Genomic DNA, 43,006 nt, shown 5'->3' with positions numbered 1-43,006 from the left:
TCCTCGACGTCGTCGCCCCCGAGGTCGCCGAGGCCGCCGAAGCCGCCCGCCTGGCCGACCTCGAAGCCCACGCCGAGCAGCAGACCCGCCTGACGATGCGTCGCCTCGGTGACGGCACCACCCGGATCTCCTCCCGGGTCCCGGACGCCGCCGCGACCCGGTTCGCGACCTACCTCGAAGCGTTCACCAACCCCCGCGTCGAGCGCGAGCAGCACGCCCCGTCGACTCCCCACCCCGGGCCCACGCCGGGTGACCCGGTGGCGCGGCTGGCCTACCCGAAGCGGATGGGCCACGCGTTCGTCCAGCTCCTCGAGTCCCTCAACCCGACCCGCCTCCCGATCCACGGCGGGGACGCCACCACGCTCGTGGTGACCGTCTCCCATGACGCGCTGAAGGCGGACCTTGCCACCGCCGACCTCCTGGGCGCCGGCCTCGTCCCCGGCGACGACCTCACCGGTGACCGCATCACCGCCGCCCAGGCCCGACGCCTGGCCTGCACCGCGAAGATCCTGCCCGTCGTCCTCGGCGGAGACAGTCTCCCCCTCGACCTCGGCCGGACCAGACGCCTCTTCACCCCGACCCAACGCAAGGCCCTTCTCGTCCGTGACCGGACCTGTCGTGCCGAGGGCTGCGACATCCCAGCCACCTGGTGCGAGGCCCACCACCTCGACCCCTGGCACACCGGCGGCCGCACCGACCTCGCCAACGCGATCCTGCTCTGCAGCCACCACCACCACCGGATCCACGACACCGGCTACCGCACCGACCGACTCCCCAACGGCGACCACCGCTTCCACCGACGCAGATAGGCGGGGGAGTGACCGCAGCGGAGCCGCGTTCCGCCGGACCTTGCTCGAGCGCACGCAACGCCAGCCTTCGTGGTGCTATCCGGACCTTGACAACGCACTTGCATTTTACAAGTATGAACGGCATGAGCCTCTTCATCACCTGCCCGGTCGAGAGCGTCGAACGCGCGACCGCCTTCTACACCGCGCTGGGTTGGACCCTCAACCCTGAGATGTCCGACCACAACGTGTCGTGCTTCGCGATCGCTCCCGAGCAGTACGTCATGCTCGGCAGCCGCGAGATGTACGCAGGCGTGGGCGGCGTCGACGAGCTGGTCGGCGGCCCCGACACGCCTTCGAAGGTCACGGTCTCCTTCGACCTCGACAGTCGTGAGGCAGTCGACGCGATCGCCGAGCGGGCCGAGGTCGCCGGCGGGCGGATCGGTGACACCGACGACTACCCCTTCATGTACCAACGCCAGTTCGACGACCCCGACGGCTACCACTACTCGCCGTTCTGGATGAAGCCGGACGCCGATCCGGCCACGTGAGCGACCTCGCCGCGGCTCTTGACGTCCTCGGAGCGCGATGGGCACTGCTCATCGTGGAGCGGCTGCTCGACGGACCGCAGCGCTACGGCGATCTGCAGCGCGACCTCGGAGCTCCGACGAACATGCTCGCCACCCGACTGCGTGAGCTCGAAGCGGCCGGCGTACTCACCCGTCTGCCCCTGCGGCACAACACCCGGGCGTACGCGTTGACTGATCGCGGACTTGCCCTGCACGAGGCGATCGAAGCGCTCGGACGCTGGGGCGCCGAGCAGGCGTAGTCACGGTCAGCATTTCGCAGGCGTTTCCTCCAGGCACACCTCGCCCGAAGTGGGTGACCTGTGTCAGTTCCGTGTGACGGCTATCAGGCGTGGGTCAGCAAACTGCAGCGAACTGGTCCGCGATCTGCCGATAATCCCGGCATGGGGGAGCACGCATGTCCGAGCGACGGAGATCCTGACGGCTGGGCTTGGGGCATCGCGTTGGCACCGCTGCTACTGGTCCCGGCGCTCGTTGCGTTCTTCGTCACTGATGCGCGGCCGCTCGTGCCGTTGACGCTCGTCGTCGCTCTCGGGGTCGTGGCGGGCTCGACACTGGCGACCATGCGGGATGTACGGCGCCTGCGACTGGCAGGGATCCGCATGGTCGGGCTGTTCACCCCAGCCGTGCTGCTCTTCTATCCGATCGGGGCGATCGCCTACTTGGTCTACCGCACCCGCAAGGCTGGCCGCCGTACGGCCATCCCCTGGACGTGGATCCTGAGCGTCGGGGTGGTCGTCCTCCATCCGGCTCTCATTCCCGCCTGAGACAGGTCGACGGTGGACACGTCGACGCGATCATGCCGTGAGCGGAGCGACGACCAGGGCTGCGGGACGAGAGGCGGACGCGGCATCACATCTGCAGCCGGGGGTCGTCGCTCGGGTCGTCGTACGGTGGCGGACAGCCGTACTCGACGGCGTCGGGATCCAGCTCGAAGTGCCACGGTTCGTTGTCGTACACCTGGCACAGGCCGTAGTCCGGGCCGTGCTGCGCGAGCCAGTCGACGGCACTGCTCGGCCCGAGGTCGACGGCCGCGCCCGCCTCGTGCACGGACGTGCCGGGTCGCGCGACCCACGCCGCGGCCGCGGCCTCCGAGCCGCGCTCGGCGACTGCCTCCTCGAACAGCAACGCCTGGTACGTCTTCGAGCGCCACCCACTGTTGACGACGATCGCGACGCCTTGGGCGGACGCGTCCGCGGTGGCGGCGCGGAGCTGCTCGAGGAGCCGACGGTCGACACGGATCACCCCGGGGTGGTCGTCGTACACCGTCGTACCGGCCGGCAGCATGCCGTCCGCGAGACCGCGCGAGGCACCGGGCGGCGGCTGCGGCGGACCTTCGGGGACGGGTGCCGCCAGCGCGACGGGCGACGAAGGGGCGTGGGTCGTGGCGCAACCGAGCGCGAGCATCGCGACCAGGACGAGCACGGAGAGAAGATGTCGTGACATGCGATCAGTGAAGGGACCGCGACGTTGCCGGAGCGTATGCAATTTTCGATACGCCGACGACACACGACGCTCTCTACCATCGGGGCATGCGCGTGCTGATCGTCGAGGACGAGCCCCTGATGGCGGGCGCCATTCGCGACGGCCTGCGGCTCGAGGCGATCGCGGCCGATGTCGCCGGTGACGGCGATTCCGCACTCGAGCTGCTCACGGTGAACTCCTACGACATCGCCGTCCTCGACCGCGACATCCCGGGGCCCTCCGGCGACGAGGTCGCCGCGAAGATCGTCGCGTCCGGCTCGGGCCTGCCGATCCTCATGCTGACGGCCGCCGACCGGCTCGACGACAAGGCGTCCGGCTTCGAGCTCGGCGCCGACGACTACCTCACCAAGCCGTTCGAGCTGCAGGAGCTGGTCCTCCGACTGCGCGCCCTGGACCGCAGGCGCGGGCACCACCGGCCACCGGTGCGTGAGCTCGCCGGGCTGCGCGTCGATCCGTTCCGGCGCGAGGTGCACCGCAACGGGCGCTACGTCGCCCTCACCCGCAAGCAGTTCGCCGTGCTCGAGGTCCTGGTCGCAGCGGAGGGCGGGGTGGTGAGCGCCGAGGAACTGCTCGAGCGGGCCTGGGACGAGCACGCCGACCCGTTCACCAACGCCGTACGCATCACAGTGTCGGCGCTGCGCAAACGCCTCGGCGAGCCCTGGGTGATCGCCACCGTGCCCGGGGCGGGTTACCGCATCGACGTCTCGGACGCCGACCGTCGTGGCTAGGCCACCGGGCCCCAGCGTCCGGCTGCAGCTGACCCTCAGCTACGCGGGCTTCGTGCTCGTCGCAGGCGCTGGTCTGCTGGCCGTGGTGTGGGTCTTCCTGCTGCGCTACGTGCCCGACGAGGCCGGGTCCACGAGTGGACTCGGCGCACCGGACGGCGCGTTCGGCAGCACGTTCATGCCGGGTCGCTCCGACCTCTGGGACGCCTTCGCACCCAAGGCCGCACTGATGATGCTCCTGCTGCTCCTCGTCGGGCTGGCCGGCGGCTGGGTCCTCGCTGGCAGGATGCTCGCGCCGCTCGACCGCATCACCGCGGCGACGCGCGCCGCCGGCAGCGGCGCGCTCGACCACCGCATCCGGCTGCCCGGCCGCGACGACGAGTTCCGCGAGCTGGCCGACGCCTTCGACGCCATGCTCGAGCGGCTCGAGCGCCACGTCGCCGAGCAGCAGCGTTTCGCGGCCAACGCCTCGCACGAGCTGCGGACGCCGCTCGCGATCACCCAGACCTTGCTCGACGTGGCCGCGAAGGACCCCGACCCGGACGTCGACCTGCTCGTCGAGCGGTTGCGCACCGTCAACACGCGGGCCATCGACCTCACCGAAGCGCTGCTGGTGTTGAGCAGGGCGGACAAGCGCAGCTTCGAGCGTGAGCCCGTCGACCTGTCGCTCCTCGCGGAGGAGGCGGCCGAGGTGCTGCTCCCGCTCGCCGAGCAGCGCGGCGTCACGATCACGACCGCGGGCGAGGCGGCCGCGACGTCGGCCTCACGTGCGCTCCTGCTCCAGCTGACCACGAACCTGCTGCACAACGCGATCGTGCACAACGTGCCGTCCGACGGCGGCGCTTGGGTCACGACCCGGACCACCTCGTCCGGGGTCGCCCTCGTCGTCGAGAACACCGGCGACCACCTCGATCGGCTCTTCGTCGCGGCGCTGGCCGAGCCGTTCCAACGCGGCACCGGACGGCTGCACGACGACCACGGTGGCGTCGGCCTCGGCCTCGCGATCGTCGAGCGGATCGCCGCGGCGCACGACGGGACGCTCTCGCTCGACCCGCGCGCGGGCGGAGGGTTGGTCGCGACCGTGAGCCTGCCGCGACGCTGACCGGTCGCGACGCCTGAGACGCTGCGCGTCCCAAGTTCGCGGACCACCCGGGCGAGAATCCGCGCTGAGAGGAGCAATGCTCGCGTGCCCCCGCGGTTGCGGGCGAAACCACGTCTGATCTGGGGTCTCCGTGGGGTGCACTGTCTTCGCGTCGTTCTCACAGTGGGAGGTGAACGACCAACCCTCCAGCACCCGTTCTGAGTCCGTCGGGGCGAGCCGCTTTCGCTGTCCTGGTAGTCGGACCTGGAGTTCTGCGATGACCGCTCGGGTGGTTTCTGAGCTCCCTGTCATGCCGAAGGCCGGCGATCCGGGGCGCCGGACGGACGCACTCATCGCGGCATGAGCGGATGTTGGACTCGGCGAAGGACCAGAGCCAGACCAGATGAGTCAGTGCGGTGATCGTGGTGCACCAGGTACGTCATGAGGACCACACTGCTGGCTGAGGCGCTCGCATCGCGGCAGCTCCGGGCGAGCGTAGCCGCCCTCAACGCGGCAGATGCGTATCTCTAGCGACGCTGGCCGGGACGCCGAGCCAGAACGAGGTGCGTCAGGTACCCCAAGCCAGTCGCCGCCAGTCCAACGACGAAGTTCCACTCGTCGTTGTAGTTCACAGCCGAGGCCACAGTGACTCCTCCTACAACCAGCGACAACGGCACAGCCGCCCACCGCGCCATGCGGCCCGCTCGGACGGCCGGGTCCAACGACCACCAGTCTTCGGTGGCTCCAGCAGGCGTGCGTGCCGATGGTGCGTGCGCCGGACCGTGAGCCGTCGACCTTCGGACGTAACAGTCTCCATGGACGAAGGCTGACACAACACCAGACTGCCAGTGCCGCATTCAGGGGTATGTCGGGGCGCCCGCTCATCGGCAGATGCCCAAGCTCATCGCGGCGATCCGGAAGTCCGCCTACGTCCACCCATGCTCGCGTACGTGAGGCGATCTCACTCCTAGCCAGACTCGTATGCGCCCCGACCCATGTGTTGGTAGGAGGCGGGTCATCGCGTCGAAGTACGAGTCGTCTTCGACCGTCCACACGCGCTGAGCAAAGGACGACAGCAGCGCACGAGTCTGTTGGGCGCCGCGCGGGCGAGCCCCGCGAACTAGCCGAGGCCTGACCGCGCGTAGCGATCCAGAGCCTTCACCCACTCCCGCGCGATCAGGCGCTTGAGGGGGAAGCGCCCGATGAGGGACAACATGACCTTGTCCCTTGTTCGGGTGGCGCCGGTGTACGTCCAGTCGGCGTGCACCAGGGTCCGATCGCCGTTGGAAGGGACGGTCCGCACGAATCCGGCACCGGATCCGCCCCAGCTGCACTCCTCCACCGTCCACTTGATCACGTCAGGTTCGGACCAGTCGTAGCGGCAGACGACCCAGAACGGCGAACCGCTGGTGCTCTCACGGGCCACTGCCCACGTGTCTCCGAGTGCTCGCAACTCGTACGTTTCCCGGTCCAACGTCTTGCTCCAGATCTCAAGACGACGATCGGTGAAGTCCGTCAGGGCATCGCGAACCTGCTCAGGAGAAGCGCGGGTCGTGACGTCGAATCGCACGCGACTAGTTGAGCACCGACGCCTGGGTGCGTCCAGCGCCGGTGAGACCCTGCACAGTTGTCTGCGCCGGCGACGCTCTTGCCCGTTGTGCACGTGGCCAGCCAGGCGCCGCCTGGCACGTGAGCGATCTCGAAGCTGTTGGGCGGCAGCCATCTGCCTGGCGCCGCGGGATGGAACGTCGCAAGCTGCGTCACAAGTTGGGGCAGACGACGTCTCCTAGTTGAGGACACCGCGGGGTGAACAGACGGGTAGGGACTGTGCAGATCATCGAAGCGACCCGGCACGAGACCGACAGCGTCTTCGACGCCGGCTTCTGGCTGGACTGCGAGCGCGAGGCCGCTCTTGTCCTCCAGGCCATCACCGGCGACGACGGCGAGTAGTGCGGTTGTCCCGCAGTCGCGCCACCACAGTTGGTCGGGACGCGCGGCCGCGGCGAGCGACGGGGGTGCTGGCGGACGTGGAGAATGAGTGACGAGCGAGTCGCCTGACTGGTTGCCGCTACTGCGCATGCACACCGAGCGATTCGGTGACGTTGCTCGGGATGCCGAACTCGACGCACCGGTGCCTTCTTGCCCGAATTGGTCACTGCGAGACCTTGTGGTGCACCTGGGCGGTGTCCATCAGTGGGCGACTCACGCGGTGGTCGAAGGCAACCCCAACCTCCGACCGGAACCGCCCGCCGACGAAGGGCGCTCAGGGTTGACAGCGTGGTACCGCCGACACGCCTCGCACCTGGTCGAGGTGCTGACCACGACCGCGACGGACGCGCCCGCGTGGACCCTCGACGACCGAGACCACACCGCGCAGTTCTGGATGAGGCGCCAGGTTCACGAGACCGTGATGCATGCGTGGGACGCCGAGAATGCGCTCGGCCAACCTCGACCGATGGACCCCTCCCTGGCTTGGGATGGAGTCCTCGAAGTCAGGGACGTGATCTACCCGCGGCAAGTGAGACTCGGGCGCGTTCAGCCCCTGTCACGTGCCGTCCGCGTGGTTGGTTCGGACGTCTCCGGCGACGCCGTCATTGGCGGCGACGGCGACGGCGACGGCGAGTCGATTGTGCTTCGAGACAAGGCGGAGACGCTTCTGAGGTTGCTGTGGCATCGTGCGGATCCCCACGTCCACGTATCTGACCTACAAGCGCGCGGGCTCTTGTCAGGTGCCTTGACCCCGTAGCCCTCGCCGTACGCACATCCGCAGAGCCGGTCGAGCGGATCTGCAGGGATGCGGTCACTAGGCTCATCGCGTGACCTCACTACGTGTTGCGGACGACGAGGCGTGGTGGACGGCCCTCGGTGTGGTGCCAGCCGCCGAGGCACGTTCGGGGGAGGAGCTCGTCCGTGAGCTGATCTACCCCGTCACGGACAGTGAGGCCGTCCATGTGACGTGGGACGTCACCGACAGCAGTGTGCGTGTGCGACACCGCCGAGCCGAAGCCACTGTGACGGACCTCTTCCGCGAGATGGCGACCCTGGTCACTGTTGCTGGCACCGCGGCCATGGCAGAGATCTTGATCGAGTACGGCTCCCCGGCGTACTCAGGGCGATTGCGCGTGCGGGTGTTCCCCGAGGTGCACGTCGAGGACACCCTCGTGCGGTCCTAGCAGACGTCCAGGCCTGGGCGATGCCCGCAGAGCTGCCGAAGAGAGCGAGCCAGTCTGTGAAGGCTCAGCGTTCGCAGCGGCGCTCTCGCTCGGCGACACACCCATCCCGTCCCGAGCCTCCGTCGGCGTGGTCACGCCCACGGTTGCCGAGGAGGACGTCTCGTCCCGAGTCGCCGCGCAACATGTCCCGCCCCTGGTTGCCGCGAAGCACGTCCGAACCCCCACCTGCGGACAGCTCGTCATGGCCCCTGCCACCGAGCAGCACATCGGCCAAGAAGCCACCCCGCAGCTTGTCGCTGCCGGCGTTCCCGATCAGTCGGTAACGTCCTGCGGCCTTCGGCCCCCCGACAGCATCGAAGGGCCCGATCATCTCGTCGTCACCCGACCCGCCACGCATCGTCGTCTCGCTGGTCTCACTCAGACATTCGAAGCTCGGCGCGTCCTCGCCCACGTATCCGTCGAGGTAGTCGTCACCGCCCTTCCCGACGATGGTCACATGGCATCCCGAGGCCCGCAGCATGTTGTCCTCGGCGTTGCCACGGACGATCGCGAGGGGAGCAACGACGCTCACGATGCTGAAGCCAGCGATGTCAGCCGCCTTCACCCCGGCCACCGCCAGGTGTCCGGCCAGGTCGATCTCCACGCCTTGGTCGGCGCTCCACACCGTGATGATCGAACCCTGCACGGTCGTGTCAGCACCCGCCCAGGCCGTGCTGGCGTACGTGCCGAGGGGGGCCGTCACAGGACCGGACACATCAAGTTGGACCTGGTCTGCGCTCACCACGTCGTCATCGACACCGTGCGCGTCCACCTCGTCGTGGGCGGAGCTGCCGATGTAGTGGTCGAGCCCGTTGCCCAGGTTGGCCTTGGTCAATGACGTCGACGACGCAGCTCGACGTGAGGCGTCGACGACGTCATCGCCCTCACCAGCGAGCACATAGATCCCGCCAAGGACGTCGGACGACACGCAGATCAGGTCGTCGCCCGCTCCTGCGTACGTGGTTGCTGAGGCTCCGGTGACGATGACGTCGTCACCCTCGGTCCCCTGGATGGGCGGGCCGGTTCCGACGATCGTCGCGGGTCGACCCTGGCAGGTCTCGGCAGCCGCCGAAGCGGCCGCTGATGGTGCGCTCAGCAGCACCCCGGTGACGATCGCGGTGACAGCAGCTGTGGTCGAGCGTCGAAGCATGGCCATCTCCTCGTGGGCTGAACTACCGGGTGCCGACATGAGCGACGATACGAAGTGAGCTCGTCGTCCGTCATGTAGTGGGATGCGCCCGGGTCGCCAGTAGTTGCAGGCTGCCCGGCCAACGGACGCGCGACGACGAGGACCGCGCGCAGTCGTCTCGGTCGACGACCAGCCTGCGACGCTCGTCCGATCATCGGTCTGCGCCGGCTGCGAGTGCCGCCACCCAGAGTTCCTCCGCCGGCCACGCTGCCGCCCACTGTGGGGACACGATCTCGTAGAAGGGGTGGTCGAGGCCGTCGGCCGGCGCGTACAGCTCGTGCATCGCCTCCACGACAAAGCCGGACCGGCGCAGCTGCCGGATCCACTCGCCATGTGAAGGATGGAACTCGAATCCGCCGCCCGGCCACTGAACGCGGTGGACCTCGCGCTGCCCGCGCAGCAGCCGATCCTGCGCCACGCCGCCCTCAGCCGGGACGCACAGCGTCGACAGGTTGCTGTTGGTGAGGAAGGCCAAGCGGCCGCCGGGGCGCAGCAGCCGGGCGGCCTCGGGCAGCCAGCGCTCCGGGTCGCACCAGGCCGCCGCGCCGTGCTCGCTGACGATGAGGTCGAACTGCCCGCTGGCCAGCGGGACCCGCTCCGCGTCCCCCTGCACCAGCGGGAAGCCTGTACCGAGCCGCGCCTGGAGCTGTCGTGCCGTGCCGAGCTGCTCACCGGAGAAGTCCACCGCAACCGGCCGCGCACCTGAGCGTGCGAGCCACGCCGAGACGTAACCGGTCCCGCAGGCAAGGTCGAGCACGTCCAGGCCTCGGACGTCACCGAGGACACCCAGCTGGGACTCGGGGACGGAGAACAGCCCCCACGTCATCTCCGGCCGGCGCCACATGCCCTCGGCCGCGGCGTCGGTGTAGCGCTCGTTCACGATTGCCCAGAGCCTCCGGTTCAGGGCGATCTCTGCGGCTCTGTCCTCCGGCACCGGGACAGTCTCTCAACAACCGCACGGCCGGCGGGCGCTGCCGGTGCACCGGCTCGTCGCCGTGAATTCCTTGGCCCGGACGTCCTGTCCGCGTGGACCGGGGGCCGACAGCGGTCAGCCGACCTCGATGTGTCCGCGATACACGTAGGTAACCGTGTCGCCGATGATGTCCTTGAAGTCGAGCCGTCCGGTCGCTCCCTCGAAGCCGCCGGTCCCGGAGCCTGCAGCGATCGGGTGCTGGCACCGTCCGTGGATCTCGACGGTGAAGTCAGCCTCGTACTTGCCCTGGAACCGGTAGTTGGTGGTGAAGGTCCCCGTCGCGCCGCCGTTCAGCGACCCGACGAACATCTCATGACCGCTCTCGATCCAGCCCCCGGACGGCGTGAACTTGGTGTCCACCACCCCGGTGTACAGGCAGCCCTCCAGCGACCCGGTCAGCCGCAGCCCCGGATAGCTGGTGAAACCTGCGGGCGGCGAGTCGCACACGGTCGTGTCGTAGCCCGCGTCACCACCGATCTGCGTCGTCCCGGCCGCACTCGCCGGGGCCATCAGTCCTGTCCCCAGCAGCCCGCCCATCAGCATGCCGAACATCGCGAGTCGTCGAATCGTCGTGCGCATGATTCCTCCATCAGCCGGGGGCATCTGGAGCGACGCGGGTTCGCCGTACCTGACCGAGCGACCTCCTTGGCACTCTGCCGGACAACCCGGCCATTGCCCATCAGGGCTAGTCCGCGCGTAAAAGCGTCGTCCAATGAGGAGTCCGTGTCCGCGGCCCGTCCGCTGGGCATCGTCTGTCGGCTCCATGCTCACCAAGAGAAGTTGTAGCGCCTCGTTGCTCGGCTCTCGCTCCGCGTACTGCCAGACAGAGCGATAGGCGGCCTCGTAGCCTCCGCGACGGTGAGTTGGCGCTCCACAGCACTCATGCGCTCACCGTAGATGCGCGCATTCGAGGCGCGTACACCGGCATGAGCTCACTCGTCCCTTCAGATCCGGATGTCGTCAACAATCTCCTGAACCACGACACCTAGGGTGGTCAGATGCAACGGGGGTCCATCTGTCCGAGCCCGGATGAGGCGCGGGCGAGCGTCGCAGGCGCCTTGGTTCAGAGGCTTCAGGTGTGCGCGTGAGGGTGTTCCGCGGCGCTGGTGACACGTCCGTCCTCGACTGGACCCAGCCGGTGCTTCCGCCGCTGCCCGATGGAGAGGCGCAACATGTTCGGGGGTGGGAGGTCTACGGCGCGAAGGCCAAGCACCCGCCGCAGACGGCGCCCGGCTACCTGGCCGCGCAGCGGCTCGGCCTGCTGCCACCCCCTGCACCGGCGACTCCGCCAGAGCGGCTGCCCGGCCTGCCCGCCCACGCGATGCTGCTCACGGGCATCGGCCTGTTCTTCGGCACCATCCTGTTGGTGCTCGTGCTCCCGGACAACACGCCGGGGCCTTTGTACGCGGCCATGGTGGCGGTCGGTAGCGCTGGCGCGTTCTGGATGATGTGGCGCCTCGGGGCCCGCGAGCGTGAGGAGTTCGAGGCGGGGTACACCTCGCGTTCCGCCTTCCTGGGTCTGTGGCGGCTGGGCCGTGGCGGTGCTGTGCTGCGCGAGCCCGACCGTGACGTCCCACCGCCCGGGTTCTACCCCTCGCCGTACCAGCCCGGGTTGCTCCAGCGCTGGGACGGCCCCGGCTGGCACCCGTTCACGCAGAAGTGGCGGCGCCGGCCGTACAACTGGCTCCGCTGGCCTGAGCGCCCGTACCTCGACGGCGTACCCAACCATCCGAACCATTCTCGCGCCGGCGACGCGTAGGCAGACACCTCAAGCTGCGCGACATCGCCGCCGAGCTCGTGCAGAACGCTGACGAGCGCTTCACGACGCCACCCCTCAGCGCTGACTGTCTGACCACCCATCCGTTCACCGGCATCACCCGGTGCGCGGGTCACGCCAGATCCGGACCTCTGCAATCAGGTCTCACGAGTGGTGGGTCCAGTGCCTTGCGATCTCCGGCTGCGGGCGGTGATCCGGTCAGCGAGCACCGATGCACCCTCCCCGGTGAGCTGGTCCAGCGCGTCCGGACGACCGGCGACCGCCATCAGGAGGGCCTCGCCAGGGCCGCTGACCTCTGGTCCGTCTCCGCGGGACCAGGAGAGGTCTGTGGCGGTGAGGCGCAGGCCCTTGGAGTTGCGCTTCGAGGGGAGGGTGGGGGCGCCGAGGGAGAAGTCGAGGACCGGGACGAGGCGGTGCTCGGGTATCTCGCGAGCGAGCCCCAGGGGTCGGCGGATGTCTTGTTGGTGGATGGTCCCGTCGGTCAGGGCGATCCCGCCCTTGAAGCCGGAGGTGAGGCCGCGTGGCCGTTGGTGCCGTTCGACGAGGTCGATGATGTCGGCGGCGGTGAGGTCGCGGTACCGGGTCAGTGCGACGTCGTTGACGGTCCGGACGCGCAGTCCGCCGCGCAGGAACGTCGCGACGATCCCGGGTGTGCTGAGCTCGTCGTAGCTGACGATGTGGACTGCCACGTCGCGCACCGTCCAGTCAGGACAGAGCGAGCGCGTCTCCCATTGGGTGGGGCTGAGCGTACGGAGGAGGGCTGCAAGGTCGGCACGTTCTTCCTCGGCCAGCCTCATCAGGTCCACCTCGGTCATGGAGTGCCTCCCGGGGTCTCGGCCAGTGCGGTGTAGCGGTCGAGGTAGGTCGGCCAGCCATCGGGGGCGTCCAGTCCGGCGCGGAGGGACTCCCAGCCGTCGCCGTGTCGGTCGATGTGGCGGTGCACCAGTGTCACGCGCGTTCGCTGGTCTGGTTCGGGAGTGAAGGTGACGTCGACTTCGCTGGTGCGGGCGGGGTCTGAGGTGACGTGCCAGTCCGGTCCGATGTTCCAGGTGAACACCAGCCGGTCGGGCGGGTCGAAGGCCACGACTCGGCCCCACTGGCACGTGGTGCCGTCGACGCCTCGGTCGTAGATCGCACCGCCGGCGCGTTGCTCCATGACGGTCTGCTCGATGGGGACGGCGAGCATGTTGTGCTCGCGTGGCTTGAAGCGGTCGAGCTCGGTGAAGAGCGCGAACGCCTGCGCTTGGGGTACGTCGATCACTCGTTCGTGACGGACCGAGCCGTCGCTCTCCACTGTCATCCGATCTCCCTCTCAGGCTCTGGTGCCGCCGCCGACGCGCCCAGGTTGTCGAGTGCCCCGGACCAGAACTCGTCCAGCTGCCCGCGGTACCGCGCCAGGCGTTGGGCGTCGAGGCTGTAGACGCGGTGCCTGCCCCGGGCAGCGTCCCGGACGACGCCAGCGTCCTTGAGCACCTTGAGGTGCTGACTCACCGCCGGACGGCTGATCGGCATGACGTCGGCCAGGTCGGCCACAGTGCACGGCGCCAGGGAGAGGCGCTCGATGATCGAGCGGCGGCTGGGGTCAGCGAGGAGGGACCACGCATCCGACTGGTGAGCCATCATGAACGCGTAAGTTACCACTTACCGATCCCGATCGACAGGACGTGCGCCTGTCTGATGGCGATGCCACCCCGGCTGCCGCCCTGTCGGGAACCTTGACACCTCCCGCCGCCTCGCTAGGTTGGATCGAGCCGGCGAGGACGTCCTCGCCAGCGCTGGAGAGGCGAAACCCATGCGCCGAATTGTTGTCCTGGCCGTGCTGCTGCCCCTGCTGATGCTGGTCCAGGCCGGGCAGGCAACGGCCGCGACGTCCTGCCACCAGATCAATGCGACGGGCGCTGGACAGGGGGCTGCTCCGCGGCCGGGCGACCCGCCGGGCCTGATCCGGACCGTCGCCCAGATCCGTGGGGGAGGACTGCTGCAAGGGACGACGGAAGCTGCCTTCCAGGTGACCGGCCCCACGCCGACCGGGATCGCGTTCGCCGGCGACATCACGTTCACCACGAATCGCGGGACGCTCTCGGTCGACCTCGACGGCACGCTCGACCTGACGACCGGCGAGTTCCGGGCCTCGGGCGACGTGAGTGGGGCGACCGGCAAGCTCGACGGGGCGACCGGCGCGCTCACCCTTGTGGGAGTGCAGGACCTGCAGGACCCAGCCGGCAGCTTCGTGGAGACGGTGTCCGGCGAGGTCTGCCTCGACCTGGGCGGGAACGGCAGGAAGTAGCCCGAGGCGCCGGGTCGGCCGATGACGGTCGCTGCACGGGGGCCTCGTCAAGCGCCCAGGTGCTCGGCGAGGAATGCGACTGCGGACTCGAGGGCGGGAGATGGGTCCGCGCCCACGAAGCAGTGGCCGCCTTCCGGGACGAGCTCGAGGCGCACAGGTGCGCCGACACGTTCCAGGGCGGCGGCCAGACGTTCACTGTGCCCGGGTGGTACGACGGTGTCCTCCGCGCCGTGCAGGAGCAGCATCGGCGGTGCGTCGCCGTGCGCGTGGTGGATCGGGGACGCGGCACGGGCGGCACCAGCCACCTCAGTCGCTCGTCGTCCCAGCAGGAGGTCTTCCGGGTACGGCCCCGCCCAGGGCTCATCCCCGGTCCCGTCGGGACCATCGGGACCGAACGCGAGGAGATCGGTGACGGGGTACATCGGCACCGCGGCCGCGACGGCGCTGCTCGGGCCCACGACGCTGCGGTCGGTCGGAGCAACCGGGCTGTGGCCGGTGAGCGCGACCAGGGCCGCGAGGTGCCCTCCGGCGGACTCACCGGAGACGCCGATGCGGTCGGCGTCGATACGGAGTGGGCCGGCATTCGCACGGAGGAAGCGGAGCGCGGCCTGGGCGTCTGCGAGCTGCGCGGGATGGTGCGCCTCGCCCGACAGGCGGTAGTCGATGGTCGCCACCGCCATCCCCGACGAGACCAACAGCCGGAACCACTGGTCGTCGTGTCCCCAGTTCCCCGGTGGGAATCGTCGATCACCCTCCCGCCACGCGCCTCCGTGGATCCAGACGACGCACGGCACCGGTGCGCCACCTTCGCGGGGCAGGTGCACGTCCATGAGGAGCGGGCGGAAGCCGGTCGGACGGGCGTAGGTGACGCCGTCGAGCACCATTCGCTCGTCCGCCGCGCGCGGAACCGGTAGGTCTGGCAGCTCGGGGACGATCGCCGGAACAGGAGCGAGGGGCGCCGCTGCTCCAGAAGGCGTTGGCTCCATCTGCTGCACCCCTTCACTGCCGTTGACCGCCGTCCGAGAGCATGCCCACCTGGTCGTCGACGATCAACCCTCCCACCCCACGCATCGAACCGCTCCACCCATGGGTCGTGCTCGAGGCTCGGCGCCGGCACGCTCGTGCTGGAGCGCAAGCGGTGGCAGACTGTGGTCCCTCGACATCCTGGGGGTCCCCATGCCAGTCAACCTGACGCCTCGTGGCGCACCGCGGCCGTCGAGGCGAGCGAGATGACCTACCTCGTCGTCGTTCTCGTCGTCCTGGGGATCGGCCTGGTCATCGAGAACGCTCTTCGCGGCCCCGTGAAGGCGACCAGGACCGGCAGTCAGGCCGCCGGCGGAGGGGCCGGCGGAGACGGCGGCGGCGGATAGCGCTGCAGGCCTAGGCTCCCGGCATGGGAATCGTCCACCACACGGCCAGCCTGTCGCCCACCAAGCAGGAGCTCGTCGAGGCGTGGCTCCCGAGCCGCTCGTGGGCCGAGGGGCGGCAGGTCGCCGGCAAGGTCGCGGAGTACCGCTTCGACGACCCCGGTGGCGAGGTGGGCGTCGAGACGATCCTCTGGCGCACTGACGACGGCACCGTCCTCCAGACGCCGCTCACCTACCGGTCCGCGCCCCTCGACGGTGCCGAGGCATACCTCGTCGGCACCACGGACCACTCGGTGCTCGGCCAGCGCTGGGTGTACGACGGGTGCGGCGACCCGGTGTGGGCCGCCACGCTGGTCGACACGATCTCGACAGGTGGCCGGCAGGCCCAGATGTTCATCGAGCAGGACGGCCGGCGCGTCGACATACCTCCCCGGCTGCAGGTGCGCGGCAGCGGCAGCGACGACCCAGCCCCTCGGGTCAGCAGCATCGACCGGGTGTCCGACGAGGCCGCCGTCACGGTCGTCACCGCGGGTGAGCTCGAGATCGTCGTCGCCCGCGTCGTCGGTGCCCCGCTGGGCAGCGGCGCGCACCTCACCGGCAGCATCGACAACACCGGCGAGGCGACCGTGCTGGCCGTGCTTCGCCGCTCCTGAGGATCGCCCGACGACCCCTGCGACTCCTACACTCGCCAGATGGCGGACCTCGACGCTGTCGAAGCTCGGATCTGGGCGCTCCTCGCCCCCTACCGGGACGAGCTCGAGGACGCGACCATCTACGGCATGCCGTCGCTGCGCTGGCCCGGGTCCGGCAGTCACGACTACTTCGCAGCAGTGAAGCGGAGCGCCCACAAGGTCAGCCTCTACGCGATCGCCGTGGACACGTGGCCCGAGGCACTCGAGGGATCCTCCGAGGAGCTCCGGTCCCGCCGCACCGGCAAGGCGACCTTCTCCTTCCCGTCATTGGACGAGGAGCTCGCGTCGGAGCTCGAGCTGTTCCTGCGGCGGCTGTACCAGCCGTACCGCGAGCACCACGCGAGCCGCACCCGTTCGTAGCTGATGCCCCGGTACCGTCCGGGGGTGGCCAGCTCGCGTCGATCCAGTGCTCGTCGACGCAGCGCATCCGCGCGCCGGAGCGGCACCCGACAGCAGCAACGGCCGTTGCCGGTCACCGGGCCGGGCGAGCGGCTGTGGGTGCTGGACGTCCCGTACGGGACCCAGGTCGACGGTGCCACCTGGCACCGGGCCGTCAGGACCCACCTCTACGTGGGGCGCGACCTGCCCGCGCACCTCGCGCCCTACTCTCCGGGCCCCTACACGCTGGGTCGGTTCATCGAGAACACCCTCAATCCCGACCGTCCGACGCCCAGCCCCGAGCCGACCGATGACCTGGAGCCGAGGAGGATCCAGTTCGAGGCAGCCGATGCGATCGCGGCGCGCGCCGAAGCGGGGGGACGGCAGTTCCTGCTCGCCGACGAGCCCGGCGTGGGCAAGACGATCTCCGCGGTCCTCGGGGCGGCAGCGGTGGGCGACCTCCGAGGCGCCCGCCGGGTGCTCGTGGTGGCCGACCGGCCCGCCGCGATCACGATCGGCCACTGGTGCCGCACGATCACGGCGCTGGGGGACGGGGGCCTGGAGTGGGTCGTGATCACGTGGGACCGGCTCGAGAAGGTCAAGGACCACACGTGGGACGTGATCATCGCGGACGAGGCGCACGCCCTGCGACGTACGACGACGAAGCGGTGGAAGCTCTGGGCGCGGATCTCCGGGCACGGGCGGGCGCACGACGAGGCGCCGTTCGTCATCGCGACCACCGCGACGCCCGGACACACGCCGCTCGAGCTGCCGTACCTCGCTCCGGCGTACGCGCAGGTGCTGGGCGAGTCGATGCGGGAGTGGACCTCGGCGACGCAACCGGGGGACATGTTCGCCACTGCGCTCGAGCGCCACGGCGTCGGGGTGGAGCGGGGACGCTACGGCGCGACGTGGACCACCGATCCGGCGCGGCGCGCCGCGGACCTCAAGCTCGTGCGCGGCTGGCTCGACGAGGAGCGGCCTCCGGCGATGCTGCACCGTGCCGCCCCCTGGGGACCGGTGCCGATCTCCGGCATGCCCGTGGCGCTCACGCCGGCCGAGCGAGCGGCGTACGAGGCCGAGTGGGGAGAGTTCTGTCGCGAGATGGACATCGCCCGGCGCGGCCGCAACGTCGCCAAGGGTCGAGCCGCGCTCCTGCGCTTCCGGCAGAAGGCCGGGCTCATCCGCGTCGACTCGACGGTCGCCTGGATCGCCCAGCAGGTCGAGGCCGAACGACAGGTCGCGTGCTCGGTCGAGTTCGTTGCGACCGCCGCCGACCCGATCGCCGACCGGCTGCGCGACTCGGGCATCGAGGTCGCCACGATCTACGGCCGTCACCGGTTCGACCCGGAGGCCGAGCGGCTTCGGTTCCAGACCGGGGCGGCGAAGGTCTGCGTGTTCACCACGGTCGCCTCGATCAGCCTGCACGCCGGAGAGACCCTCGCCGACGGCCGCAGTGCGAGCACGGAGCCTCGGGTCGGTGTCTTCCACCAGGCCCGCTTCTCGGGCATCGCCGGGCGTCAGGTGACCGGCCGCACCCACCGCGACCACCAGGTCTCGCCGTGGCACATCGCGTACGCCGAACGGACCGTCGAGGAGCAGGTGGGCAAGGTGATGGTGGAGCGGATCGCCGCGGCCTCCGACACGGTGGGCAGCGACACCACCGGCCTCGCCGACCTCGCCCAGCTCCTGGGAGCCGACTGGCTGCCGGTGACGAGCCTGACCGAGGACGGCGCCTGAGGTGCGGCCCGTCGCCGCCCTGCTCGCGGTGCTCGGCGTCTCGGTCGCCTGCACAGCGACGTCGTCGGGTCCGGGACCGGACGTCGACCGGACCGGCTGCGGGCCGGTGTCGTACGCCGACGTCCGCGGCGAGCGGCCGACGTACGGGCCGGACGAGCTCGCCCGCTTCCCGAACGACCACGCGATGTGCGCAGGTCGGTGGGTGCCGGGCGGGGACGGGTGGCTGGTGCCGCAGGGGATGACGGCGAAGGACGGGACGGCGTACGTCGCGAGCTTCGACGGGACCCAGGTGGGCGGTCAGCGCCTCTGCACGATGCAGTCGGTGGACCTGAGGTCCGGCGAGATCATCGAGTCGCGCTACCCGGTGCGCGGTCGGATCGGGCCACGACAGCCGACCGAGTGCCGGCACGGCGGAGGCGTCGTCGCCGACGAGCACGGGGTGTGGCTCGCGGAGACGCAGCGGCTGTGGCTGCTCGACCCCGACACCCTCGAAGTGGAGCGGGGCTGGGCGTTGGCGGAGCCGGTGCGGGGTTCGTTCGCGGTGTGGGGCAGGGACGGTGAGCTCGGGCTGGGGAGGTTCCGGGCGGAGAACCCGGCCCGGCTCTGGTGGTTCGACACCGATCGGCTGCTCGAATTGTCGTCGTACGAGCTCAGCCAGGCGGACGCGATCGGTGAGGTGAAGGTGCCGCCGGACACCCAGGGTGCGATCTGGGCCGAGCTCGGGGGAGTGGGGCCGGGGCTGTGGTTCGCGCGGTCCAACACGACGTGCGGCGTGCTCGTCGGTCCGGACGGGAGGAGCCGGTCGTTCGTGCCCGGCGCGGAGGGGATGGCGCTCACCGAGCCCGACCAGCTGTGGGTGGTCAGCGAGTCGGGGTCGCGGCTCTACCAGGAGAAGGGGCGGCCGATGACGCCCATGCTGGCCCGCTTCGACACCTCCGACCTCGGGTCGTGGGCGGCGCCGGCCTGCAACCCCTGACGCCGCTCACAGTCGCAGGACCCGGCCGGCGACGACGAGGTGCACCTCGTCGCAGGCGGCGGCGACGCGCTGGTTCACCAGGCCGAGCAGGTCGCGGAAGAGCCGGCCGGAGCGGTGCTCGGGCACGATGCCGAGGCCGACCTCGTTGGTGACGAGCACGACGTCCTGCTCGCAGCGGTTCAGTGCGTCGACCACCTCGTCGGTGCGGGCGAGGACGAGGGTGTGGACCGCGTCGGAGTCGTGCTCCCAGGCGTCGTGAGCGTCGATGATCGCGGTGAGCCAGGTGCCGAGGCAGTCGACGAGCAGCGGGTCGCCGGCACCTGCGATCACGCCCGCGAGGTCCTGCGTCTCGCGCGTGCCCCAGGCGTCGGGGCGGCGGGCGCGATGGGCGTCGATCCGGGCGGCCCAGTCGGGGTCCTGCGCGCGGTCCGGCGGGGTGCCGGTGGCGACGTACGTCGCGGGGGCGCCGCCGATGAGGTCCTCGGCGTGCGTCGACTTGCCCGACCGCACTCCGCCGGTGACCAGGATCCGCATGGCGCGCATCCTGTCAGAACCGCCGGGAATCGGACACAGACGCGTGGGTACGGGTCCGTCATGACCTCCGAGACGACGTCCTTGTCCGCCACCGACGGCGCCACACCGACCGACACCCCGCGTAGGGACCGCCCGCTCGCGGTCGTGACGGGGGCCTCGAGCGGCATCGGTCTCGAGCTGGCCCGGCAGTTCGTCAACCACCACTTCGACCTCATCGTGGCGGCCGAGGACGACGAGGTCGCCGTCGCGGCCGCGGTGCTCCGCGCGGAGAGCAGCGGCCAGGTGGAGCACGTCCAGGTCGACCTGCGGGACGAGCAGGGCGTCGCCGACCTCTACGCCCGGATCCGGGCCGGCGGGCGCCCGCTCGCCGCGATCGCCCTCAACGCGGGCCACGGACAGGGCGGCGCGTTCATCGACACCGACCTCGCCGACGAGCTGTCGATCATCGACCTCAACATCACCTCGACGGTACGCCTGGCCAAGCTCGTGCTGCGCGACATGGTGGCCGCCGACGAGGGGAGGGTGCTCGTGACGTCGTCGATCGCCTCGACGATGCCCGGCTCCTTCCAGGCCGTCTACAACGCGTCCAAGTCGTTCCTCCAGTCCTTCACCGAGGCGCTGCAGAACGAGCTCAAGGACACCGGCGTCACCCTCACCTCGCTGATGCCCGGCCCGACCGAGACCGACTTCTTCGAGCGGGCCGACATGGCAGACGACACCAAGGTCGGCACGTCGAAGAAGGACGACCCGGCGCAGGTGGCGCAGCAGGGTTTCGAGGCGCTGATGGCCGGCAAGGCGCGCGTGGTCGGCGGCGGCCTGAAGACCAAGGTGCAGGAGGCGGCCGGCAAGGCGATGCCCGACAGGCTCAAGGCGGCCATGCACCGCAGGATGGCGGAGCCGGGCTCCGGCGACTGACCCGGTCAGGCGGTGGCTGCCGCCAGCACCAGCACGGCGAACGAGACCTCCACCGCCGCGCCCAGCACGTCGCCCGTGATCCCGCCGAGCCGTCGTACGCACCGCAGCATCAGGGCGAGCACGACCGCCACCATGCCCACCACCCCGAACACCGTGGACCACGCCGACCCCAGGCCGTGGCCGGCCAGCCCCACGACGACCCCGACCACCGCGAGCGAAGCGACGGCGGCCACGACCGGCACCGCGCCCACGTGGGTCACCCCGAGCCCGTCGGCGCGGGCGGCGGGCACGCCACGCACGCAGGCCAGTGCCAGCGCCGCCCGGGATGCGCACACCAGGACCCCGGTCACCCACCAGCCGTGGTCGTGCCGCACGACGGCCGCCAGCCCGGCCGCCTGAAGCCCCGCGACAAGCACCACAGCGACGACGCCCGCAGGTCCCACGGGGCCGGTGCGCATCACGTCGAGCGAGCGTGCGGGGGAGTAGGACGCGGTCAGGCCGTCGGCGGTGTCGGCCAGGCCGTCCCAGTGGAAGGCCCGGGTGCCGAGCGCGAGCACCAGCAGCACGACGTACGCCGTCGCGAGCGCCGGCAGCCCGACCCAGCCGGCGACCAGGACCACGGCGGCCGCGGCCAGCCCGAGAGGAAGGACCGCCAGCGGCGCGAGGACCATCGCGACGCCCGCCACCTGCCGGTCGACCCGGCTCGGCGGCGGGACGCGGACGGCGGTGAGCGTGCCGCTGGCGAGCAGCCACGCGTCGCGGACCGTCACGAAGGCAGGATCTCCGAGAGCAGCGCCACGTCACGCAGCACCGCGATGCCGGAGCGCAGCACCGGCAGCGCCGTGACGGCACCCGAGCCCTCGCCCAGGCGCATGCCGAGGTCGAGGAGCGGCTCGAGGCCGAGGGACTTCAACGCGTGGCCCTGGGCGGGCTCGGTGGAGCGGTGGCCGGCGAGCCACCAGGCTGCCGCCCCGGGTGCGTGGGCCTCGGCCACGACCGCGCAGGCGACCGACATGAGGCCGTCCAGCAGGACCGGCACACCGCGGGTGGACGCCTCGACCAGGAAGCCGACCGTGGCGGCGAGGTCGGCGCTGCCCAGTGCGGTGAGCAGCTCGACGGGATCGGAGGTGCGGCCTTCCGCGCGCGCGAGGGCCTGCGCGATCACGTCCCGCTTGCGGGTCCAGCCGGCGTCGTCGATGCCGGTGCCGCGACCGGTCACCTCGTCGGCCGGCAGGCCGAGCGTCGCGGCGACGAGCGCGCCGGCGACCGTCGTGTTGCCGATGCCGAGGTCGCCGGTCATCAGCAGCTGCGCGCCGTCGGCGACGAGCTCCCGGGCCAGCTCGGCGCCGAGGGCGATCGAGCGCTCCGCCTCCTCGCGGGTGAGCGCGTCGGTGAGGTGGATCGCCCCGGAGCCGCGCCGGACCTTGCGGGCGGTGACCTCGGCCGGGAGGTCGGCGAGGTCGGCGTCGACGGCGACGTCGAGCACCGTGACCGCGACGCCGTGCTCCCGCCCCAGCGCGCTGACGCCCGCGCGGCCCGCGACGAGGGTGCGCACCATGGCCTCGGTGATCGCGGCGGGATAGGCCGACACCCCGTGCGCGGCGACGCCGTGGTCGCCGGCCAGCACCACGAGGCGTACGTCGGTGAGCGGCCGCGGCGGTACCACCCCCTGCGCCGCCGACAGCCAGACCCCGAGCTCGCCGACCCGGCCGAGCGCCCCCGGCGGGGTGGCCAGACCGGCGAGGCGCTCGCGGGCGAGGGCAGCGGTCTCGGGGGAGGGCGGGGCGACGCGGGGCGATTCGTTCATGGCGGCAGCAGCCTAGTGACGGCCGCGTCGGCGTGGCCTGCCAGTCTTGGCCACGTGACCGGCCACTCCGTCCTGCAGCTCCCGGTGCCGGCGCTGGAGGGATGGGTGCGCGACCGGACCGCGCACTACGACGCGGGGTTCGTCTCGGCCGACCCCCGCTTCGGGCACGCCCACGTCACGGCCCTCGGGCCGTTCGCCCCGACCCCGAGCACGACGGACCTCGAGACCGTCGCGGGGCTCGCGCGCGCAACCCCGCCGGTCCGGGTGCGCCTCGAGCGCCTGGGCCAGTTCCCCAACGGGATCATCCACTTGGTCCCCGACCCCGACGACGCGCTGCGCGACCTGACCGCGCGGCTGGTGTCGGCCTTCCCCGCGTGGCCGCCGTACGGCGGTGAGTTCGGCGCCGACGTGCAGCCGCACCTCACGGTCGACGCGGCGTCCGACGACGTCGACCTGGCCTCCACCGCAGCGTTGCTCGCGGACGTCGTCCCCGTCGACGTCGTGCTCGACCGGCTGCAGCTCGCGTGGTGGGAGAGCGACCGCTGCCACGTGATGGCGGAGTGGGTCCTCGGTCGTTGACCGGTGCGCGGACCGGCATGGCAGGATCACGGCATGGCTTCCTGGGCACACCTCGAGATCACTGTCGACGACCAGGGCAACGTGGAGGTCGGCGGCTACAACGCCGACCCCGAGGCGCTCGTGGAGGACACCGAGTCGTGGGAGGACCTCCTCTCCACCCTCGGCGTCAACGGCTGGGAACTGGTGCAGGTCATCCCCGGCGTCGAGACGACCTACTGGTTCAAGCGCCAGTCCTGACGCCGGCCCGACGTTCCGCCCTGACGCCGGCATGAGCGACCTCCTGGACCGCTTCCGGGCGGCGTCGGCATCGGCCGACTGGATCCTCCACCGCCCGCCGTCGACGCCGGCGGCGATGCTGCGCGAGCTCGCCGACCACGCCGAGGCCAACGACCTCGCCTGGGACCGCTACGGCGAGCGCGGCGCGGTCGCCCAGCTCGAGACCGAGGTCGCCCGAGCTGCTCGGCAAGCCCGCCGCGGTGATGTTCCCCAGCGGCGTGATGGCGCAGCAGGCGACCCTGCGGGCCTGGTGCGACCGGGCCGGATCGCGCCGCGTCGTGCTGCCCGACCTGTCGCACCTCGTGCACCACGAGCAGGACGGCCCCCGGCGGGTGCTGGGCCTCGAGCTCGAGTGGCTCACCACCGGCAGGCGCACGGCGACCGCCGACGACCTCACGGCGATCGGCGGCCGGCTCGGCGCCGCGATGGTCGAGCTGCCGCTGCGCGATGCCGGCTGTCTCCTGCCGTCGTGGGACGAGCTGGTCGCGCTGTCCGCGGCCGCCCGCGAGCGTGACGTCGCCTGCACGCCGACGGCGCCCGGATCTGGGAGTCGGTGTCCTACTGGGACCGCAGCCTGGCCGAGGTCGCCGCCCTGTTCGACTCGGTCTACGTCTCGCTCTACAAGGGGCTCGGCGGCTCCAGCGGCGCGCTCGTGGTCTGCCCGGACGACCTCGCCGGGGAGCTGCGGTCGTGGCGGCAGCGGATGGGTGGCACGCTCTTCTCGCTGACCGCCCCGGCAGTGGGCGGGTTGATCGGCCTGCGCGAGCACCTCGGCCGCTTCGGCGACTACCGCGCGTGGGCCGTCGAGCTGGCGGCGGCCCTGCGCGACCAGGGGTTCCGGACCTTCCCCGACGAGCCGCACATCGGCACGTTCCTGGCCTACGCCCCCGGCACCGCCGACGAGGTCAACGAGCGGGTCGTCGCCTTCGTCGAGGAGCGGGGCGTCGTCACGTGCGGTCTGTGGCGCGACGCCCACGTGCCGGGCTGGGTCGAGACCGAGCTGACCTGCTACGAACCGGCGATCAGCCACAACGCGGCCGAGGTGGCCGGTCTGGTGGCGGCGGCCGTCGGTGGTGGGGGCTCGCGCGGGTTCTGACGACCGAGCACCCGTGGCCTACATTCCTCCCGTGAGTGCCCAGGCCCCTTCCGCAGTGATCCTCGTCCGCGCGACCAGCTTCGTCCCCAACCCGGCGACCGCTGCCGACAACGCGTTCCAGGCCGACGCCCCGGCCGGGCAGACGGAGGAGCTGACGGCGGCCAAGGCGACGGCCGAGATGGACGCGCTGGCCGAGGCGCTGCGCGCGGTCGGCGTACGGGTCCACGTCTTCGACGACGACGACCACACCCGCCCGGACAGCGTGTTCCCCAACAACTGGGTCTCCACCCACGCCGGCGGCACCGTGGCGGTCTACCCGATGTACGCCTCCAACCGCCGCCACGAGCGACGTGCCGACGTGCTGGAGATGCTCAAGTCCGAGTACCGCGTCCAGGAGATCATCGACTACTCCGGGCTCGAGCCCGACGGCATCTTCCTCGAGGGCACCGGTGCGATGGTGCTCGACCACGTCTCGCGCGTGGCCTACACCGCGCGCAGCCACCGCGCCGACGCCACGGTGCTCGAGCGCTTCTGCACCGACTTCAGCTACGAGCCGATGGCCTTCGACGCCGTCGACTCCGACGGCGTGCCGGTCTACCACACCAACGTCATCGCCTGCATCGGCACCGACGTCGCGATGATCGCCCTCGACATGATCCCCGACAAGCAGCGTCGCGAGCAGGTGCGCGAGCGGCTGGCGGTCACCGGCCGCGCGATCATCGAGCTGACCGAGGAGCAGATCCGCGAGTTCGCCGGCAACGCGGTCGAGCTGTGCGGTCGTACGCCGGAGGGCCGGCGCCGCTACGTGATGGCCATGTCCGCCCGGGCGAAGCGGTCCCTGCGGCCCGAGCAGGTGGCGGCGATCGAGGAGACGTGCGAGATCGTTGCGGTCGACATCCCGACGATCGAGCTCGCCGGTGGGTCCGTGCGCTGCATGATCGCCGGCATCCACCTCGACCGCCGCCCGCCGCTGGCCGAGGTCGAGCTCACCGAGGCCGTCGAGGCCATCAACGAGGACAACCCGGTCACCCCCGACGGCCGCTACGTCGACGGCAACGCCTGATCCGACCGCCCTCCCTCCCACGCTTTCCTCGATCCAGGGAACCCTGACCGCCTCGGCGGTGTAGACACGGTGCTGGGGCCGAGCCTGGGGTCAGGGGACGGGAGGGACGATCAGCACCGACGACGGCACCAACGACTTCGGGGACGACGCCGACCTGGTCGCCCGGGTGCGCGCTGGGGACACCGACGCGTACGCCGTCCTCGTGCGCCGGCACGCCCCCGTGGCGATGCGCACGGCGGCCCTCCTCGGGGCGGGGAGCGACGCCGAGGACGTGGTGCAGGAGGCGCTGGTGAAGGCGTACCGCTCGCTGGGGTCGTTCCGCGCGGACCGGCCCTTCCGGCCCTGGCTGCTGCGCATCGTGGCCAACGAGACCCGCAACGCCCACCGCTCCGCCGTGCGCCGTGCCGGCCGTGAGGCGCGGGAGGCCCGCCCGCCGCTGACCCACCTGCTGGATCCGTCCGCGGAGGTCGTCGGCCGGGAGGACAAGGAGCGGCTGCTCGCGGCGGTCGGGAGGCTGCCCGACAAGCTCTCCCACGTGGTGGCCTGCCGCTACCTGCTCGAGCTCGACGAGGCGACGACCGCCGTCGTGCTGGGGGTGCCCCGGGGCACGGTGAAGTCCAGGTTGAGCCGAGCTCTCGCACGGCTGCGCGACGACCTCGCCACGACCATCGAGGAGGTGGGCCATGCCTGACGCAGTGGAGGAGCAGCTGTCCGCACTGGCCGCCGACCTGCACGTGCCCGTCCCGGACGGGCTCGAGCGCGCGGTGATGGGCCGCGTCGCCGCGACGCGTCCGCGCCGACGGTGGCGGCGCTGGCTCGCCGGCCTGCTCGCCGGCCTGGTCGGCGTGGGGGTCGTGGCGTCCCCGGTGGGTGCGGAGATCCGTGGGTGGCTCGTTCTGCCCGGGATCTCGGTGACGTCCGGCGAACCCGTCACCGAGACCCCGACGGTGCCGCCGGCACCGGGCAACCCCGATCTCCAGCGCGCGGAGCGGCTCGCCGGCTTCACGCCCGTGGTTCCCGCCGAGCTGGGTGCGCCCGACGGCGTGGAGGTCTCGGCGGACCGCCTGGTGGTGTCGCTCAGCTGGACGACGGAGGACGGCACGGTCCGGCTCGACGAGCTGCGTGGCGACGTCGAGCCGCTCTTCTGGAAGACCGCCGACCGGGCGGAGCACGTGCTCGTCTCCGGCGCCGAGGCGCTCTGGCTGCCGACGGCACACCGGGTCACGGTGGTCCCCGACGGCGGCTCGGTGCGCGACCTGCCGTCCCGCCTTCCGTCCCGCCTCGCCGCCCCGACGCTGCTCTGGCTCGACGGCGACCTCACCCTGCGGCTCGAGGGCGACCTCGAGCTCGCCGCCGCGACGCGGATCGCCGAGTCGACCGACTGAGGGAACCTCCGGCCGTGCGGCGGTGTATCCCCGACAACCCGTCCCGAGGAGGAGCCATGCGCAGGATCCTGGCCGTCGCCGTACTCGCCCTCGCCGCCGCCGTGGGCCTGCCGGCCGCGTCGCAGGCCGGTGGACCGACGAGCGTGCTCATCACCCAGCCCGGCCAGTCGGCCGGCGCGCTCTACTACGACGACGCGGCGTACGACGCCCTCCTCGGGCTGCTGCCCGCCGACGAGACGCGGGGGGAGCCGCTGGCGCCCGGCGGAGGAGTCGACTACAACCTCACCTGGTTGGTGCACGACGTGATGCCGTGGCGCTTCGACCGCGTCCACGTCGCCGCCGACGGGACCGCCTGGGTCTCCACGACCTTCTCGGCCGAGGACCCGGGCGGCTGGGTGGAGGTCGCCGAGGCCGAGGAGCTCGCGGCCCTGCTCACCCAGGTGCTGGACGATGCGGTCGCCCCGGAGGTGGTCTCGATCCCGGCCGACACCCCGGCCCCGGCAGCCGCACCGGCTCCCGCGGAGCCGGAGCCGGCGTGGTTCTCGCTCACGGGCTGGCGCTGGGTGGTGCCCGGCGTGCTGCTGGGTCTCGTCGTCGGCGCCGTCGCAGCGCGGCGCTCCCGGGACCAGGAGCCGCGTCAGGTGCTGATCAGCTCCGAGGCGTAGAGCCGGTAGAGCCAGTACGCCGCGACCGCGCACAGCAGGTGCCAGGCGGCGTGGCCCTGCAGCCACGAGTCGGGGTCGCACCACCCGGCGTTGCTGAGCAGCCAGATGGTGAAGGCGACGAGCATCGAGGCCAGCGCGACCACCCCGTGGCGGAAGACCCGGCTGGTCTCGCCGCGGCGCCACAGCGCGGTCTCCAGCACGACGGCGGCGACCAGGAGCACCCCGAAGGCGAGGTTGCCGGAGTAGTGGACGACGGGGACCGGGTCTGGCCACAGCCCCACGAGCTCGCACGCTGCGACGCAGACGACGTACGCCTTCACGAACGACGCGGTGCCGCGCCGGGTCCAGCGGACCCAGGCCCACGCCGCGGCGAAGCCGGCGACGAGGTACATGCTCAGCATGTCGAGGTGGCCACCCCACGCGCTCTGGGTGGCGTGCATGGCGGCGGAGCCGGGTCCGAGCAGCACGACGACGCACGCGTAGAACGTGGCGACGGTGGTCGACATGACGTGCTCGACACCCGGCGGCGCCGGCGCCCGGCGCTGGGCGTGCCGCGCGACCAGGAGGCCGGCGACGACGAACCCGAGGTTGGACAGCGTGTTGGCCGGCTGCGCGATCGCGCCGTCGTACGCCCGCTCGCAGAAGTTGGCGCCGCGGCCGACGTCCGGGCCGAGCCAGCCCTGCGCGACCGCGAGGGCGAGCAGCGCCGTCGACCCGACCGCGACCCCGGCGGTGGTGGTGAGGGGCCGCGGCACGGGTCGATCGTAGGTGGACCTAGGCGCGGGTCACCTGCACGACCGTCGGGCGGGGGCCGGCGAACTGCCCGGCGGCGGGTGCCGCGCCGGCAGGGACGTAATCGGGGAAGCGCGACTGCGGGGCAGCCCACGAGCCGTCCTCGCCCGGGTGCTGGACGGCGACGAACACCGAGTCGTCGCGGTCGCGGATGACCGGACCGCAGGTCTCGGCGCCGGACGGGACGGCCAGGAACTGCTGCACGTGGCCGCGTTCGGGACCCTCGACGGGCACCTTGAACAGGCCGTCGCTCACCTTGATCGCGCTCGGCTGGCCGTCGGTGGAGACCCACAGGTTGCCCAGGCTGTCGAAGGCCACGTTGTCGGGGCAGGAGATCGGCGAGACCGGCCCGGTCCAGCCGCCGAAGTAGCGCCCGGCGGAGGCCTCGTCGCCGCAGATGAGGAACAGGTTCCAGCCGAACGTGTCGGACGTGTGGTCGCCGCCGGTCGGGATCATCTCGACGACGTGGCCGTCCTTGTTGGCCGGGCGCGGGTTGGGCTCGGTGGGGCCCTCCTTGCCGACCTTGCCGCGGTCGGTGTTGTTGGTGCAGGCGACGTAGATGCGGCCGTTGTGGAGGTTGGGCTCGACGTCCTCCGGGCGGTCCATCTTGGTCGGCTGGACGGTGTCGGCGGCCAGCCGCGTGTAGACCAGCACCTCCTCCAGCGTGAACCCGGCGACCATGGACTGGCCGCCGCGGGTGAGCGGGATCCACTCGCCGGAGCCGTCGCTGACGCCGTCCTCGAGGCCGTCGCCGGTGAACCGGGCCACCGACAGGTCGCCCTCGCTCAGCAGCGTGAGGTTGTGGCGCCGGGCCTTCGGGCTGTTGCCGGGGCGCATGGTGTCGCGCGAGACGAAGCGGTAGACGTAGTCGAAGCGCTCGTCGTCCCCCATGTAGGCCACGACGTGGCCGTCGCGATTGACGATCACGTTGGCGCCCTCGTGCTTGAAGCGGCCCATCGCGGTGTGCTTCACCGGCGTCGAGGACGGGTCGCTCGGGTCGACCTCGACGATCCACCCGAAGCGGTTGGGCTCGTTGCGGTAGTCCGCGGTGGTGGCGTCCCAGCGCGGGTCGACGGAGCGCCAGTTCCGGGAGTCCTGCGTGGCGGAGAGGCCGTAGCGGGTCTCCCTGGGGTCCGTGCCGGTGGCGCGGAAGTACTGGTTGAAGTTCTCCTCGCCCGACAGCACCGTGCCCCACGGCGTCGTACCGCCGGCGCAGTTGTTCATCGTGCCGCGGACCGTGCGACCGGTCGGGTCGGCCGCCGTCCTGAGCAGCTCGGACCCGGCGGCGGGACCGTCCACGGCGAACGGGGTGTCGAGGGTGATCCGGCGGTTCAGGCGCGCGCCCGGGACGTACGTCCACACGTCCCCACGCCTGCGGCGTCGGAGCTCCACGACCGACATGCCGTGCGCGGCCCAGGCCGTGCGGATGACCGTCGCCGGGTCGGTCCCCGGTGCGAACATGATGCCCTCGTTGGTGTACTCGTGGTTGCACACGAGCAGCGCAGTGGTGCCGGCGCGGTTGGTCTCGATGATGTCGAGGTAGTCGTTGTTGTAGCCGAACTGTCCGGCCTGCGCCTCGGGCGTCTGACCGCTGCCGTCGAAGGCGGGCGCCCCCGGCAGGATCGGGTCGCCCCACCGCAGGATCGGGTCCCAGCGGTAGCCGGCCGGGACGGTGACGTCGTCGACGGTGGTGGCAGCGGGCGCGATCGGGGTGAACGGAAGGTGGCCGGGCTGGCCGTGACCGCCCTTGCCGGGCGTGGGGCCGGACGGGGCGGCCGCCGCGCGAGCCGTCGGGACCGCGGTGAGCGCGGCGACCGTGAGGCCGGTGCCGACGACGGAGCGGCGGCTCAGGACGGTGGCGGCGACGTCGCGGAAGTACGACGTCTCGCTGGTGTTGGGCACCGGGGCGGAGCAGGCGTCACCGCAGCGCAGGTGGCAGGTGACAGCGCTGCGGTTGCCGTGGGTCCGGCCCACCATCGGGAGGAGCGTGCGGGTGGGGGTCGGGGACGGGCTCTGGCTGTGCGGCATGGGGGGAGTCTCCGGAGATCTGTGGTCGGACGGACACGCCGACTCTCGTCATCCGGGTGGCCCTCCGAGGGACCGACGGGTGGACGTCAGGTGAACGTCCGCCGGCCCCTCGGCGAAGCCGCTGCAGGATCAGCGACCGTGCGTCCGACTGATGCCCAGGTCGAGCCACACGAGGCGGTGGTCGGTCACCGGGAACTGGTAGACCCCGATCAGGCGGGCGAACAGCGGGTCGGCCGACGTCGGCCAAAAGATGCCCGTGTCGCGAATCGCCAGGCGCTCGCTGGGAAGGACGTAGTCGACGCGTAGGTTGCCCGGGTTGCGGGGGTCGGTCGGCTTGGCGGGGAAGGCGTCGGCGAAGTCGGCGGTGTCCTGGGCGTCGGGACCGACGTGCGCGATGTTCTCCTGGCCGTCACGCACGGCGGCCTCGACCCCGCCGGGTGCCGTCGGAGCCGGGTCCTGGATGCGCGGGTGGTCGAGCAGCTGCAGGATCGCGTCGTCGTACGAGTCGCCGTCGAAGGGGTCGGCGTTCTGGTCGCCGGCGATCACGAAGTCCTGCCCGCGACCGAGGCCTCCGGTCCCGCCCTCGTCGTCGTAGATGTAGGACGCGGCGCTCCCGCCGGTGACGTAGTCGGCCCAGAAGCGGATCTCGTCGTGGTTGCGACGCCCGTTGCGGTCCTCGTCGCCGTCGAAGGTGGGAGGCGTCGGGTGCGAGACGAGGAAGTGGACCGGCTTGCGTCCGGGCAGCTTGATCGGGACGTCCCAGTGCGACTTCGACGAGAGGCGGAAGACCTCGAGCTCCTCGGGGGAGTACCAGTCGGCCTTGCCGGGGATCGCCGGGTCGTCGGGGAGCAGCGCGCCCGGCATGTCCTTCCAGAGGAAGTGCTGGAAGGTGCGGACCTCGTCCGCGGCGATGGGGTACTTGGAGTAGACGACCATGCCGTACTGGCCGGGGAACAGGCCGAATCCAAAGGCGTCGTCGCCGCCGCCGACAGTCCCGTTGTTGTTGAGGTCGAAGCCCGTGGGGATGCCCGTGTTGGACTCCGCGACGTAGTAGTAGGGGTAGTCGACCGGCGCGGCACCGTTCTGGCCGACCGCGAGGTAGTTGTCGCGGAACAGCTCGGCCGCCTCGCCGTCCGGCTCGTAGTCGAACTCGTTGACCAGGATGACGTCCGCGTCGGCGCGCTGGATGGTCTCCGCGGCGCCGGACGCCTGCGCGTTGCCGGGCGCGGACAGGTCCGCGATCAGCCGGCCCGCGGTGCCGCGGTTGAGCGAGGCGTTGAAGGTGGCGAAGCGGACCTCCGTCGGCTTGGCGGGCTTGTTGGCCTTGCCGGGTTTGGCGGTGCTCGCCTTGCCGGGGCCGGCGGCGGCCGGGGAGGTCAGGGCGGGAGCGCCGAGTCCGGCGACGGCGAGGGCCGCGACGGCGGCGAGGGCGAGGCGGGTGGGCCGAGAGCGCATGGGTGTGCTGCCTTCCGATGGGGGGATCGCCAACGTACGACGGGTCGGCGCGGTGGGGAAGGCCGGTGCACCCGGGTTCGGCGACGGGTCGCCGGGTGTTCACTCGGTCGTCAGGGGGCGCGGAACTGCTGGACGAAGCGCTTCTGCCCGGGTGTCTCCACGGCCCTGCGGTGGTAGTGGCGCCGCACGAACGCGACGGCCTCGTGCGGCGGGATGCCGTCGATCACCGCGAGGCAGGCCAGCGCCGTCCCGGTGCGTCCACGGCCGCCGTGGCAGGCGATCTCGACACGCTGGTGCGCCGACCGGTGCCACGCGTCGACGAGTGCCTCTCGTGCCGCCCCGGGATCGGACGGGGTGCGGAAGTCGCGCCACAGGATCCACCGAGACGGCCACTCCCGTGGTGGCGGTGGGGCAGCGGCCAGGTAGAGCCCGAATTCCGGCCGCTGGCAGTCGACACCGGCGGCGTGCTCGGGGCACCCGCGGACCGATCTTCCGCTCGGCAGCACCAGGAGCCCCGGCGTCGTCGGCGTCCATCCTGTGGCCACGCGCCGACCGTAGCGCGCGCGACAGGGCGGGGCTGAGATGCTGTCGCCCGTGATCCCCAGCCCCCGGCGCACGGCCATGCTCCTCGTCGGTTGTGTCGTCCTGGGCGTCGGCGTCGCGCTGCTGCTGGCGGCCGACCTCGGGTCGGACGGCTACTCGACCTTCGTCAACGGACTGACCATCACGACCGGGGTGGACTTCTGGATCGTCAACCTGGTCGTCGGTGTCGTGCTCGTGGCGCTGGCCATGCTGCGGAAGGTCTACCCGGGCATCGGCACGGTGGTGCAGGTCGTGCTGGTCGGGGTGACGGTCTCCGTGGTGCTGGGCGTGATCGCGACGCCTGACGAGCTGGTCTCGCGCGCCGTCCTGCTGGCGGCGGCCTTTCCCGTGCTGGCGCTGGGCATCGCGCTCTACCTCGGCAGCCACACCGGCGCCGGGCCGGCCGAGGCGGCCGCGCTCGCCTGGGACCCGCCGGTGCCCTTCAAGTGGAGCTACAGCGTGGTGCAGGGCGGGGGAGCGCTCGGCGGGTGGCTGCTCGGCGCGACGGTGGGCGTCGGCACGTTGGCGGTGATCCTGCTCCTCGGTCCCGCGGTCGACCTCGCGGCCCGGTTGTTGTCCCTCGATCTCCACCAGCAGACGGATCCCGAGCAGCACGCCGCGACCTAGCCGGTCTCGTCCGGGCAGCTGACGCCGGCGGACGTGGAGCGGCCGCGGGACCGCAGCTCACTGCGCAAGGGCTGCGACCCCGCGACCGGGGAAGGGTGGATCAGGCGAGCGGTCAGGCGGTCAGCTCGGCGTGCTCGCCGCGGCCCGATCCCGACTGCGCGATCTCGATCTTGCGGGGCTTGGCCTTCTCCGCGACGGGGACGACCAGCCTCAGCACACCGTCGGCGTACGCCGCCTCGATGCGGTCGAGGTCGAGGTTGTCGCCCAGCACCAGCTGGCGGCTGAACGCTCCGCGCGGCCGCTCGGAGGCCAGTGGCTCCCAGTCGCCGTTGCGCGCCACCCGCTCGGCACGCACGGTGAGGACGTTGCGCTCGACGTCGAGGTCGATGCTGTCGGTGTTGACGCCGGGCAGGTCGAACTCGATCACGAAGCGGTCGCCCTCGCGCCACGCGTCCATCGGCATGACCGCGGGACGGTTGGTCGTTCCCAGCAGCTGCTGGGTGAGCCGGTCGAGGTCACGGAACGGGTCGGTGGTTCGAAGCAACATCGTCTCCTCCTGGATCTGCCGGGTGGACCTGCGGGCCACGAGGTCCACGACCTGTATTGCTGGTTACAGGTTTTTTATACCCACGCAATGAGGCAAGATCAAGTCGTCCGGATGAGAAATTCATGCGATCCAGGAGGTGCTCGGTGGCAGGCAGCGACGACGGCGTCTACGCGATCTCGGTGGCCGCCTCGATGGTGTCCATGGAGATCCAGAACCTCCGCGTCTACGAGCGCCGCGGGCTGCTGACGCCTGACCGGACGGAGGGCGGCAGCCGGCTCTACAGCGACGACGACGTGGTCCGGCTCGGGCGCATCCGCGACCTGCTCGCCGAGGGGCTCAACCTCGTCGGCATCGCGCGCGTCCTCGAGCTCGAGGACGAGGTCGACCGGCTGCGGGCGCAGCTCGACGATGGCCCGGACGAGCAGTCAGCCTGACGCCGGCCGGCTGGTCAGCACGCGCACCGCGAAGTCGGTGGTGAAGTCGTTGTCGAGGAATCCGACCACCTTGGTCACCCGGTCGAGGTCGAGCGGCAGCAGACCGCGCGAGCCGGGGACGTCGGGGGTCAGGCCGAGGTCGAGGTCGTCGCGCCCGGACATCATCTGCACGTTGAACTCGTAGCGCTCGCGAGCGCCGTCGGCCTGCAGGCGGCGTACGACGGTGGCGCCGACGCGACGCCCGCCGGTCTCGGCCGACCAGTCGTCGAGGGCGCCGAGCAGGGCGGTGCCGCCGTTGTGGTCGATGTCCGACCACGCAGCGTCCATCGAGCCCGCGACGTCGAGCAGGATCGCGGCGGTCTTCTCGCCGATGCCCTGCACGCCGGGGAGGTTGTCGCTGCTGTCGCCGCGCAGCGCCGCGAAGGCCAGGTAGTTGGCCGGCCGCACGCCGTACATGTTGAACAGCCGCGCCGGGTTGAGCATGGGGGAGCCGTGGATCCCGCCGTCGATGAGCCGCAGCACCCGCGTGTGGTGGCTGATGTGGGCGAAGGCGTCGCGGTCGGAGGTGATGATGACGCAGTCCCAGCCGTTGGCCGTCGCCCAGGTGGCGCCCGAGGCGTTGACGTCGTCCGCCTCCAGGCCCGGCGGGGTCAGCGTGGCCAGCCCCAGCGCGTCGAGCAGGGCGCCTGCGCGGTCGAGCTGGTCGACGAGCTCGGGGTCCTTCTCCGCCCGGCCCGCCTTGTAGTCGGGGTAGAGGTCGCGCCGCATCGACCCGGACCGGTCGTCGAGCCCGAAGACCACGGCATCGGGCGCGAAGGAGTCGATCGACTCGAGGATCTGGCGCAGCATCCCGTGCAGCGCCCAGATCGGGCGCCCCTGGCGATCGCGCAGACCGGTGTGCGACCGCGCGTGGTGGTTGCGGTGCAGCAGCGACGGAGCGTCGACGACGAGCAGCAGCCGGCGGGTGCGGGTGTTCGGTGTCATGGCGATCGGCGACAGCCTAGGCGAGGCTCGTAGGGTCGGAAGAAGTGAGCCGAGCCCGACGCACCGAGGAGACGCCTTGATTTTCATCACCGCCAAGTTCCCGATCAAGCCCGAGCACGCCGACGACTGGCCCGAGTTGTCGCGCGCCTTCACCGAGGCCACCCGCGCCGAGGACGGCTGCCTGTGGTTCGAGTGGTCGCGCAGTCTGGAGGATCCCCACGAGTACGTCCTCGTCGAGGCGTTCCGTGACGGCGCCGCAGGCGGGGCGCACGTCGGCTCCGACCACTTCAAGGCCGCCCAGGCCGAGCTCCCGCAGTACCTCGCCCGCACGCCCGACATCGTCAGTACCGAGGTCGACCAGGACGGCTGGAACGAGCTGGGGGAGATGAAGGTCGGCTGAGCCGCCCGCCAAGCCACCCCCGCCCGGTCCCGTTGGTCGAGGGGGGACGAAGTCCCGTCACGAGACCAGGACGCCGGGTGGCTGAGGAGGGACGAAGTTCCGTCCCGAAACCGGGCCACCACCGCTGGTTGAGGAGGGACGAAGTCCCGTCAAGAAACCAGTCCTCTGGAGGTCGGGCAGCAACCCTCCACGGGCAGGCGATCTCAATGACCACTGTCAGTGGGTGTCGATAGAATCGAACACATGATCGATGCTGCGGTGGAGGTTGGGATGGGTGGGGTCGACGACCTCACCGCCTCCGACCTGCTCGCGCTCGCGCGCGACCGGAAGGCCGCCGAGGACCGGGCCGCCGCCGATCTCCTGGTCGTGGCAGCACGGTGGGCAGACCTGCACCCGCCGGAGTCGATCCACGACGCGGCTGCGTTCACTGTGCCGGGTTGTGAGCACGAGGAGCCCATCGCGGGCGAGGGTGCGCCGCTGGTCGCGGAGTTCTGCCTCGCCGAGCTCGGCACCGTCCTCGGGATCTCGACCACCGCGGCGAAGAAGCTCGTCGGTCACGCCCTGGAGCTCCGGCACCGCCTCCCGCGGCTGTGGGCACACGTCCAGGCCGGGCGGGTGCCGGCGTGGCGGGCCCGCGCGGTCGCCGAGTCCACCATCCACTCGACCCCCGCGCTGACGGTCGAGGCCGCGGCGTTCGTCGACGCCCAGGTCGCCGCGGTCGCCGGTCGGGTCGGTGCGGCACAGCTGGACCGACTGGTCGCCGAGACGATCAAGAGGTTCGACCTCGCCGCGACAGATCCGACCCAGGATCCGGAGGACGGCTACCTGTCCGTCGACCCGCGTCACGCGACGCTTCATGACGACGACGTGCACTACGCCGGCACCATGCGCTTGGAGGCCGAGCTCGACATCGCCGACGCCCTCGACCTCGACCGTGCCCTTGGCCACGGTGCCGCCACGCAGGCCGCCCTCGGCTCCACGGAGTCGCTCGCCGTGCGGCGCGCGAAGGCACTCGGCGATCTCGCGAGGACGCAGACCGCCCTCGACCTCCACGACCAGGGCGCCACCGGGGACCGCGACGTCGACGGCCTGCCGGCAGCACGCGAGGTCATCCTCCATGCCCACCTTGACGCGTCCCTCGACGGGCTGGCCATGGTGTTCGGTCAGACCGGGCGGATGGAAGAGGGTCAGCGCCTCGTCCTCCTCGAGCAGATCAAGGACTGGTGCGCAGACTCCCGGACGAAGGTCACCGTGAAGCCGGTGATCGACCTGAACGCCAACCTGTCGACGCCGGCGTACGAGGTCTCGGACCGGATCCGTGAGCAGGTCATCCTCAGGGATCGCGCGTGCGTCTTCCCGTAGTGCACCCGACCCGTCCAACGCTGCGACATCGACCACGTCACCGAGTACGACCACCGCGCCGACACCGAGGGCAGACCCCAGCCAGGCCCGACGACGACCGGCAACCTCGCCGCCCTGTGCCGGTTCCACCACCGCCTCAAGACCCACACCGCCTGGCACTACCGAATGACGGAGCCCGGAGTCTTCGAGTGGACGAGCCCCCACGGCCACCGCTACCGCCGCGACCGCCACGGCACCACCCGGATCGACCCGCCCGACCCGCCCGGCATCCCGCGACCACGCCGACGATGACCCCGCCCCACACCCCGCGACCGTCCAGGTAGCGGGGCGTCAGGCGCGTCCTGGCTCCTCAGATGTGCGCGCTGTAGTCCTCGTCAGTGACGTGCTCGAGCCAGGTCACGACGCCGCCCTGGTCGTCGGCCTCCTGGATGGCGACGTGGGCCATGAAGCGACCAGCGGTGGCGCCGTGCCAGTGCTCCTCACCGGGCTCGATGTGGACGACGTCGCCGGGCCGGATCTCCTGCGGCCGACTCGTGCCGTCCGTGCCGCGCCGGGCGACGTAGCCGATGCCGTCGGTGACGTAGAGGGTCTGGCCCTTGGGGTGGTGGTGCCATGCGGTGCGGGCTCCAGGGGTGAAGCGGACGTGGGCGCAGCCGACGGCGGACTGGTCGCCGGGGTTGCGGATCCCATCGATGTAGACGTCGCCGGTGAACCAGTCGGCGGGGCCGGAGGCAGAGTCGACGGAGCTGCGGGTGATCTTCATGGGGTAGCGGACTCTTCCTGGGAGTGGGCAGACGTGGCGGGTGACTGCGCCGACCCGGCCCAGGAGGCGAGCAACCGGAGTCGTTCGGCGGAGGGTGAGCCGGGCTCGGCCGTGTAGACGAGCAGGACCAGACCGGGCTCAGCGGTGACGGCGAGCTCTTCGTAGGCGAGGGTCAGCTCACCGACGACCGGGTGCTGGAAGCGCTTCGTGCCGGTGCCGTGGGTGCGGACGTCGTGCGCCGCCCACAGGCGGCGGAAGGTCTCGCTGCGGGTGGACAGCTCGCCCACGAGGTCCTGCAGACCGCGGTCGTGGGGGTCGCGACCCGCCTCGGTGCGCATGGTGCCCACGCACATCTCGGCGAAGAGGTCCCAGTCGGGGTAGAAGTCGTGTGAGGTGGGGTCGAGGAACTGGAAGCGGGCGAGGTTCGGCGTACGACCTCGGGCCCGGTCGTCGTCGCCGATGACAGGCGAGTAGAACGCACGGCCGAGGGTGTTGGTCGCCAGCAGGTTCTGCTGCGGGTCGCGGACGAAGGCGACACCGTCGGTGATGGCCTCGAGAGCCCACTGCAGGCTGAGTCGTGACGCAGCCTTCGCCGGCGTACGTCGGCGAGGGCGGCTGCTGGTGGGGATGCCGTCGGCGGCGCGGGCGAGGTCGTAGAGGTGGGCGCGTTCGGTGTCGTCGAGCTGCAGCGCTCGCGCGAGCGCCTCCAGGACGCTGGACGAGGCGCCGGCGATCTGGCCCCGCTCGAGGCGGGCGTAGTACTCCACGCTCAAGCCGGCGAGCGTCGCGACCTCGCTCCGTCGCAGCCCGGGCACCCGGCGGCTGCCGGTGGTCGCGAGCCCGACCTCTTCCGGGGTGATGCGTGCGCGGCGGGTGGTCAGGAACTCACGCACGTCTTCTCGGTTGTCCACGTCCTCGAGACTAGGCCGGTGGAAAGGCGCCCCGTAGCCACGAGGGGTGCCCTGCCGGTGCACTCCTCGACAGGGACTCCCACATGTGCGGCCGAGCACGTTCACTCGACGTGAGCCGGCAGGAGCTGCCGGCCAGGGACGACGAGGAGGAGCCCAGCGCCATGCGCCAGACAGGCATGTCCGCACCCGAGGGTGCTGCTCCCATGACCGGTCAGGGCCGTGCTCGGACAGCTGCCGCCACGCTGATCGCCTGCACGGTGGCTGCGACCCTCGGCGCCTGCGGAGGCAACGAGGCACGGTCGGCTGCGGACACCGGAGCCGCGCCGTCCAGCGCGAGCCCCACGACCAGCGACGTACCGACCAACGACACCACCCACGACACCACCGACGACGGGACCGACATGCAGATCAGGATCACGATCGGCGACGAGCGCTTCACCGCGACCCTCGACGACAGCGCAGCGACCCAGGACCTCCTCGCCCGGCTGCCCGTGACGGTCGACATGGTCGACCACGGCGGGGTGGAGAAGACCGGTCCGTTGCCGGGACCGCTGTCCCTCGACGGGCAGCCGGAGGGCGCGGACCCGGACGTGGGCGACCTCGGCTACTACGCGCCGGGCAACGACCTCGTCCTCTACTACGGCGACCAGTCCTTCCACCCGGGCATCGTGCTGCTCGGCCGCCTCGACGGCGACGACCCCGAACGCATCGCGGCCCTCGCGGGCTCCGTGACCGCCACCGTCGAGGCCGGGTGAGCGCCATGGAGCTGGAGGAGTTCCTGAACCACGTCGACAGCGGTGCGCTCATCGAGGGCGGGTCGGAGCACCACCGCTTCATGCACGACGCCGCCCAGGAGGCGTTCCGGCTCACGGCCGAGCTCAACGGGACCTACCGGACACCCGAGCAGGTGCGCGACATCATCAGCCGGCTCACCGGCAGGGAGGTGGACGAGTCCGTGGCGGTCTTCCCACCGTTCCACACCGAGTTCGGGAAGAACCTGCACCTGGGAAGCGACGTGTTCATCAACCTCGGCTGCCGCTTCCAGGACACCGGCGGCATCACCATCGGCGACGGCACGCTCGTCGGGCACGGCAGCACGCTGACGACGCTCAACCACAGCGTCGACCCCGACCGACGAGCCGACATGCTCCCGGCCCCGATCGTCATCGGACGCAAGGTGTGGCTCGGCGCATCCGTCACGGTAGTTCCGGGCGTCACCATCGGCGACGGCGCCATCGTCGGCGCGGGCTCCGTCGTGACCAAGGACGTCGAGGCCGACACCATCGTGGCGGGTGTCCCGGCGCGAGTCATCCGCGCCACCGGCTACGACACGACACCCGCTCGCTAGCCGGCGGACGCCCGTGCGGTCAGTCGACGACGTCGACGACGAGGCGCGGCGGGTCGGTGAGCGTGAAGACCCGGAACGGCCGCTCGTCGCCCTCGATGCCGGCGAACACCTGGGTGTAGCCCTCGAACCAGCCGTTGACGTAGACCTCGGCGACGTCGCCGGCCGCTCCGAGTCGTTGCGGCACCTCGTAGGAGCCCTCCTCGGGGAAGGCGGTGCCGGACGCGCTGATCGTCAGGACGCGATCACCCTTGATCGGCACGACCTCGCCGCTGCCCTCCGCGACGGCCTCGTCGGCCCAGGACACGCCCCAGCCTGGGGTCGTGGTGCCGGCGAGCTCGAGCACCACCCGGTGGAAGCCGTCGTGGTCGCCGACGCGTACGTCGACCAGCTGCAGGTCCCAGTCGCCCTGCGGCTCGGCCGACTGCGGGTCTGTCGTCGGTGGGAACGGCGGCCCGTCCGCCTCGGGGGAGGGTGTGTCGGACGGCGTCTCGGACGGCGTCGCGGTGGCGGAGGGGGTCGGCGTGGGGGAGGACGGATCGGCGTCGGCGGACTGCACCGGCTTCGGGGACCGGGTGGCACCGCTCGCGGAGCTGGGGGAGGTGTCGTCCACCCCGACTCCGCAGGCCGACATCAGGAGCACCGCCGCCGCGAGTGAACCGCCCAGCGCTCGACCCATCGTTTCCCCTCGGTAGTGCCCTCGACCGGAGGTCCCACCCTAGGGGCGGGGACCTCCGATCCTCGGGACCACGGCCGCGTCAGGGCCGCCGGGTCACGGCCGCAGCAGGATCTTGCCGCGGCGGCCGGGCTCGCCGTTGGCGCGCGCGGCGTCGGCGATCTCGTCGAGGCCGTAGACCTTCTCGACGGGGAGGGTGAGGGCGCCGGACCCGATGCCGGAGACCAGCTCGCCCATCAGCGCGGCCCGCTTCTCGCGCGACATGGCGGCGAAGACCTTGCTGCCCCAGAAGCCCTTGATGACGACCTGCTTGAAGATCACGTCGCCCGACCCGATCTCCATCGTGGGCGAGGCCATCGCGCCGAACACCACCAGCACGCCGTCCTCGGCGAGCAGCGAGACGACGTCGCCGGCGGACGTACCGCCGACGGAGTCCACGCCGGCGACGATCGGGGCGTCGCCCACGATCTCGCGGACGCGGTCGCGCCAGCCGTCGTCGTCGGTCGCGACGACCTGCTCGATGCCCTGCTCGGCCAGCTCGGCGACGCCGTCGGCGCGGCGGACGAGGCCGAGGACGTGGACGCCACGGGCCTCGGCCAGCTGCGAGAGGAGGCGGCCGACGGCGCCGTTGGCGGCGTTCTGGACGATCCAGTCGCCCTCGGACACCTCGAGGAAGTCGAGCAGCGCGATGGCGCTGAACGGCATCGACACCAGCTGCGAGGCGGCCTCGTCGGTCATGCCGTCCGGCACCGGGATGAGCCCGGCGGCCGGCGCGACGATCAGCTCGGCCCAGGCGCCGAAGCTGCCGCCGGTGGCAACCCGCTGGCCGACCCGGAGGCCCTCGACGCCCTCACCGAGCGCCTCGACGACGCCGACCGCCTCGGTCCCGGCGCGCGCGGGCATCTCGGGCTTGAAGCCGTAGCTGCCGCGGGCCGTCCAGAGGTCGTGGTTGTGGATCGGGGAGAGCAGCACCCGCACGAGCGCCTGGCCCGGACCGGGCTCGGGGTCCGGCACCTCCTGGACCGAGAGGACCTCGGCCGGGTCGCCGAACCTGGGCTGGACGAGTGCGCGCATGGGACTGCCTTCCGTTGCTGTTCTGCTTGCTTCTTGCGGGGGACGTACGTCGGGCACAACCACCGGCCGGGTGCGGCTATGCCGCGGAGCGGCCCGCTGAGGGAAGGGTCACAGGCGCGGCTGGCGGCACGCGGCACACTGGTGAGCATGCCGCCAGAGGACAAGACCTGCCAGTCGTGCGGGCGGAGCATCGAGGACGTCGACCGCAGGTTGGAGGAGACCATCCTCGACCTGCTCGCGCAGCGGGCGCGTACGTCGACGATCTGCCCGTCCGACGCGGCGCGCGCGGTCGGCGACGAGGACACGTGGCGCGACCTGATGGAGCCGGCTCGCTGCGCCGCCCGGCGGCTGGTGGACCGCGGCGAGGTCGAGATCACCCAGGGCGGGCACGTCGTCGACCCCTCGACCGCGAAGGGCCCGATCCGGATCCGGCGCCGCTGAGGCGGACCCGCTCGGACGGGTCAGAAGGCGTAGCCGAACCGTTCCAGGTCGTCGGCATGGGCCGTCTCGACCATACGGCGGCTCGCCACCGAGTAGGAGCGCCAGTAGGCGCGTTCGCGGTCGGTGACGTTGGTGCGCGGCACGGGCAGCTCGAGGCCGACGAGCTCACGCACGTCGGCCTCCAGGTACTCCATGCGCAGCACGACGTCCGCCTCGGCGACGTGGCCGCGGTTGATCCTCAGCGGCCGCACGGGGCTGCCGATGACCTGCTCGATCCACGCGTCGAAGTCGAGGGTGACCGCGTCGACGATGCGGTCGACGGCGCCCGGCACGTCGTGGACCCACGAGTCGGGGCGACGCAGCTCGTGCACCCAGCGCGTCCGCGTCCTGGTGTACTCCGCGACGTAGAAGTCGTACGGGTTGCGGGTCGTCGTGACGATGCGCATCCCGTGCCCGGGGTCCACCACCCCCGCCTCGACGAGCTGCCGGACGGTCGCGTGCTTGGCGTCGACGCCCACCTGCCTGGCCTGCTGCGACCCGACGACCTCGGTCGCGCCCCGTCGTGAGATCAGCGCCTCGCGGAGGGCGGTGCTGCCGGTGCCGGGTGCTGCGGTGACGAGCAGACCGGCGCGGCGGTCGACCAGCGCCATCAGCAGGAGCCGCGGTAGGAAGGGCCTTGATGCATGCAGGTATTGCAGCAGACGGCGTGGTCAGTCGCCGAAGAGGTGGTCCTCGGCCTCGGCGGAGGTCACCTCGAGCCGCAGCGCCATGACCTTGTCCGGCGGCAGCCCGAGGCGCGACAGGATGGCCTGCACCTGGGGGAGCACCCAGCTGTACGACTCCACCGCGACGCGTCCGGCCTCGGTCTGCACCCGGATCCACACGACGGGGTCGCCGGCGCGGTCAGGCAGCCAGTGCGCGCCGGTGACGCCCGCGGGCGCCAGCGACGTGACGATCGGCAGCATCGCCGCGTCGGCAGCGCGACGGAGCTCGTCGTCGGTCACCCGCCCA

56 protein-coding genes are annotated in these 43,006 nt (G+C 71.5%); 32 read left to right on the top strand and 24 right to left on the bottom strand.

All coding sequences use genetic code 11. The features are described 5' to 3' along the window. The 4 genes from ACFQW6_RS06825 to ACFQW6_RS06810 form a co-directional block, all read left to right on the top strand. The coding region (locus ACFQW6_RS06825) for a DUF222 domain-containing protein (protein ID WP_378542587.1) at positions 1 to 809 on the top strand (809 nt) is incomplete at its 5' end. Between the two features lie 122 nt (positions 810 to 931). After that, complete coding sequence (locus ACFQW6_RS06820) at positions 932 to 1,336, top strand: VOC family protein (protein WP_378542585.1); 405 nt, start codon at positions 932 to 934, stop codon at positions 1,334 to 1,336. Continuing rightward, positions 1,333 to 1,614 carry a winged helix-turn-helix transcriptional regulator gene (locus ACFQW6_RS06815; protein WP_378542584.1) on the top strand — a complete coding sequence of 94 codons (282 nt, stop codon included), beginning with the start codon at positions 1,333 to 1,335 and terminating at the stop codon, positions 1,612 to 1,614. Before ACFQW6_RS06820 ends, ACFQW6_RS06815 begins: the two co-directional genes overlap by 4 nt. A 141-nt stretch (positions 1,615 to 1,755) precedes the next feature. Next, on the top strand, positions 1,756 to 2,139 hold the full coding sequence (locus ACFQW6_RS06810) for a hypothetical protein (protein WP_378542582.1): 384 nt from the start codon (positions 1,756 to 1,758) through the stop codon (positions 2,137 to 2,139). Positions 2,140 to 2,224: 85 nt separating this feature from the next. Here the strand turns inward: ACFQW6_RS06810 and ACFQW6_RS06805 are convergent, their stop codons facing one another. Next, complete coding sequence (locus ACFQW6_RS06805) at positions 2,225 to 2,818, bottom strand: D-alanyl-D-alanine carboxypeptidase family protein (protein ID WP_378542580.1); 594 nt, start codon at positions 2,816 to 2,818, stop codon at positions 2,225 to 2,227. A gap of 86 nt (positions 2,819 to 2,904) precedes the next feature. Between ACFQW6_RS06805 and ACFQW6_RS06800 the strand changes: the two genes are divergently transcribed. Both ACFQW6_RS06800 and ACFQW6_RS06795 read left to right on the top strand, forming a co-directional pair. After that, positions 2,905 to 3,585 carry a response regulator transcription factor gene (locus ACFQW6_RS06800; protein WP_378542578.1) on the top strand — a complete coding sequence of 227 codons (681 nt, stop codon included), beginning with the start codon at positions 2,905 to 2,907 and terminating at the stop codon, positions 3,583 to 3,585. Further along, positions 3,578 to 4,684 carry a sensor histidine kinase gene (locus ACFQW6_RS06795; protein WP_378542576.1) on the top strand — a complete coding sequence of 369 codons (1,107 nt, stop codon included), beginning with the start codon at positions 3,578 to 3,580 and terminating at the stop codon, positions 4,682 to 4,684. The genes ACFQW6_RS06800 and ACFQW6_RS06795 overlap by 8 nt, the downstream gene beginning before the upstream one ends. A gap of 1,099 nt (positions 4,685 to 5,783) precedes the next feature. On the opposite strand, the gene ACFQW6_RS06790 is transcribed toward ACFQW6_RS06795, so the two are convergent. Next, positions 5,784 to 6,233, bottom strand: a complete 450-nt coding sequence (locus tag ACFQW6_RS06790) for a hypothetical protein (RefSeq protein WP_378542574.1) — start codon at positions 6,231 to 6,233, stop codon at positions 5,784 to 5,786. Between the two features lie 257 nt (positions 6,234 to 6,490). Here ACFQW6_RS06790 and ACFQW6_RS06785 point away from each other — a divergent pair, with 257 nt between their 5' ends. The 3 genes from ACFQW6_RS06785 (at position 6,491) to ACFQW6_RS06775 (ending at position 7,836) form a co-directional block, all read left to right on the top strand. Next, positions 6,491 to 6,613 carry a hypothetical protein gene (locus ACFQW6_RS06785; RefSeq protein WP_378542572.1) on the top strand — a complete coding sequence of 41 codons (123 nt, stop codon included), beginning with the start codon at positions 6,491 to 6,493 and terminating at the stop codon, positions 6,611 to 6,613. Positions 6,614 to 6,740: 127 nt separating this feature from the next. After that, a complete protein-coding gene (locus ACFQW6_RS06780; protein ID WP_378542570.1) occupies positions 6,741 to 7,409 on the top strand; it encodes a maleylpyruvate isomerase family mycothiol-dependent enzyme in 669 nt (222 codons plus the stop codon). Positions 7,410 to 7,479: 70 nt separating this feature from the next. Further along, positions 7,480 to 7,836 (top strand): hypothetical protein, encoded by a 357-nt coding sequence (locus tag ACFQW6_RS06775; RefSeq protein WP_378542568.1) that lies wholly within the window; start codon positions 7,480 to 7,482, stop codon positions 7,834 to 7,836. A 64-nt stretch (positions 7,837 to 7,900) separates the two neighbouring features. Here the strand turns inward: ACFQW6_RS06775 and ACFQW6_RS06770 are convergent, their stop codons facing one another. The 3 genes from ACFQW6_RS06770 to ACFQW6_RS06760 form a co-directional block, all read right to left on the bottom strand. Next, a complete protein-coding gene (locus ACFQW6_RS06770) occupies positions 7,901 to 9,025 on the bottom strand; it encodes a calcium-binding protein (protein WP_378542566.1) in 1,125 nt (374 codons plus the stop codon). A 190-nt stretch (positions 9,026 to 9,215) separates the two neighbouring features. Continuing rightward, positions 9,216 to 9,944, bottom strand: coding sequence for a class I SAM-dependent methyltransferase (locus tag ACFQW6_RS06765; RefSeq protein WP_378542564.1), 729 nt, complete (start codon positions 9,942 to 9,944; stop codon positions 9,216 to 9,218). A gap of 168 nt (positions 9,945 to 10,112) precedes the next feature. Next, a complete protein-coding gene (locus tag ACFQW6_RS06760; RefSeq protein WP_378542562.1) occupies positions 10,113 to 10,616 on the bottom strand; it encodes a hypothetical protein in 504 nt (167 codons plus the stop codon). A 505-nt stretch (positions 10,617 to 11,121) separates the two neighbouring features. Here ACFQW6_RS06760 and ACFQW6_RS06755 point away from each other — a divergent pair. Then, the gene (locus tag ACFQW6_RS06755) at positions 11,122 to 11,796 is read left to right on the top strand and encodes a hypothetical protein (protein WP_378542560.1); all 675 of its coding nucleotides are present in this window, start codon (positions 11,122 to 11,124) and stop codon (positions 11,794 to 11,796) included. Positions 11,797 to 11,951: 155 nt separating this feature from the next. Here ACFQW6_RS06755 and ACFQW6_RS06750 read toward each other — a convergent pair whose 3' ends face one another. The 3 genes from ACFQW6_RS06750 to ACFQW6_RS06740 are packed head-to-tail and all read right to left on the bottom strand — an operon-like array spanning position 11,952 to position 13,434. Next, complete coding sequence (locus ACFQW6_RS06750) at positions 11,952 to 12,629, bottom strand: maleylpyruvate isomerase family mycothiol-dependent enzyme (protein WP_378542558.1); 678 nt, start codon at positions 12,627 to 12,629, stop codon at positions 11,952 to 11,954. Further along, a complete protein-coding gene (locus tag ACFQW6_RS06745; RefSeq protein ID WP_378542556.1) occupies positions 12,626 to 13,114 on the bottom strand; it encodes an SRPBCC family protein in 489 nt (162 codons plus the stop codon). The genes ACFQW6_RS06750 and ACFQW6_RS06745 overlap by 4 nt, the downstream gene beginning before the upstream one ends. Next, positions 13,111 to 13,434, bottom strand: a complete 324-nt coding sequence (locus ACFQW6_RS06740; protein WP_378542554.1) for an ArsR/SmtB family transcription factor — start codon at positions 13,432 to 13,434, stop codon at positions 13,111 to 13,113. The genes ACFQW6_RS06745 and ACFQW6_RS06740 overlap by 4 nt, the downstream gene beginning before the upstream one ends. A 172-nt stretch (positions 13,435 to 13,606) precedes the next feature. Between ACFQW6_RS06740 and ACFQW6_RS06735 the strand changes: the two genes are divergently transcribed. Next, entirely contained in the window at positions 13,607 to 14,101 is a 495-nt protein-coding gene (locus ACFQW6_RS06735) for a hypothetical protein (protein ID WP_378542552.1), read from the top strand. 47 nt (positions 14,102 to 14,148) lie between these two features. Here the strand turns inward: ACFQW6_RS06735 and ACFQW6_RS06730 are convergent, their stop codons facing one another. Then, positions 14,149 to 14,982 (bottom strand): alpha/beta hydrolase fold domain-containing protein, encoded by an 834-nt coding sequence (locus ACFQW6_RS06730; protein ID WP_378542550.1) that lies wholly within the window; start codon positions 14,980 to 14,982, stop codon positions 14,149 to 14,151. Positions 14,983 to 15,330: 348 nt separating this feature from the next. On the opposite strand from ACFQW6_RS06730, the gene ACFQW6_RS06725 reads away from it, so the two are divergent. From ACFQW6_RS06725 to ACFQW6_RS06705, 5 genes are all read left to right on the top strand, one after another. Then, the gene (locus ACFQW6_RS06725; protein WP_378542548.1) at positions 15,331 to 15,471 is read left to right on the top strand and encodes a hypothetical protein; all 141 of its coding nucleotides are present in this window, start codon (positions 15,331 to 15,333) and stop codon (positions 15,469 to 15,471) included. A 23-nt stretch (positions 15,472 to 15,494) separates the two neighbouring features. After that, entirely contained in the window at positions 15,495 to 16,121 is a 627-nt protein-coding gene (locus ACFQW6_RS06720; RefSeq protein ID WP_378542546.1) for a hypothetical protein, read from the top strand. A 39-nt stretch (positions 16,122 to 16,160) separates the two neighbouring features. Continuing rightward, positions 16,161 to 16,520 (top strand): hypothetical protein, encoded by a 360-nt coding sequence (locus tag ACFQW6_RS06715; protein WP_378542544.1) that lies wholly within the window; start codon positions 16,161 to 16,163, stop codon positions 16,518 to 16,520. 105 nt (positions 16,521 to 16,625) lie between these two features. Beyond that, entirely contained in the window at positions 16,626 to 18,278 is a 1,653-nt protein-coding gene (locus tag ACFQW6_RS06710) for a helicase (RefSeq protein ID WP_378542542.1), read from the top strand. Position 18,279: 1 nt separating this feature from the next. After that, positions 18,280 to 19,254 carry a hypothetical protein gene (locus tag ACFQW6_RS06705; protein ID WP_378542540.1) on the top strand — a complete coding sequence of 325 codons (975 nt, stop codon included), beginning with the start codon at positions 18,280 to 18,282 and terminating at the stop codon, positions 19,252 to 19,254. A 6-nt stretch (positions 19,255 to 19,260) separates the two neighbouring features. On the opposite strand, the gene cobU is transcribed toward ACFQW6_RS06705, so the two are convergent. After that, positions 19,261 to 19,788, bottom strand: a complete 528-nt coding sequence (gene cobU / locus ACFQW6_RS06700; protein WP_378542538.1) for a bifunctional adenosylcobinamide kinase/adenosylcobinamide-phosphate guanylyltransferase — start codon at positions 19,786 to 19,788, stop codon at positions 19,261 to 19,263. Between the two features lie 60 nt (positions 19,789 to 19,848). Here cobU and ACFQW6_RS06695 point away from each other — a divergent pair, with 60 nt between their 5' ends. Next, a complete protein-coding gene (locus ACFQW6_RS06695; protein ID WP_378542536.1) occupies positions 19,849 to 20,703 on the top strand; it encodes an SDR family NAD(P)-dependent oxidoreductase in 855 nt (284 codons plus the stop codon). Positions 20,704 to 20,708: 5 nt separating this feature from the next. Here the strand turns inward: ACFQW6_RS06695 and ACFQW6_RS06690 are convergent, their stop codons facing one another. Next, positions 20,709 to 21,473 (bottom strand): adenosylcobinamide-GDP ribazoletransferase, encoded by a 765-nt coding sequence (locus ACFQW6_RS06690; RefSeq protein ID WP_378542534.1) that lies wholly within the window; start codon positions 21,471 to 21,473, stop codon positions 20,709 to 20,711. After that, positions 21,470 to 22,510: a nicotinate-nucleotide--dimethylbenzimidazole phosphoribosyltransferase gene (gene cobT, locus ACFQW6_RS06685; RefSeq protein WP_378542532.1), complete on the bottom strand. Its 1,041-nt coding sequence runs from the start codon at positions 22,508 to 22,510 to the stop codon at positions 21,470 to 21,472. The genes ACFQW6_RS06690 and cobT overlap by 4 nt, the downstream gene beginning before the upstream one ends. 54 nt (positions 22,511 to 22,564) lie before the next feature. Here cobT and ACFQW6_RS06680 point away from each other — a divergent pair, with 54 nt between their 5' ends. The 7 genes from ACFQW6_RS06680 (at position 22,565) to ACFQW6_RS06650 (ending at position 27,574) form a co-directional block, all read left to right on the top strand. Then, complete coding sequence (locus tag ACFQW6_RS06680) at positions 22,565 to 23,089, top strand: 2'-5' RNA ligase family protein (RefSeq protein WP_378542530.1); 525 nt, start codon at positions 22,565 to 22,567, stop codon at positions 23,087 to 23,089. Positions 23,090 to 23,122: 33 nt separating this feature from the next. Beyond that, positions 23,123 to 23,326 (top strand): hypothetical protein, encoded by a 204-nt coding sequence (locus ACFQW6_RS06675; RefSeq protein WP_378542528.1) that lies wholly within the window; start codon positions 23,123 to 23,125, stop codon positions 23,324 to 23,326. A gap of 559 nt (positions 23,327 to 23,885) precedes the next feature. Then, a complete protein-coding gene (locus ACFQW6_RS06670) occupies positions 23,886 to 24,461 on the top strand; it encodes a beta-eliminating lyase-related protein (protein WP_378542621.1) in 576 nt (191 codons plus the stop codon). Positions 24,462 to 24,492: 31 nt separating this feature from the next. Further along, on the top strand, positions 24,493 to 25,524 hold the full coding sequence (gene ctlX / locus ACFQW6_RS06665) for a citrulline utilization hydrolase CtlX (protein WP_378542526.1): 1,032 nt from the start codon (positions 24,493 to 24,495) through the stop codon (positions 25,522 to 25,524). Between the two features lie 166 nt (positions 25,525 to 25,690). Beyond that, positions 25,691 to 26,215 (top strand): RNA polymerase sigma factor, encoded by a 525-nt coding sequence (locus ACFQW6_RS06660; RefSeq protein WP_378542524.1) that lies wholly within the window; start codon positions 25,691 to 25,693, stop codon positions 26,213 to 26,215. Continuing rightward, the gene (locus ACFQW6_RS06655) at positions 26,208 to 26,909 is read left to right on the top strand and encodes a hypothetical protein (RefSeq protein WP_378542522.1); all 702 of its coding nucleotides are present in this window, start codon (positions 26,208 to 26,210) and stop codon (positions 26,907 to 26,909) included. The genes ACFQW6_RS06660 and ACFQW6_RS06655 overlap by 8 nt, the downstream gene beginning before the upstream one ends. A gap of 56 nt (positions 26,910 to 26,965) precedes the next feature. Beyond that, on the top strand, positions 26,966 to 27,574 hold the full coding sequence (locus ACFQW6_RS06650) for a hypothetical protein (RefSeq protein ID WP_378542520.1): 609 nt from the start codon (positions 26,966 to 26,968) through the stop codon (positions 27,572 to 27,574). On the opposite strand, the gene ACFQW6_RS06645 is transcribed toward ACFQW6_RS06650, so the two are convergent. The 4 genes from ACFQW6_RS06645 to ACFQW6_RS06630 form a co-directional block, all read right to left on the bottom strand. Then, entirely contained in the window at positions 27,547 to 28,329 is a 783-nt protein-coding gene (locus ACFQW6_RS06645; protein ID WP_378542518.1) for a ceramidase domain-containing protein, read from the bottom strand. The two genes, ACFQW6_RS06650 and ACFQW6_RS06645, sit on opposite strands and share 28 nt — an antisense overlap. Positions 28,330 to 28,348: 19 nt before the next feature. Continuing rightward, a complete protein-coding gene (locus ACFQW6_RS06640; protein WP_378542516.1) occupies positions 28,349 to 30,394 on the bottom strand; it encodes a PhoX family protein in 2,046 nt (681 codons plus the stop codon). Positions 30,395 to 30,523: 129 nt separating this feature from the next. Continuing rightward, the gene (locus tag ACFQW6_RS06635; protein WP_378542514.1) at positions 30,524 to 31,849 is read right to left on the bottom strand and encodes an endonuclease/exonuclease/phosphatase family protein; all 1,326 of its coding nucleotides are present in this window, start codon (positions 31,847 to 31,849) and stop codon (positions 30,524 to 30,526) included. Between the two features lie 110 nt (positions 31,850 to 31,959). Continuing rightward, the gene (locus ACFQW6_RS06630; protein WP_378542512.1) at positions 31,960 to 32,394 is read right to left on the bottom strand and encodes a protein phosphatase; all 435 of its coding nucleotides are present in this window, start codon (positions 32,392 to 32,394) and stop codon (positions 31,960 to 31,962) included. A gap of 49 nt (positions 32,395 to 32,443) precedes the next feature. Here ACFQW6_RS06630 and ACFQW6_RS06625 point away from each other — a divergent pair, with 49 nt between their 5' ends. After that, positions 32,444 to 33,058 carry a hypothetical protein gene (locus ACFQW6_RS06625; RefSeq protein WP_378542510.1) on the top strand — a complete coding sequence of 205 codons (615 nt, stop codon included), beginning with the start codon at positions 32,444 to 32,446 and terminating at the stop codon, positions 33,056 to 33,058. A gap of 112 nt (positions 33,059 to 33,170) precedes the next feature. Here ACFQW6_RS06625 and ACFQW6_RS06620 read toward each other — a convergent pair whose 3' ends face one another. Continuing rightward, on the bottom strand, positions 33,171 to 33,605 hold the full coding sequence (locus ACFQW6_RS06620) for an Hsp20/alpha crystallin family protein (protein ID WP_378542508.1): 435 nt from the start codon (positions 33,603 to 33,605) through the stop codon (positions 33,171 to 33,173). A 143-nt stretch (positions 33,606 to 33,748) separates the two neighbouring features. Between ACFQW6_RS06620 and ACFQW6_RS06615 the strand changes: the two genes are divergently transcribed. Further along, positions 33,749 to 34,039, top strand: coding sequence for a MerR family transcriptional regulator (locus ACFQW6_RS06615; RefSeq protein WP_378542506.1), 291 nt, complete (start codon positions 33,749 to 33,751; stop codon positions 34,037 to 34,039). Here the strand turns inward: ACFQW6_RS06615 and ACFQW6_RS06610 are convergent. Beyond that, positions 34,031 to 35,023, bottom strand: a complete 993-nt coding sequence (locus ACFQW6_RS06610) for a 5'-3' exonuclease H3TH domain-containing protein (RefSeq protein ID WP_378542504.1) — start codon at positions 35,021 to 35,023, stop codon at positions 34,031 to 34,033. The genes ACFQW6_RS06615 and ACFQW6_RS06610 overlap by 9 nt on opposite strands. 76 nt (positions 35,024 to 35,099) lie before the next feature. On the opposite strand from ACFQW6_RS06610, the gene ACFQW6_RS06605 reads away from it, so the two are divergent. From ACFQW6_RS06605 to ACFQW6_RS06595, 3 genes are all read left to right on the top strand, one after another. After that, positions 35,100 to 35,423, top strand: a complete 324-nt coding sequence (locus ACFQW6_RS06605; protein WP_378542502.1) for a putative quinol monooxygenase — start codon at positions 35,100 to 35,102, stop codon at positions 35,421 to 35,423. A 243-nt stretch (positions 35,424 to 35,666) separates the two neighbouring features. Further along, positions 35,667 to 36,785, top strand: a complete 1,119-nt coding sequence (locus tag ACFQW6_RS06600) for a DUF222 domain-containing protein (protein ID WP_378542500.1) — start codon at positions 35,667 to 35,669, stop codon at positions 36,783 to 36,785. Positions 36,786 to 36,950: 165 nt separating this feature from the next. Beyond that, the gene (locus ACFQW6_RS06595; RefSeq protein ID WP_378542499.1) at positions 36,951 to 37,076 is read left to right on the top strand and encodes a hypothetical protein; all 126 of its coding nucleotides are present in this window, start codon (positions 36,951 to 36,953) and stop codon (positions 37,074 to 37,076) included. Between the two features lie 58 nt (positions 37,077 to 37,134). Here ACFQW6_RS06595 and ACFQW6_RS06590 read toward each other — a convergent pair whose 3' ends face one another. Both ACFQW6_RS06590 and ACFQW6_RS06585 read right to left on the bottom strand, forming a co-directional pair. After that, on the bottom strand, positions 37,135 to 37,548 hold the full coding sequence (locus ACFQW6_RS06590) for a cupin domain-containing protein (protein WP_378542498.1): 414 nt from the start codon (positions 37,546 to 37,548) through the stop codon (positions 37,135 to 37,137). Further along, positions 37,545 to 38,459, bottom strand: coding sequence for a helix-turn-helix transcriptional regulator (locus ACFQW6_RS06585; RefSeq protein WP_378542496.1), 915 nt, complete (start codon positions 38,457 to 38,459; stop codon positions 37,545 to 37,547). The genes ACFQW6_RS06590 and ACFQW6_RS06585 overlap by 4 nt, the downstream gene beginning before the upstream one ends. 110 nt (positions 38,460 to 38,569) lie before the next feature. Here ACFQW6_RS06585 and ACFQW6_RS06580 point away from each other — a divergent pair, with 110 nt between their 5' ends. Then, positions 38,570 to 39,214, top strand: coding sequence for a cyclophilin-like fold protein (locus tag ACFQW6_RS06580; protein WP_378542494.1), 645 nt, complete (start codon positions 38,570 to 38,572; stop codon positions 39,212 to 39,214). Beyond that, positions 39,211 to 39,807, top strand: coding sequence for a sugar O-acetyltransferase (locus ACFQW6_RS06575; protein WP_378542492.1), 597 nt, complete (start codon positions 39,211 to 39,213; stop codon positions 39,805 to 39,807). Before ACFQW6_RS06580 ends, ACFQW6_RS06575 begins: the two co-directional genes overlap by 4 nt. A 19-nt stretch (positions 39,808 to 39,826) precedes the next feature. Here ACFQW6_RS06575 and ACFQW6_RS06570 read toward each other — a convergent pair whose 3' ends face one another. Beyond that, on the bottom strand, positions 39,827 to 40,483 hold the full coding sequence (locus ACFQW6_RS06570) for a hypothetical protein (RefSeq protein WP_378542490.1): 657 nt from the start codon (positions 40,481 to 40,483) through the stop codon (positions 39,827 to 39,829). Between the two features lie 93 nt (positions 40,484 to 40,576). Beyond that, on the bottom strand, positions 40,577 to 41,554 hold the full coding sequence (locus tag ACFQW6_RS06565; protein ID WP_378542488.1) for a zinc-binding dehydrogenase: 978 nt from the start codon (positions 41,552 to 41,554) through the stop codon (positions 40,577 to 40,579). A gap of 147 nt (positions 41,555 to 41,701) precedes the next feature. On the opposite strand from ACFQW6_RS06565, the gene ACFQW6_RS06560 reads away from it, so the two are divergent. Beyond that, positions 41,702 to 41,995: a DUF3253 domain-containing protein gene (locus ACFQW6_RS06560; RefSeq protein ID WP_378542486.1), complete on the top strand. Its 294-nt coding sequence runs from the start codon at positions 41,702 to 41,704 to the stop codon at positions 41,993 to 41,995. 20 nt (positions 41,996 to 42,015) lie between these two features. Here ACFQW6_RS06560 and ACFQW6_RS06555 read toward each other — a convergent pair whose 3' ends face one another. Both ACFQW6_RS06555 and ACFQW6_RS06550 read right to left on the bottom strand, forming a co-directional pair. After that, positions 42,016 to 42,645: a hypothetical protein gene (locus ACFQW6_RS06555; RefSeq protein WP_378542484.1), complete on the bottom strand. Its 630-nt coding sequence runs from the start codon at positions 42,643 to 42,645 to the stop codon at positions 42,016 to 42,018. A gap of 60 nt (positions 42,646 to 42,705) precedes the next feature. Further along, positions 42,706 to 42,999 (bottom strand): hypothetical protein, encoded by a 294-nt coding sequence (locus ACFQW6_RS06550; RefSeq protein WP_378542482.1) that lies wholly within the window; start codon positions 42,997 to 42,999, stop codon positions 42,706 to 42,708. Positions 43,000 to 43,006 lie beyond the last annotated feature (7 nt).

It is taken from the genome of Nocardioides sp. GCM10028917 (assembly GCF_042666175.1).
In the GTDB taxonomy this organism is placed as follows: Bacteria; Actinomycetota; Actinomycetes; order Propionibacteriales; family Nocardioidaceae; genus Nocardioides.
Note: the sequence above shows the minus strand (reverse complement) of the source record. Positions and strands in the feature narration are given on the sequence as shown.

Bases quoted from the DNA above. Each gene is read 5' to 3' on its own strand.
- ACFQW6_RS06750 (WP_378542558.1), bottom strand. From the start codon at position 12,629: ATGACCGAGGTGGACCTGATGAGGCTGGCCGAGGAAGAACGTGCCGAC.
- ACFQW6_RS06695 (WP_378542536.1), top strand. From the start codon at position 19,849: ATGACCTCCGAGACGACGTCCTTGTCCGCCACCGACGGCGCCACACCG.
- ACFQW6_RS06570 (WP_378542490.1), bottom strand. From the start codon at position 40,483: ATGGGTCGAGCGCTGGGCGGTTCACTCGCGGCGGCGGTGCTCCTGATG.
- ACFQW6_RS06760 (WP_378542562.1), bottom strand. From the start codon at position 10,616: ATGCGCACGACGATTCGACGACTCGCGATGTTCGGCATGCTGATGGGC.
- ACFQW6_RS06640 (WP_378542516.1), bottom strand. From the start codon at position 30,394: ATGCCGCACAGCCAGAGCCCGTCCCCGACCCCCACCCGCACGCTCCTC.
- ACFQW6_RS06590 (WP_378542498.1), bottom strand. From the start codon at position 37,548: ATGAAGATCACCCGCAGCTCCGTCGACTCTGCCTCCGGCCCCGCCGAC.
- ACFQW6_RS06720 (WP_378542546.1), top strand. From the start codon at position 15,495: ATGGGAATCGTCCACCACACGGCCAGCCTGTCGCCCACCAAGCAGGAG.
- cobU (WP_378542538.1), bottom strand. From the start codon at position 19,788: ATGCGGATCCTGGTCACCGGCGGAGTGCGGTCGGGCAAGTCGACGCAC.
- ACFQW6_RS06620 (WP_378542508.1), bottom strand. From the start codon at position 33,605: ATGTTGCTTCGAACCACCGACCCGTTCCGTGACCTCGACCGGCTCACC.
- ACFQW6_RS06770 (WP_378542566.1), bottom strand. From the start codon at position 9,025: ATGCTTCGACGCTCGACCACAGCTGCTGTCACCGCGATCGTCACCGGG.
- ACFQW6_RS06725 (WP_378542548.1), top strand. From the start codon at position 15,331: ATGACCTACCTCGTCGTCGTTCTCGTCGTCCTGGGGATCGGCCTGGTC.
- ACFQW6_RS06810 (WP_378542582.1), top strand. From the start codon at position 1,756: ATGGGGGAGCACGCATGTCCGAGCGACGGAGATCCTGACGGCTGGGCT.
- ACFQW6_RS06610 (WP_378542504.1), bottom strand. From the start codon at position 35,023: ATGACACCGAACACCCGCACCCGCCGGCTGCTGCTCGTCGTCGACGCT.
- ACFQW6_RS06740 (WP_378542554.1), bottom strand. From the start codon at position 13,434: ATGGCTCACCAGTCGGATGCGTGGTCCCTCCTCGCTGACCCCAGCCGC.
- ACFQW6_RS06600 (WP_378542500.1), top strand. From the start codon at position 35,667: ATGATCGATGCTGCGGTGGAGGTTGGGATGGGTGGGGTCGACGACCTC.
- cobT (WP_378542532.1), bottom strand. From the start codon at position 22,510: ATGAACGAATCGCCCCGCGTCGCCCCGCCCTCCCCCGAGACCGCTGCC.
- ACFQW6_RS06595 (WP_378542499.1), top strand. From the start codon at position 36,951: ATGACGGAGCCCGGAGTCTTCGAGTGGACGAGCCCCCACGGCCACCGC.
- ACFQW6_RS06635 (WP_378542514.1), bottom strand. From the start codon at position 31,849: ATGCGCTCTCGGCCCACCCGCCTCGCCCTCGCCGCCGTCGCGGCCCTC.
- ACFQW6_RS06555 (WP_378542484.1), bottom strand. From the start codon at position 42,645: ATGGCGCTGGTCGACCGCCGCGCCGGTCTGCTCGTCACCGCAGCACCC.
- ACFQW6_RS06780 (WP_378542570.1), top strand. From the start codon at position 6,741: ATGCACACCGAGCGATTCGGTGACGTTGCTCGGGATGCCGAACTCGAC.
- ACFQW6_RS06675 (WP_378542528.1), top strand. From the start codon at position 23,123: ATGGCTTCCTGGGCACACCTCGAGATCACTGTCGACGACCAGGGCAAC.
- ACFQW6_RS06800 (WP_378542578.1), top strand. From the start codon at position 2,905: ATGCGCGTGCTGATCGTCGAGGACGAGCCCCTGATGGCGGGCGCCATT.
- ACFQW6_RS06715 (WP_378542544.1), top strand. From the start codon at position 16,161: ATGGCGGACCTCGACGCTGTCGAAGCTCGGATCTGGGCGCTCCTCGCC.
- ACFQW6_RS06735 (WP_378542552.1), top strand. From the start codon at position 13,607: ATGCGCCGAATTGTTGTCCTGGCCGTGCTGCTGCCCCTGCTGATGCTG.
- ACFQW6_RS06650 (WP_378542520.1), top strand. From the start codon at position 26,966: ATGCGCAGGATCCTGGCCGTCGCCGTACTCGCCCTCGCCGCCGCCGTG.
- ACFQW6_RS06565 (WP_378542488.1), bottom strand. From the start codon at position 41,554: ATGCGCGCACTCGTCCAGCCCAGGTTCGGCGACCCGGCCGAGGTCCTC.
- ACFQW6_RS06655 (WP_378542522.1), top strand. From the start codon at position 26,208: ATGCCTGACGCAGTGGAGGAGCAGCTGTCCGCACTGGCCGCCGACCTG.
- ACFQW6_RS06820 (WP_378542585.1), top strand. From the start codon at position 932: ATGAGCCTCTTCATCACCTGCCCGGTCGAGAGCGTCGAACGCGCGACC.
- ACFQW6_RS06805 (WP_378542580.1), bottom strand. From the start codon at position 2,818: ATGTCACGACATCTTCTCTCCGTGCTCGTCCTGGTCGCGATGCTCGCG.
- ACFQW6_RS06745 (WP_378542556.1), bottom strand. From the start codon at position 13,114: ATGACAGTGGAGAGCGACGGCTCGGTCCGTCACGAACGAGTGATCGAC.
- ACFQW6_RS06560 (WP_378542486.1), top strand. From the start codon at position 41,702: ATGCCGCCAGAGGACAAGACCTGCCAGTCGTGCGGGCGGAGCATCGAG.